This is a genomic window from Deefgea rivuli DSM 18356, assembly GCF_000620145.1.
Taxonomy (GTDB): Bacteria; Pseudomonadota; Gammaproteobacteria; order Burkholderiales; family Chitinibacteraceae; genus Deefgea; species Deefgea rivuli.
On sequence record NZ_JHVM01000013.1, the window covers coordinates 1 to 57,671 of the forward strand.

Here is a 57,671-nt window from a genome sequence, read left to right on the forward strand (position 1 = left end):
TGAATGCGGCTGAAGATATAGTCAACCCAAGTAACAAAAATACTTAAATAGTGTTGATTGGTGTGTAGTATAATTACTTCTTCTATTGAATTCGAGTTAGCGCTGTAGGCTGATTGCGGAGATGAGACATGAAAATGTTTAAATCGAGCGAAAAGCAGAATGCGATAACTCTCGTGTGGTGAGGAGACTCACTGCATCAGACAAGTTTTTGTCTGGCGACCATAGCGAGGTGGTCCCACTCCTTCCCATCCCGAACAGGACAGTGAAACACCTCAGCGCCGATGATAGTGCGGATTGCCCGTGTGAAAGTAGGTCATTGCCAGACTCCCCTTTAAGTAAGAAGCCCGATTCAAAAGAGTCGGGCTTTTTGCTGTCCGCGAGATATGAAGTGAAGTAATGGGTATTGCTCGCTAGCCATTTATAAATAAGGAATATATCGATATACCCAATATATTCGCTCTCACTATTTAACTTTGGTTAAGTTATTAATTTATTGAAAGGGCTGTATTAAGTGCCGTACGTGCCCAATGAATGGTTTCACTGGCTGTTAGACCTACTCCATTTGGATAGTTGTTACGCCACAAGTCTGCGGCACGACCATGTAGATAGACCCCGCCACAGCTTGCATCAATGAGTTCAAGCCCTTGTGCCCATAGCGCTAGAATAATTCCGCCGAGTACGTCACCTTGCCCAGCGCTGCTCAGTGCTGAGTTTCCGGTATGGTTTTTAAACATAATGTCACCACCACAGTAAATCAGCGATTCATGACCTTTCAGAATCGCCGTGCAGTTCAGTTCTTTGCTGAGTTGGGTAATGGCTTGTTGACGATTATTTTGCACTTCTGGTGTTGTGCATTTGAGCAGGCGTGCAGCTTCTGTTGGATGGGGGGTGATTAAAGTTTCATTTTGCCGTTTTTGTAGCATTAACTTCAATGAGTTATTGCTGGCAATCAGGTTCAAACCATCGGCATCAATAATCAGCTGAGTATTTGATTTTAGGCATAAGGCCAGTAAATCCAACGCTTCCTTGCTTTGTCCTAAACCTGGGCCAATGAGTAGATGTGTTGGCTTATGACTGGCTAATAGTATTTCTGCTTCAAGAATCATCAACTCGGGTTGGAGTGGATCAACGGTAATGTTTCGATTCAGTAAGCCTAGCCATACTTTTCCTGCGCCTAAGTAAAGTGCTGCCCGCCCAGCCAGTAGAGTCGCTCCGACCATGCCCGTAGCGCCTCCAAGCACGGCAACGCTGCCGTAAAGCCCTTTATGGCTATCAGCGCAGCGAATGAGTTGTCGCAATGCGGCGGGTGGCAAGCTGATCGGCTGGATTTGCATTATTCAAGCGCTAAGCGTTTGCGATCAACCTGATTAATATAGCGCTGCAATAAGGTTTGACCACTGCCTGATAGGTTAATGAAACGGCAGCCGCTGCGTAATGTTCGAATCCCATTTTTGAGGAGTTGCTCACTACTGGTGCAAACTTCGACATCGGCGGTAATGACGCCTATTAGTGGTAATTCAATCCGGCAATTTTTTAATATGCTGCCTACATCGAGTGAAATGTCGGGAAAGTAGCCGAGCAGACCCATGCCACCTAAACTGATATCCGAAATAGAAATTTCGGCATCACCGTTGTTTAAAGGAATTAAGCAGGATAGGGGCGTAGAGAGTGGGACAGAAAGTCGATAAAAATCACGCCGTTGCAAGCGTAGAATTTGTTGGGGGCGTGGGCATTGGAATGCGGGCTTATTATTAAAAATAATTGTGCTAATTGCGTTGAAATCAAATTGGTAATGCACGCTACTGAGGTGAGCAACACAGCAAATACTGTTGGCGGATAACAAGCGCCGATTGAGGTCTTGATCGGGACCATAATCAAATAAAATTGTCTCTGGATTAACTGCTAATAAAGCGCTTAATACAAATAAATGGCGTTGCTGATCGGCGTATAAGCAGGCAAGCTCGGGTTTTTTTGCGAGCCGATTGAGCGTGTACTCAATTTCATCCGCATTGCTCACAAGGTATGGGCTTGGATCTTTAAGGTAAATTGGCGTTAATGATTGCTTGCCGGACATAGCGTTGCTTCCTGCGCTTATTTTTCTGTTGCGACTACTTGATTAGATTGGTAATTCGCAATCAGTTGTTTGAGTTGTTCGTAATTGGCACGATCATTTTTTTTTGAATTTTGATGCCGTGCAATGCTGGGTAAAACTTGTAAATGAACTTGGGTATTATCAAACCAAAATGCAATTGCGGGGGCATCTGTCTGGCGAAACTGGGTTTTTCTGGCACGACAGCTGTAGTCAATTTGCTGGTTGAGTAAAAAAATCTCGATGGCTTTGGGGTCATCGGAATAGACCAGCAAATTGATGTCTGAGTGTTTATTGGCGCTGCCTTTTAATACTGAGCCCATTAAATAAGGCTGGAAGGCTTGAAAAAAATCCAATAAGGCGAGTGATTTTTGTCGTAAAGCGAGTAAATCAATGTCGTAATCAGGGCTAAATAATTGTCGATAATCCGCCACTGCAGCTTCGATTTCATCCACGCTGGGCTGGATTTCTTTTTTCGATAAACCTAGCTCAATCGTAGCTTGCTGGCTAGCTTGTTTTAAGTCGCTTTGTTGATGGTTGCAGATCAACTGAGCCGCGCGTTGTGCGATGCGCGTTGCGGTTGAGATTGTTGAGGTCGTCATATTGTCCTTCCCGATTGCGCGTGAAAATAACAGGCGGCCGTTTTTGCTGAATCAGCTTAGATTATGGCAGGACAAAATTGCACTTGTGTAAATAAATTAAAACAATAGGTATATGACTCTAGCCATTATTTAATAGCGGACAGAGTCATATACCTAGTTGATTAAAATAGCTGTTCTTTGATCTCATCGATTGGGGCAGTTTCGCTTTCGCCACTGCCGCCACTTAGACCCAATTGTGGATTGGTTGACTGAAATTCTTGGTAAAAATATTCTGTAATCGGACCACGTTCAGTTTCTGTGGTTTTAGCAATGACACCCTCTGGCATCTGCCATGGTGATTCGGGCACATTTTTGAGTGCTTTACTCATGAAATTAACCCAGATTGGCAGTGCTGCGGCCCCCCCAGTTTCTCGTGCGCCAAGGCTTTTGGGTTGGTCAAAGCCGATCCAAGTAATGGTGACCAAGCTGGGCTGAAAGCCCGCAAACCAAGCATCAAATGCATCATTGGTGGTCCCTGTTTTACCGGCCAGATCATTGCGGCCTAGCGCTTTGGCTTTAGTTGCAGTTCCCATCCGAATTACATCGCCCATCATTGAACTCATAATGAATGCATTTCGAGCATCCAGAGTGCGTGGTGCGTTTTTTCCGGCAATTTCGGGTTGAGTCTGCGCCAGTACTTTACCTCGAGCATCTTCGATTCGGTCTACAAAAAACGAGCGAACACGGTAACCGGTATTGGCAAAGACGGCATAGCCTTCGGCCATTTGCAGTGGTGTGACGCTGCCCGCACCAAGTGCCATAGTGAGGTAGGCGGGGTGTTGCTTCGGATCAAAACCAAAACGGGTGAGATGCTGCTGCGCATAATCAGCGCCAATCGCTTGTAAGATCCGCACGGAAACCAAGTTCTTGGAAAAAGTTAAAGCGCGTCGTACAGAGGTCATCCCGGAAAAGCTGCCGTCGTAGTTTTTCGGCTCCCAACGTTGTCCACCCACTTCAATGACCAGCGGCGCATCGTTAATCATTGTGGCGGGCGTCACACCGCGCTCCAAGCTGGCCGAGTAAATAAAGGGTTTAAAGCTTGAGCCGGGTTGTCGCCACGCTTGAGTGACGTGGTTGAAGTTGCTGTTATTAAAATCAAAGCCACCGACCAGTGCGCGAATCGCGCCATTCGCCGGGTTCATCGCAACAATTGCACCTTCGACTTGCGGTAGCTGAGTGATCGCCCAGCCTTTTTCAGTGGCATTCACTCGGATAATTGCGCCAGGACGGATGCGGCTGGCTGGCGGAATTTTGTCGGAAAGTGCATTTCTAGCAAAGCGTAAGCCATCACCTTGAATGGTGATTTTTTCGCCACCGTGCAAATAGGCTGTGACTTGGTTCACATTGCTGGATAGGACGATGGCTGCGCGTAGCTCATCGGCATCTTTGGTATTGCTGAGCGTTTCATCGAGTTGCTCATCTTGCTGTGCGTTAAGTAGCGCTGCATCAATAAAGCCTTCAGGGCCTTTGTAACCGTGTCGATTGTCGTACTCCAAAATGCCACTGCGTAGTGCCGTATAGGCATCTTGCTGAGCTTGGCTATTGATGGTGGTGTAAACCTTGAAGCCTTGGGTATACGTCGCTTCTTGATACTTTTTGAGCATCATTTGCCGTACCATTTCTGCGACATATTCGGCATGAATTGGGAATTGCTGGTTGCTGCGCTTAAAAACCAACTGCTCGGTCTGAGCTGCTTTGTATTGGGCTTCGTCGATGAAATTAAGCTCAGCCATGCGGCGTAAAACGTACATTTGTCTTAATGTGGCACGTTTCGGATTAACGATTGGATTGTAGGCTGATGGGGCTTTTGGTAAGCCTGCTAGCATGGCAAATTCGGCGATACTGAGGTCTTTAAGTTCTTTTCCAAAGTAGGTTTGCGCCGCAGACGAGAAGCCATAAGCTCGCTGACCGAGGTAAATTTGGTTGATATAGAGTTCTAAAATCTGATCTTTGGATAAGTTGTGCTCAATTTTAAACGACAGAAGGGCTTCATTAAATTTGCGCGTGTAGGTTTTTTCATTCGATAAATAGAAGTTTTTTGCAACTTGCATTGTGATCGTACTGGCCCCCGATTGCGAATGGCCAGAGAGTAAATTGCCAACAATGGCACGTAGTACGCCAATGTAATCAATGCCGCCATGCTGATAAAAACGCTCATCTTCAGCGGCGAGTAATGCTTTAATCATTAACGGTGGAACTTGGTTAATCGGGGTAAATGCGCGTCGTTCTTCACCAAACTCGCCGATTAACACCTTATCTTCGCTGAAAATCCGGAGTGGTATTTTAGGTTTGTAGTCGGTAAGGGCGTCTAGGGACGGTAGTTTTGGATAGGTAACAATAACAGCGAGTGTCGCCAAACTAATGCCAATAATCGCCAAGCCAAAAAATGCGATGAATAGGGAAATAACTAATTTTTTTGCCATGTCTGCGAATCGATTATTTGATAGAGAAGTAATTTACGGGTTTTATCTGGATGTTGCAAAAAAAGAGATTAAGGTCTAGCTTACTTTACAGGAGTAAGGTCTCACTGATAGGATTTTTTACCAATTAGAATAGGGAATATTGCGTTGAACCTCGATTTTCTTAAACCGAAAGCCCCACCGCTGATCGGTGTGGACATCAGCTCGTCGGCCGTGAAAATGGTGGAGCTGAGCCAAGCCGGGCGCAATTTCAGCCTTGAACGGTATGTCATTGAGCCTTTACCTAAAGATGCGGTCACCGATAATAATATCGTGAACGCAGAGGCCGTTGCGCTGGCGATTCGCAATGCGTGGCGAAGGATGGGGAGTAAGGTTAAGAACGTCGCCGCAGCGCTACCCGCTTCAGCCGTGATTACGAAAAAAATTCTCGTTCCTGCTGGCCTGACCGAGCGAGAACTAGAAAGCCAAGTGGAAACAGAGGCGAACCAGTACATTCCATTCTCATTGGATGAAGTGAATCTGGACTTTCAGGTATTAGGCCCAGCAATCAATAATCCTGAAGAAGAAGATGTTTTGATTGCCGCCGCCAAGAAAGACAAAGTTGATGAGCGCGTTGCTGCCATTGAAGAGGCGGGCCTAAAAGCGGTCGTATTGGATGTTGAATCTTATGCGACTCAAGCCGCGTTCGAGTTAATGCGACCTCAGCTGCCCAATGGCGGCGAAAATCAAATCGTGGCGGTCGTCGATATCGGCTCAACTGCTATGCACATGAATATTTTTAAAGATGGTCAGTCGATCTATAGCCGTGATCAAGGCTATGCAGGGAATCAATTGACGCAGGAAATTCAAAGAAAATTCAATATGTCGGCAGAAGAAGCCGAGCAAGCCAAACGCCAAGGTGGCTTACCAGACAATTATGAGCCAGATGTTTTACAGCCATTTATGGACACAATGGCGCTTGAAATATCGCGTTCCTTGCAATTTTTCTATACATCTAGTAATTACAATTCAGTAGATCACATTTTACTCGCTGGCGGTTGCAGTGTTATCCATGGTTTGGATGAGGCTGTATCAAGTCGAACACAGGTTGCGAGTACGATGCGTGCGAATCCATTTTTTAGCATGTCGACAGGCAAAATAAAAGGTAAGCAAATTCAATTGGATGCACCTTCATTGTTAATTGCTTGTGGCTTGGCTATGCGGAGGTTTGACCCAGTATGATTCGAATTAATCTGCTTCCGCACCGTGAGCAAAAAAGAATAGCAAGACAAAGACGCTATGTTTCGATGTTGGTGATGTCTTTTCTGGCTGCTGCAGGGATCGTGCTCGCCGGTTATATGTTTCTTTCTGCAAAGATTGATATTCAAGCTGGCAGGAATCAATTTCTCACCGAAGAAAATGCAAAGCTAGATCGCGAAATTGCTGAAATTGATAAATTAAAAGCTGAAAAACAAGCGCTATTGGATCGGAAAAAAATTGTTGAGCGTTTGCAATCGAATCGAACTGAGACGGTTCATTTGCTAGATCAGTTGACTCGCCAAGTCCCTGAAGGTGTGTATTTACGAGATGTAAAACAGACGAATGATCAGTTGGTGTTGATGGGTTACGCACAATCCAACGCTCGGGTTTCGACGTTAATGCGCAACTTAAATGACTCTCCCGTATTTGAGCAACCGCTGCTCGTTGAAGTTAAATCCGCTATGGTTGGTAATCAACGTCTGTCTGATTTTACTTTAAACGTGAAATTGACTCGTGCTGATGAGTTAACAGAATCTACTGCAAGTGCGGTTAAAAGAGGTCAACCATGACACTTGATGATTTAAGAAACCTTGACCCAAAAGATGCGGGGAACTGGCCAATACAGGTTCAGCTCTCCTCTTTATTAGTGGTTTTAATTTTGGTTGTGGCAGGGGGGTATTTCTATCTGTGGAGTGATCAGATGGATGAACTCACTGCTGCTAAGGCAACTGAAGAGCAACTAAAAGTTGATTTTCTAGATAAAAAGAAACGTGCAATTAATCTTGCTGAATATAAGCAGCAACTACTGGAAATTCAGCAATCTTTCGGTGCATTGTTGAAGCAGCTGCCTAATCGCTCGGAAATGGAAACGTTATTAACCGAGATTAATCAGGCTGGGGTTGGTCGTGGTTTGTTGTTTGAGCTCTTTAAACCGGGCGTTGAAATTAAAACTGCAGAATTTGTCGAAGCTCCAATCTCAATTAAAGTGATTGGTAGCTACCATGATTTAGCGGCGTTTGTGAGCGATATTGCACAGCTTTCGCGCATTGTTATTCTAAGCGATGTGAAACTGATTGGCACAAAAGATCAAATGCTAACGATGGAAGCAACGATTAAAACGTATCGTGCATTAGATGAAGCAGAGTTGCAGGCAATTCGCCAGGCTGAAGCTGAAGCGCGTAAAAAGAAAAAATAAAGGTCTATCGGAGAATATATTGTGAAAAGATGGCTCCTTTACGTGCTGTTACTGAGTGGGCTTACTGGCTGCTTTGGTGATGAGCATAGTGATTTAAAAGATTGGATGGCTGAGCAATCCAAAGGATTGCGCGGTAAGGTTGAGCCTTTACCTGAGGCAAAAGTTTATGTTGCATTTCCATACGATGCTTTTGAGCTAGCAGATCCATTTCGGGCTAGTAAAATGGAATTAGCTAAAAAAAGTAATGGTACTGGTTTAGCTCCAAATACAAACCGAGTTAAAGAAGTTTTAGAAAACTACGATTTAGAAAAGCTGCGAATGGTGGGCACTTTGCAACAAGGTAAAACGGTGCAAGCTTTAGTTCGTGCTCCGGACGGCAATCTGTATCGAGTTAAGCAAGGTAGTTATATGGGACAGAACTTCGGTATGGTGGTAAAAGTTTCTGAAACTGAAATTTCGTTAAAAGAAATTGTTGAGGATAGTGGTGGTGATTGGGTTGAGCGGACCACTAGTTTGAGCTTGGATGATGCGGAGCAGAAAAAATGATGATTAATAAATTCGTAACTCGTTTAAGCCAAGTCGCTTTGTGTGTCTTTGCGCCTTTTGTATTTGCTGTAGAAGCTTCAAATATTACGCATATCGAAGTGAGTAGTGTTAGTGCTGATAAGCAGATTGTTAAAGTCACATTTAATGATGCTCCGCCAACACCAACAAGTTTTTCAGTGAATACCCCGCCTCGTATCGCGTTTGATTTTGCCAATACAGCAAATCAGACAGGAAAAAATAGTTTCCAAGTGAACGGTGCCGCACTACGGACTTTGAATGTCGCTGAAGGCACTGGCCGGACACGATTGGTATTTAATTTACAAAAGCAAGCAGGCTACGAAACGAGAGTCGAGGGTAATTCACTGTTTATTACGGTGGATGCCGCCGCCGGATCCTCTGCGACTACGACTGCTAATACGGCACCAGTGCAAAAAAATACGCCATTTGCCGAGGTAAAAGCATCTGGTAAGCGTGAGGGAATTCAGAATATCGATTTTCGTCGTGGTACAAGTGGTGAAGGCAAGGTCGTTATTGATCTTTCAAGCCCAAATGTGGGCATTGATATTCGCCAGCAAGGTAAAAACTTAGTGGTTGAGTTTGCAAAAGCGGGTTTGCCTAAGAATTTAGAGCGCAAATTGGATGTCACTGACTTTGGTACACCAATTCAAAAAATTGAAACTTTTGCTCAAGGCGATTCGGTCAAAATGCTGATCGAACCAAAAGGAAATTGGGAGTATTCAGCTTACCAAACTGAAAATCGTTTTGTAGTTGAAGTTCGCGATGCGACACTTAACAAAGATAAGCTAGCGGCGAAGGCAAACTTTAAAGGCGAGAAGCTATCGCTGAATTTTCAGAATGTAGAGGTTAGAACTGTTCTGCAAGTCATTGCTGAGTTTACTGGTTTGAATATTATTACTAGCGATTCTGTTGGTGGTGCGCTGACATTACGTTTAAAAGACGTACCTTGGGATCAGGCACTAGATATTATTTTACAAGCCAAAGGTTTGGATCAACGTAAAACCGGTAATGTAATGTGGATTGCCCCCCGTGATGAATTGGCGGCAAAAGAAAAATCAGAACTTGAAAGCAGAAAGCAAATTTCAGAATTAGAACCAACTCGGACTGAGTTCTTTCAGCTGAAATATCATAAAGCAGACGCGTTGAAAGTAATTTTGAGTGATGAAAAACAGCGTATTTTGTCTCCGAGAGGTTCCGCTGTTATCGATCAGCGAACCAATCAAGTTGTGGTACAAGATATTCCTTCCAAGCTTGAGCAAGTTCGTGAATTATTGTCCAAGATTGATATTCCTGTGCGGCAGGTGATGATTGAGTCGCGGATTGTTGAGGCTGAAGATGGCTTTCAACGTAATTTGGGTGTGAAGTTACACGGACTTTATGCAAAAAATAGTACTGCCGTCGGCGGTGGTCTAACTACAAAAGATCTTACAGGCTCAGATGGTTCAACATTCCCAGGGCCAGCGATTAATGGCGGCGCTCCTTCGGTAAACTTACCTGCAGCTGGTATTGGTGGTTTTAACCCTGGTTCGATTGCGATGTTGATTGCGGGTTCAGATGGTATTTTAGGACTTGAATTAAATGCACTTGAGCAGGATGGCAAATTAAAAATCATTTCAAGTCCACGATTAGTGACTGCGGATCAAGTTGAAGCAGTTATTGAGGATGGCCAAGAAATTCCATATTCAAGTTCTTCACAGAATGGTGCAACAACGGTTGAGTTTAAGAAAGCAACTCTTTCTTTACGGGTGACACCGCAAATCACGCCAGATGGCAGTGTATTTATGGATGTACAAGTGAATAAAGATAGCCGTGGTGAAAATACACTGAGCGGCCCTGCAATTAATACGAAGCAAATTAGAACTAAGGTTTTAGTTGAAAGTGGTGGCACAGTGGTGATTGGTGGTATTTATATTGAGGACAATAGCAACACAGTGACTCAGGTACCACTATTGGGTGATGTTCCAGTTATCGGTAATTTGTTTAAAAACCGCGCTGTGAATAAAGTTCGCCGTGAACTATTGATTTTCTTAACACCACGAGTTTTGGAGTCTGATCTTACTTTGCGCTAAGTTTTTTGAGCGAGTCTTTGCTGACTCGCTAAGCCGCAGATATTCAAGTAAAATGCCTGGCATGAAGATGCCAGGCAATTTTTATTTAGTCGGCCTAATGGGGGCTGGCAAAACGACCGTAGGGCGTGCCCTAGCGCGTGCAACCCAAAAAACCTTTTACGATTCTGATCACGAAATCGAAGCACGAACTGGCGCTAAGATTCCGATGATTTTTGAAATCGAAGGGGAGGGCGGATTCCGTGAGCGTGAAGCTGAATCAATCGTTGAGTTGACTAAGCTGCAGGGGATTGTTCTTGGAACGGGGGGCGGTGTTGTTCTGAACCCAATCAATCGAAATCTGCTACGCCGCAACGGCTATGTGATTTATCTGCGCGCAAGTCCAGAAGAACTCTACTCGCGAACATGTCACGACAAAAATCGCCCTTTACTGCAGACTGCAGACCCTCTTGGTAAACTTAAAGAGCTGTATCAAATCCGCGATCCGCTGTATCGAGAGGTGGCTGATTTAGTCATTGATACCAGCCAACAAACTGTGAATTCCCTCTTGCAATTATTGCTTAAAGAATTGGAGCGTCAGCCATGATCCGCACTGTGCACGTCGATATCGACCAAGCGCCCTACAGCATTTTAATTGGCGAGGGTTTGCTGCAATCGGTCGCGGCCATTTTGCCGTTGCTTGCGCAAAAGCGTGTGGCGATTGTGACTAATGAAACGATTGCACCTTTATATCTAGCGGGCTTAGTGACTCAATTACAGCAAGCTGGTGTTGAGTGCCAATCCATTATTTTGCCTGATGGCGAAAAATATAAAACATGGGAAAGCCTGAATCAGATTTTTGATGCGCTGCTCACTGAGCGTGCTGAGCGTAAAACGACGTTGATTGCTCTAGGTGGTGGCGTGATTGGTGATATGACGGGTTTTGCGGCGGCGGTGTATCAGCGCGGCGTACCGTTTATTCAAATTCCAACGACGCTGTTAGCTCAGGTCGATTCGTCGGTTGGTGGAAAGACGGCAATTAATCATCCACTCGGCAAGAATATGCTCGGTGCTTTTTATCAGCCGAAATTGGTATTGGCGGATTTAAGCACTTTATCGACCCTACCGCAGCGTGAATTTTCTGCAGGCATGGCAGAGGTCATTAAGTATGGTTTGATTGATGACCTAGAGTTTTTGGTTTGGCTTGAGCAAAATATTGACGGTTTAATGGCGCGTGATACCGAATTGATTGCGTATGCGGTTGAGCGTTGCTGCCAAAATAAAGCGCGTATTGTGGCTGCTGATGAAAAAGAAATGGGGCAACGCGCACTACTCAATTTAGGTCATACATTTGGTCATGCGATTGAAGCCGGCTTGGGTTACGGCGCTTGGCTGCATGGTGAAGCGGTCGCTGCAGGGATGGTATTGGCGACTTATGCTTCACGCGCAATGGGGCATCTAACGGATGCCGATGTGGCGCGAGTGATTAGCTTGCTGGAGCGAGCCGCTTTGCCGGTGGTTTCTCCTGCGTTGGGGCATGACCGCTATAAAGCACTCATGGCGCAAGACAAAAAAGTCGATGCAGGCCGCATCAAATTTATTCTCTTGCGCGCTTTGGGCGATGCTTATATTGGTGAATTGCCTGAAGTTGCAATTGATGCTGCTTTATTATCAGGTTGCGAATTAGCTAAATAATCTGCAAGTGATAAATCAAGCGCAGAGCGGGCTAACTCTAAACGAGATTCTAGCCCGCTTTCTACTTCGCTATTCAGTGGGCTGACCACCAATTCAAAGACGGCCAATAGGCTGATTTTCTCAGGGCTGCAAGCGATGAGCCATTCTCCATTTCGGGTTGACTCCACCCAATGCCGTTGCGTCATTTTCTCTAAAATTTGCTGAGTCGCATCAACGCCTAGCTCAACTTGACGACGCAATTGGTTGATATGCAATACGCGCCCTTCCTTGTGCGCAATCGCTAGCGCTCGCAGTACGCGCACTGCTTGCTCAAAGCGGGTTCCGTGGTGATTATCCCAACGCCAGCCATCGCCATACCAATACGATAGTGTTGCCGACAATACCGCACCACCCAAAATCAACACCCAGCATAAATACAGCCAAATTAAGAAAATGGGGAAACTTGCAAATGCGCCGTAGACCAGATTGTAAGTGGCGAATTGCTTGATGTACTCACCAAAAAGAACTTTCATTAGCTCTAAACAGGTACTGGTAATCAAGGCGGCAGTCAGCGCATGGGCGCGCGGTACAAAGCAATTGGGTAGGGTTAAATACAGCAGGCTCAAGGTACTAAAGATCAAGAGCCAAGACGATAATTTGAGAGCAGGAAAATTAATGCCTCCCAAGCCAGCATTTTGCGAAAACCAGCTAGTTAAGGAGAGACTCAAGCCGATTAGAATCGGCGCTAAGGTGAGTGTCGCCCAATACGTTAAGGTTCGAGAGAGAAGTTTTCTCGGGCGGTCAACGCGCCAAATCGTATTAAATGTTTTCTCAATGGTAAACATTAATAGCAGCGCGGTCGCGACCAAGCCGATCATGCCTGCTGCGGTGAGGCTGCCCGCATTATCGGCAAATTGGCGCATATACACGCCAATCACTTTTCCGGATGCTTCCGGCACTAAATTAGTCAGAATAAAATTGCGAAAACGGCCGCTATTAATACTGAACATCGGAAAAGCAGAAATCAAAGTGAGCGCAATCGTAAATAGCGGCACCACCGCCAATAGCGTGGTATAGGTTAAACTGCCCGCGCTTTCTAAACAGCGATCATTAATCAGGCGACGGCCAACAAAGCGCGAAAAACCGCTAATTCGAGCCAAAAAAGGAAAGGTGCTGGCAAAGTTCATGGTAAGCCACGGTAACAAGCGAATCCCATTATAATAGCGCATCCTGAAAGCTGGCCTTCATAATGACTGAAATTCTTGTTTTGTATTACTCGACTCACGGCGCGACGCGGCAAATGGCACAACTGATTGCGCGCGGCGTAGAGTCCGTTGCTGGCTGTAGCGCTCGGCTGCGCACGGTGCCGCGTATTTCTACTGTATGCGAAACGGTTGAATCAGATATCCCTGTCGCTGGTGCGCCGTATGTGACGCTGGACGATTTATTAGAATGCAATGGCTTGGCGCTGGGGAGCCCAACGCGCTTTGGCAATATGGCGGCGCCGATGAAATATTTTTGGGATTCGACGATTGCTGATTGGCTTAAAGGCACTTTGATCGGTAAACCGGCCTCAGTATTTACCAGCTCGGGCACTTTGCATGGCGGCAATGAATCCACGCTAATTACGATGATGTTGCCCTTGCTGCATCACGGCATGATTATTGTGGGTACGCCGTATTCAGAAACCGCGCTGATGTCGACGACAACGGGTGGCACGCCATACGGTGCTAGCCATTGGGCGGGCACAGAATCAAATCAGCCAATTTCAGAAGCTGAGCGCCAATTATGTTTAGCGCAAGGTCGCCGGATTGCTGAAATTGCGCTCAAACTTCAAGGGGCGACGCTATGAAATTCAGCCCCGCTCATTTACCGCTCTTTCAGGCCATCACGGTCACAGCGGTGATTGCGATGATTTTGCTGACCACCGTTTGGGAGCTTTGGCTCGCCCCGCTCGGTGGCACGCCTTCGTGGATCGTGTTAAAAGCGTTTGCATTGATGTTGCCTTTACGTGGTTTATTGCATGGGCGCCGTTACACTTTCCAGTGGTATACGATGTTTATTTTGTTGTTTTTTATGGAAGGTGTGATGCGCGCATGGGGCGATAAAGGCTTATCGCAAATGCTGGCAGGTGTGCAAGTCGCGTTGACAGTGATTAGCTTTTTGTCGGCGACGCTGTACGCTAAATATTCGCGGCCTAGTTTGCAGAATAAACCTGCGGCGTAGCCTTCGTGCGGGCCTTGGTTTAAATGCTGTTGATGTGGGTATTTGGTGCTAGCCATTGCTAATTAATTCCTAGAGGCATATACCCATTTTAGAAAAAAGCCCCGTTGGATAAACGGGGCTTTTTAGTTTACGGTCGGTTTCTAGCTTATCTCGCTGAGGTTCGCGAGCGGCTTAGCTTGAGCACTGCCACTTGTGGCGGCAGCCTCGCGGATCAACTGGGTAAGTCGATCCGCTCCAGAGTCGCAATAGATTTAAACCGGTTGCGGGTGAACGCGGTTGATATTGTTGTGAATTTTGTTCAGCGCGGAAATATACGCTTTCGCGCTGGCGACAATAATGTCGGTATCTGCACCTTGGCCGTTGACGATTTTCGTGTCTTTCATCAAGCGCACTGTCACTTCACCTTGGCTGTCCGTACCCGAGGTAATTGCATTCACCGAGTACAATTGCATTTCTGCGCCACTATTAAACAAAGATTCAATCGCTTTAAAGGTCGCATCGACTGTACCGTCGCCCAAGGCGGTAGCGCGGCGCTCGACGCCTGCTTCGCTCACCACCAATTCGGCGCTCGGTGTTTCGCCGGTTTCGGAAACCACTTTCAACGAGATCAATTTGATGTGTTCTTGCTCGATGGAAATCAATTCATCTGACACCAAGGCATGTAAATCTTCGTCGAAAATCTCACGTTTTTTATCGGCCAAGGTTTTAAAGCGCGCAAAGGCTGCGTTCAGGGCTTCTTCCGATTGCAATTGGATGCCTAATTCAAGTAATTTAGTCTTGAACGCATTGCGACCCGACAATTTGCCCAAGCTCAAGCGGTTCGTGCTCCAACCCACTGATTCGGCGCTCATAATTTCATAGGTTTCGCGGCATTTCAAAATACCGTCTTGGTGAATCCCTGATTCGTGAGCGAAGGCATTGGCGCCGACAATCGCTTTATTCGGCTGAACTGGGTAGCCGGTAATCGTTGACACCAATTTGCTGGTGGTGACGATTTGTGTGGCGTCGATTCCGCATTCCACATTAAACACATCGCGGCGGGTGCGAGTCGCCATAACGATTTCTTCCAACGCCGCATTACCTGCGCGCTCGCCCAAGCCATTAATAGTGCATTCCACTTGGCGTGCGCCGCCCAAAACTGCAGCCAATGAATTGGCAACGGCCATGCCCAAATCATTATGGCAATGTGCCGACCAGATTACTTTATCGCCGCCGACGGTTTTGGCGATCAATTCACGGAAAAAGCTTTCAGTGCGTTGTGGTACGGCGTAACCGACGGTATCTGGCACATTCAATGTCGTTGCGCCAGCTTCGATTACAGCGCCAAAAATCCTAGCCAAGAAATCAATATCGCTACGCAATGCGTCTTCTGCCGAAAATTCCACGTCGTTAGTGTATTCCAGCGCGATTTTCACTGCTTTGACTGCGGCATCAACGACCTGATCCGGTGTCATGCGCAATTTGTGTTCCATATGAATCGGGCTGGTCGCGATAAAGGTATGAATCCGGCCGCGTTTCGCGTCTTTAATCGCTTCACCAGCGGCGCGCACATCACGCTCGTTGGCGCGCGCCAAAGAACAGACCGTGCTGTTCTCAATAATGCCAGCGATGGTTTTGATTGCATCGGCGTCGCCAGGGCTGGCTGCAGCAAAACCAGCTTCGATCACATCCACGCCCAATTTTTCCAATTGGCGAGCGATGCGGATTTTTTCTTCTTTGGTCATTGACGCGCCCGGCGATTGTTCGCCATCGCGCAAAGTGGTATCAAAAATAACCAAACGGTTGTTATTGCGATCGTTCATGGTGCTCTCCTGAATGGGTTGGGCTGCGGATTGCGCGCCTGTCATATAGTTTTGGATGTTGAAGCTACGGCCTTGGCTTGTGGCCAATTGGGCCAGTTTGTCCACTTGGGTGAGTGGCAAACTGCCGCGTTCACGCCATTTATAAATCGCAGCTCGGGAGACTGGGTCAGCTGGAAATGCAGCATTAAGCTGATCTGCCAAAGTGCTTGGTCCACCAAAATCAGCGATTAGACGATCAATGTCTAATGACACAGTGCTCTCCTTTGCGTTGATAGGCTTAGATTAGATATTTTCAGACGTAGTGTCAAATTGTTTAGGCGAAAAAATAGCGGCCGTGTTGTTTTGACCGCTAATTGATTCTATTTTATGAGTTTATTGGACTAAATGTCTAATTTGTCGTTGGTGTAGGGTGTTTAATGATTTTCCACAGCCAATACACATAACCCGATGCGGCATAGCAAATGAAAAAGCTAAATAGCACCAGCGCTGGGCGAGATGCGCCGATCAGTAAGATCAGCGTTGCAATCAATAAAGTTACAAACGGCACTGTCTTGCGCATGTGAAGCTCTTTGAAACTCCAAAATGGCACGTTAGACACCATCGTCAGGCCAGCAAACAGCGTGAAAAACATCGCCGCATACGGTAGCAATTCGGCCAGCGGTGCGAGATCTTCATGATATTCAATATTGATCCACACCAAGCCAGCCACCAGTGCCGCCGCCGCCGGGCTGGGTAAGCCCTGAAAAAAACGCTTATCAACCACTTCAATATTGGTATTAAAGCGCGCCAAACGCAGCGCCGCGCCAGCGCAATAAATAAACGCCACCGCCCAACCCAGTTTGCCAAAACCCGACAAACCCCATTCATACATAATCAGCGCGGGCGCAACGCCAAACGACACCATATCGGACAAACTATCAAATTGTGCACCAAATTCCGATTGAGTATGCGTCATGCGAGCGACGCGGCCATCGAGTCCATCCAAAATCATCGCAGCAAAAATCGCCAAGGCAGCGTGTTCAAACTTGCCATTCATTGCTTGAACGATGGCGTAAAAGCCAGAAAATAAAGCGGCCAGCGTGAATAAATTCGGCAGTAAATAAATACTCTGGCGGCGCAGTGTTTGCGCGCGGTTCGGCTGTGGATGGGGAGATTGCTGCATTGAAAGCCTCGTAGTACATGGCGAATTGACGCAACATTGTAACCGACGCGCAGTCGCGTCGATAGCACGGCAAGGGATACGTTATAATTCGCGCTCTTTATTGGTTTTGTGGGGACTTTTGTGTCCGAGCGTCTTTTTGTATGTTTGCAGTATGTGATTCCTAAGCTGGCTTTGACGCGATTAATGGGTTTTTTAGCGGGTTTACGTGCCGGTGGCCTAACTACTGCAGTGATTCGTGGCTTTGTGGCCAAATATCAAGTCAATATGAGCGAGGCGGCCAATCCGGATATCGCCGCCTATCCGACATTTAATGAGTTTTTCACCCGCGCTCTCAAAGACGGCGCGCGCCCTTTGGCCAATGCCGAGCTGATTTGCACGGTGGATGGTGCGATTAGCCAGTGTGGGTCTATCGAAAAAGATCAGATTTATCAGGCTAAAGGCAAAAAATTTAGCACTACCGCGCTATTGGCTGGCGATGCAGCCTTGGCGAAGAAATTTGAAAACGGCCTGTTTGCGACGATTTACCTAAGCCCCAAAGATTATCACCGTATTCACATGCCTTGCCGTGGCCGCTTGCTGGAAATGACCTATGTGCCGGGGGAATTGTTTTCGGTAAACCCCGCCACCGCGCGCGGTGTCGATGCGCTGTTTGCGCGCAATGAGCGTGTGATTTGCGTGTTTGAGGGTGATAAAGGCATGTTCGTGCAAGTACTGGTCGGAGCGACGATTGTCGGCAGTATGGCAACCGCTTGGCATGGCGTCGTGAATCCACCGCGCAGCAATGCGGTGTGGAGCAACGATTATCGCGATCAAAACATCGTACTAGAGCAGGGTGCTGAAATGGGCCGCTTCTTGCTCGGCTCAACCGTGGTGCTCTTGTTCCCTGAAGGCGATTTGGAATTTAATGCCGATTGGAAAGCGGGGCGCGGTGTTCGCCTTGGCGAAGTCATGGCTGATTGAGTATGGGTATATGGCTGTAGTCATTTATCAATATAACCTACATGTATATACCCATTGTATTTTTGTTGAATTAAAGAATAGGTTGGTGGGGCTTAAATGAGCGCAATCCGAGTTTTAGGCCACATCACGATTCCTGAATCGCTCAAGCAAAACTTGGCCGAAATTAAGCAAACGCGCAGCTCGGCGTTTGCTGCCAAAGGCGTCATCGAAGTGCATTATTATCCGCAAGGCAATCCAAACTTGCCTGTGGGCGAGGCTTGGCAACTGGATGCAGACAAAGCCGCATTTGGTTTAGCACTGCTGAGCCGCCTCGGTTTATCGACCAATTATATGCACGACGCCGCCTTGATGGGCTACGCACAGCTTGATCCGCATACCGATATTGGCTTTTTAGTGCAAGGCGAGCCGGTCGCTTTTTTGCATGTTGTTTTGACTGGCAGCGGCACTTTATTGATGCCTAGTCTTAGCGATCCAGCACTGCAAATGCTGCGCCTTACTGAAGGCATGGTCTTCATCCTCAATCCCGAAACCGAACACGCTTTCGGCGACTGCCCTGATATTCTATTCTCGCTGTCGATGGTTGTTCCTCGTTCTAAGATGCTGGATTTACCGCTGTTATAAGCATTTGTTGGATGGGTTGGGCGTAACCATTTCCATCATTCCCAAATAAAGAGCATAAAAAAACCAGCTTGTTAGGCTGGTTTTTTTGTATTTCAAACCAATTAGTTCTTGGTTTGGTCAACAATCTTGTTGGCTTGAATCCAAGGCATCATCGAGCGCAATTTGTTACCTACTACTTCAATACCGTGCGCTGCGTTGTTGCGGCGTGCTGCAGTCATTGATGCGTAGTTAGTTTGGCCTTCCAAAATGAATTGTTTCGCGTATTCGCCAGACTGAATGTTTTTCAGTGCTTGACGCATTGCTTTGCGAGATTCTTCGTTGATAACTTGTGGGCCAGTTACGTATTCGCCGTATTCAGCGTTGTTAGAAATTGAGTAGTTCATGTTCGCGATACCGCCTTCGAACATCAAATCAACGATCAATTTCAATTCGTGCAAGCACTCAAAGTAAGCCATTTCTGGTTCGTAACCGGCTTCAACCAAAGTTTCGAAGCCCATTTTAACCAATTCAACTGCGCCACCGCACAATACAGCTTGTTCGCCGAACAAGTCAGTTTCTGTTTCGTCTTTGAATGAAGTTTCGATGATACCCGTGCGGCCGCCGCCCACGCCTGAAGCGTAAGACATGGCGATTTCAAGCGCTTTGCCTGAAGCATTTTGGTAAACAGCGATCAAATCAGGAACGCCGCCGCCGCGTACGAATTCTGAACGTACGGTGTGGCCTGGTGCTTTTGGCGCGATCATGATGACGTCGAGGTCTTTACGTGGCACAACTTGGTTGTAATGAATCGCGAAACCGTGAGCGAAAGCCAATGTTGCGCCTTGCTTGATATTTGGTTCGATTTCATTTTTGTACAATGCAGATTGGAATTCATCTGGCGTCAAAATCATAACAACGTCAGCGCCAGCAACCGCAGTCGCTACATCAGTTACTTTCAAACCGTGAGCTTGTGCTTTAGCAACAGTGGCAGAACCAGTACGCAAACCAACCGTTACATCAACGCCTGAGTCTTGCAAGTTGCAAGCGTGAGCATGGCCTTGTGAACCGTAACCGATGATGGCTACTTTTTTAGATTTGATGATGCTGATGTCACAATCTTTATCGTAAGAAACTTTCATTTTATTTCCTTGGTTAAATGGGTATATGTTTGTAGGCTTTACCTGTAAATGGCTACAGGTAAATACCCCGTTATAGTTTTAAGATCCGTTCACCACGGCCAATGCCAGAGGCACCAGTGCGGACGGTTTCTAAAATCGCCGATTGATCCAGCGCACTGATGAAAGCGCTGAGCTTTTCACCGGTGCCGGTCAGTTCAATCGTGTAAGTTTTTTCAGTCACATCAATGATACGACCACGGAAAATATCCGCCATGCGTTTCATTTCGTCACGATCTTTACCCGTCGCGCGCACCTTTATGAGCATCAGTTCACGCTCAATGTGATCAGCCTCGTTCAGGTCGATCACTTTAACCACTTCGATCAGCTTGTTGAGCTGCTTGGTGATTTGCTCGATCACGTCTTCTGAGCCGTGCGTGACGATTGTCATGCGGCTCATTGTTGGATCTTCGGTGGTTTGCACCGTGAGCGAGTCAATATTGTAGCCACGAGCCGAAAACAGCCCGGTCACGCGCGATAGCGCACCAGCTTCGTTTTCAATCAGGACAGATAAAATATGGCGCATTCTCATCTCTCCTTAGCAAAGATTGCCGTAATCACGGTTGTTTTCAAATGGCACCAGCTGCATCGATTGCATATGCGGCGGCAAGTCCATTTGGTTCAAACCACGACCGTTTTGAATCATCGGGAACACATTGGCTTTTGGATTGGTGAGGAAATCCATAAATACCAAGCGCTCTTTCATCGCAAACGCTTCACGCAGCGCAGGTTCAACATCAGCAGGCTTAGTGATTTGCATACCAACGTGACCATAGGCTTCAGCCAATTTCACGAAATCAGGCAGTGCATCCACGTACGATTCGGAATAACGCGTGCCGTAGAAGAATTCTTGCCATTGGCGAACCATGCCGAGATAACCATTATTCAAATTAATGATTTTCACTGGCGTGTGGTATTGCTTGCACGTCGACAATTCTTGGATATTCATCTGAATTGAGCCATCGCCGGTAATACACGCCACCGTTGCATCTGGATTGGCGAGTTGCGCGCCCATTGCGGCTGGCAAACCAAAACCCATCGTGCCAAGACCGCCGGAATTGATCCATTGGCGTGGACGATTGAAGGCGTAGTATTGCGCCGTGTACATTTGATGCTGGCCCACGTCCGAAGTAATGATGGCGTTGCCACCTGTTACTTCATACAGTTTTTCCATTACAAATTGCGGCTGAATGATTTCGCTATCTTGTGCATACCACAAGCTTTTCGGTGCGCGCCATTCGTTGATTTGATCCCACCACGCGTTCAAAGCTTTTTCGCTTGGACGGGCATTGGTTTCTTTTAAAACTGCGATCAAATCTTTGAGTACGTCTTTCACGTCACCAACGATAGGCACATCGACTTTCACGCGTTTCGCAATCGACGATGGATCGATGTCGATTTGTACAATGCGCTTGGTTTGCGATAAGAATTGCGCTGGATTCGAAATTACGCGGTCATCAAAACGCGCGCCAATCGCGATAATTGTATCGGCGTATTGCATTGCCATATTGGCTTCATACGTGCCGTGCATGCCGAGCATACCGACAAACAGCGGATCTGAACCCGGATACGCGCCCAAACCCATTAGCGTATTGGTACAAGGCAGATTGAGCATCCGCACCAATTCGATGACTTCTTCGGAAGCATTACCCAGTACCGCACCGCCGCCTACATAAATGAAGGGGCGTTTGGCTTCAGCGAGCATTTGCGCCGCTTTTTTGATCTGGCCTGGGTGGCCTTTCACGGGCGGGTTGTAGCTGCGAATCGAGACTGATTTTGGATATTCAAAGGCGAATTTGGCTTGCGTCACGTCTTTTGGCACATCAATCACTACGGGGCCAGGGCGGCCTGTCGTGGCGATATAAAAGGCTTTTTTGATCGTCGTCGCCAGATCTTTAACGTCTTTCACCAAGAAATTGTGTTTCACAATCGGGCGTGAACAGCCGACCATGTCCACTTCTTGGAAGGCATCCGAGCCAATCGATGGCGTACCGACTTGGCCGGAAATCACCACCATCGGAATCGAATCCATAAACGCCGTCGCAATGCCGGTTAAAGCATTGGTCGCGCCGGGGCCGGATGTTACCAACGCTACGCCAATTTTTTGTGAGGAGCGTGAGTAAGCATCAGCCGCATGAACGGCAGCTTGTTCGTGACGAACGAGTACGTGTTTAAATTTATTTTGTTTGAAAATCGCATCATAGATTTCCAAAACAGCGCCGCCGGGATAGCCAAATACAAATTCGACATTTTCTTCAGCAAGGCAGCGCGCGAGAATTTCAGCGCCGGAAATCTGCATGGGTCAGAGTCCTGAGTCAATTAGTTGATCGGTTGGTGCACGCTGCCCAAGTAGAAAGACAAAACCTCTCACGCTGCGTTGCTGCGTCTCGCCGTACAAAACGTACTGTCTTCGACTTTGCGCCTTGCGTGAAAAATTTTGTACCATTACTTAGTACAGCAGGCCACTGCAATGCTTTTGATTGCAGTAAACGCCGTCGCATCGACAAGATAAGACTTGTCGCCTCCTGCGGGCGTTTTTGTTTAACTGGACATTCCGCCGTCTACTGGCTTTTGGCCATCTAAGACGAAAGTGTGATGCGCTCGCGGTTTATCTCAGTGCCCCTGCCGTCTAGTTTAAACGACCGGTCGCTATAGTGACTTTTGTGTAGGGGGCTAAAGGTAAACGATAGACCTTATTTTGGCAAGTTTTTCTGGCTGAATATTTGCTGCTTTGTTAGTATCAATCTCCTGTTTTTGCTGGTTTTTTAACTCTGAATTTGGTTTTGAAGTACTGAGGCAAAAGTTTTATGGCAAGGCGTCAAAGCCGCAGGCAGTACATTTCGTACGGCAAGGCGAGACAACGATGCAAGAAAACTTTTGCTTATTTACTTAAGGAGGTCGTTTGGCAAGCTCACAGCAATTAAATGACTTCTTGGGCAGCGTCGAGCGCCGTGCTTGGCGGCAAGCGCAGTACGCGGTTCGCGATAACGAACACGCTTTGGATATCGTACAAGACGCGATGCTCAAACTGGCGACGCGCTATAGCGACAAGACTGAGGCCGAGTGGCCGCTGCTATTTCAAACTATTTTGCAAAACACGATACGGGATTTTCAGCGCCGCGCTAAATTGCGCAATTTTTGGGTGTCTTTATTTTCTAAGTTTTCTACGTCAGATACTGAAGATGAAGCCAGTGCGGATCCGCTCAATTATTTGCCGCACACCAGCGACTTAAATCCAAGTGCCGAGAGTGAGTTGGTGCAGCAGCAAACGATGGCTTTGATCGAGGCGGGCATGACTTTATTACCTGCCCGTCAACGCGAAGCCTTTCTGCTGCGTTATTGGGAGGAGTTGGATGTGGCCGAAACGGCGCAGGTGATGGGCTGCTCGGAAGGTAGCGTAAAAACGCATTGTTCACGTGCCTGTCATACCTTGGCCGATTGGCTCAAAGAAAGGGGAGTGACCCTATGAATGAAGAACAAATTGGCCGCTTAAGCCGACAAATCGCCGATGCGCCGGTACCAGAAAGCGTGCGCGCGCGATTATTGAAGTCTCGTCAGTTGGCTAGCGCGCAAGTGCAGTCAGTTGAGCCGCGCGGCAATGTACTGGTGTTACTACGCCAGCATCCGGTGTTGAGTTTAGCGAGTCTGGTTTTGTTGGCGATGATAGCGCTGACTTTTGTGCAGCAGAATCAGCATCAAAATGATATTGCGATTGATCTTGCTCTATTGACCAGCGATGTGCCGATGGAAGCTTTGCTTGATCCGGCTTTGCTGGATAGGGCGCAATGATGAAACGATATTTCTATCTGATCGTGGCTGCGATCTTGTTATCGAGTGGTGCTTTTGCTGCAGATTCAGTCGATTGGGCGGCGCTGACACCCGCTCAGCGCGAAGTCCTCGCGCCGATGGCGCAGCAATGGGCGAGTTTGCCCGCTGAGGATCAACAGCGATTTTCAGCAATGGCAACGCGTTTACCAAAAATGCCGCCAGAAAAACAAGCTAGAATGCGCGAGCGTTTAAATCATTGGGCGGCGTTATCGCCCGAGCAGCGCGAACGTGCCCGCGAAAATTATCGCCGCCTGCAAGCGATGTCGCCGGAAGAGCGGCGAAAAGTGCTGCATGAGTTACATCAAAAAACGGCTCGCCACGCAAGTCAAATCCAACCTTTAGATCATTGAGTTTTATGAGCGATATTCTGCCAACCGCCGGTCTTGTACGCCGCGTGGTGTCTTTTTTGTATGAAATTTTATTGTTAACCGCTTTGTTGCTGATTGCCGAAGGGATTTTTCAAGGAATCTTTCAGCTGGTTTCTGGCCTGAAAGTAACGCAACTGACTGATTACCCGTGGATAGGCGTACTCAATTTCGTGTATCTGATGCTGATCACGCTACTGTATTTTGGCTGGTGCTGGACGCAAGGTGGGCAAACGCTGGCGATGAAAACTTGGCGCAGTCGTTTGTTGATGCAAGACGGCAGCAATGTGACGCGTAAAGCCGTTTTGATCCGTTTTAGCGTGGCCAGCCTGTGCTATGTACCGCTGTTGCCAGTGTATTTGTTGGCGCGCAAGCAAGCCGAATATCAGCCGCTGCTCTGGGTTGCTGTCGCTTTATTTGTTTTACCTTTGCTGTGGGCGCTGTTTGATCGCGATCGGCAGTTTCTCTATGATCGCTTAGCTAAAACTCGTTTAGTGTTTTCTGCGAAGGGCGTGCCATCCAAACATGCTAAGCCGGGACAGAATGAGGATTGAGTGGGTATATGCTTCTAGGTTTTGTAATGAAGTGCTTAGCTTGATATACCCATGATGTTATCGTTGGTGAGGTTTTTAATCTTGACGGCGCTGTTGCCATGCTGCCAGCAAGAGCAATCCAATTAAAAAGCCAATCACCGGTTTGTCGCCAGCCCATTGATACGGCGTTGTGCCTTGCATATGCCGTACTTCGCCTTCCAAAATGCCCATTGTTTCTGCCGGTAAACTGCTGACAAATTGTCCTTTTGGATTAATGATCGCGGTTTTGCCGGTGTTGGTGGCGCGGATCAAGTAGCGGCCATTTTCGAGTGCGCGGGCGCGCGCCATTTGCGCGTGTTGCTCCGCCGCCCAAGAGCCATCAAACCACGCCATATTGGTGAAGTTGGCTAGCAAGGTCGCATTGGCGGCATTGATGCGAATTTCATCGCCAAACACATCTTCGTAGCAAACATTCGCCGCGATTTTACCGCCAGCAATATCAAACGGGACTTGGGTTAATGGTGCGCGCTGAAAGCCGCTGAGTGGCATATCGAGTATTTTGTAAATGCCGCCAAACAGCCACGGTAGCGGAATATATTCGCCAAAAGGCACTAAATGCGATTTGGCATAGGCATTGCGCTGCGGTTCGGCGAGGTTAATCACCGAGTTGTAATAATGCTGCGGGTTTTCGCCTTGCGTGGCAACGCCGAGCAAGAGCGTTGCCGATTTGGCTGCGGCGGTCGTGCGTAATTCTTCGATATACCAAGCGGGAATGTCTTTGAAGAAAGACGGGATCGCTGTCTCTGGTAGCAAAATCAGCTGGCCTTTGGCTTGCAGCGTGAGCTTTAAGTAATTTTCCAGACTTTGCATGTAAAACGCGTCATTCCACTTCATGCTTTGCTGGATATTGCCTTGTAAAATACTGACCTTGACTGGCTCGCCAATCGGCTGAGTCCATGCAATCTGGCTGAGCAAACTGCTGGTACTGAGTACGGCGATGACTAGGCCGAGCGCAAAGCGCTTGTCGACTAAAAAAACGCTCACACACAGTGTCAACAGCCAGCCTACGCCATAGCTGCCAATAAGAGGGTATAGGCCACCAAGCCAATCAATCTGAGAGCTGCCGATCGATGCCCAAGGGAATCCGGTAAACAGCCAGCCGCGTAGCCATTCAGTCAAAATAAATAGCGTTGGCGCGAGCAAGGTAAAGCGCCATTTGCTCGGGCAGGGCAGTCGCCAAGTCAGCCAAGCCGCCAGCATCGGAAACAGCGCCAAGTAGGTGGCGAATAATAAAACGGCCGCGCCAGCAAACGGCGCAGGCATATTGCCATGGGTATGTAAGCTGATGTAAATCCAGCCGGCGTTGGCAGCGAAATACCCCAGCCCCCAGGCAAAACTAGGTAGCAAGGCGCGTTGTGCTGAGCCAGCTTGTTGCCAGCCGTAAAATAGAACCCACAGCGAAATCAGCATCAGCCATGCTTGCGACAGTGGCGCAAAAGCGGCAACGGCGGCTGCACCGCTCAGAAATTGGATGGTAAGTTGGACATAGCGATTTTTGAGCATTCAGGATTCTAAAAGAAATGAGTGGCTGGTGAGGGGGATCAAAACCAGTAGTCCACGAAAGACACGAAAGGCACGAACAAAAATGGATAAGGACATAGCTCGAAATAAATCCCGAAATAGAGTTCGTCATTCCCGAATGATTTTATCGGGAATCCAGCCGCGCTGCTGGATTCCCGCCAAAGGCGCGCGGGAATGACGACCGTTTAAAAATCGGGACGTGAGCAGTATCCTCAGTCAGGCTCACCCATTGTGTGGGGCTTTTCGGCCTTGTTCGTGCCTTTCGTGATCCGCCCTTAAGCGTCGTGTGCATCGGTGGTTTTTTCGAGCAAAATCGAATGCACGCGGCGGCTGTCGGCGCGTAGGATCAGGCAACGATAGCCATGGCAATCAACGCTTTCGCCGCGTTTTGGTACATGACCAAAGCAATCCATCATCACGCCAGCAATCGTGTCGAATTCGTCGGTAGGAAAGCGGCTGCCGATGGTTTCGTTCAAATCGGTGATTTCAGTCACGCCTTTGACGCGCCAAGCGCCACGGCGATCTTGCACCATATTGTCTTCGTCTTCATCTTCGTCGTATTCGTCTTCGATATCGCCGACGATTTGTTCCATCACGTCTTCAATCGTCACCAAACCGGCCACGCCGCCGTATTCATCGACAACAATCGCCATATGGTTACGATTATTGCGAAAGTCTTTTAGCAGCACATTCAGGCGTTTGGCTTCGGGGATGTAGATCGCGGGGCGGAGCTTGTCGCGGACATTAAATTCGGCGTCTTCGGCGTAATAGCGCAGCAAATCTTTCGCGAGCAGCACGCCCAGCACATGATCTTTGCTACCGTCGACAACCGGAAAGCGCGAGTGAGCGGTTTCAATGACAAAGGGGATAAATTCGGCGGGGGAGTCGTTGATGTCGATGACATCCATTTGCGAGCGCGGCACCATCACATCGCGCACTTGCATATCGCCTACATTGAGCACGCCTTCGATCATACCGAGCGCGTCGGCGTCGAGCAGTTGGCGCTCAAAAGCAGAGTGAAGAATTTCAACCAGTTCGCCGCGGTTTTCCGGCTCCCGTAACAGGAAATGAGTCAGTCTTTCTAGTAGGCTAGGCTTATGACTCGGGGACGGAACGTCGTCCATAATGCGTGTTGCTCCTTGATATGTACGCCAGAGGCGTTGAAAAGTGGATCACGAAAAGCACGAAGTGAACAGCAAAACCAAAATAAGGAGCTTGGATTTATTTTCGTGTCTTTCGTGATCCGCTGTGCTGAATTGGTTTATTCGCGTTCAGCTTGGTAAGGGTCATCATAACCCAGCTTCGTGACAATTTGTGTTTCGAGCAGTTCCATCGCCTCGGCTTCGGCTTCATCGATGTGATCGAATCCCTGCAAATGCAGCGTGCCGTGCACAATCATGTGGCAATAATGCGCCAGTAGCGGCTTTTTCTGCTCAAACGCTTCGCGCTCAATGACCGAGCCGCACAAGACCAAATCGCCAAATAAAGGCGTATTCGCCACTTGCGGCAACTCATCATCAAAAGTGAAGGTCAGCACATTGGTTGCATAATCTTTTTGCCGATAATCCCGATTGAGGGTTTGGCCTTCCTCAGCGTCGACAAAGCGCAACGTGATTTCGGCGCTTTGGATTTGCTGGGACAACGCAGCACGCACCCATTTTTTAATTAAGCTTTTACGTGGAATCGGGCTGGCGCGGCTTTCGTTTTGGATCGTAATTTGAATTGAATTGGGCATAGTGCTCATAAGTTGGTGCGGCTTATTGCGGATTTATTTGCTAAGTAACAGTACAAAAGTTTTCACGCAAGGCGCAAAGCCGAAGACAGTACAAGTGGTACGGCGAGGCGTAGCAACGAAGCGTGGGAACTTTTGTCTGCCTACTTATTGCGTAGGCGTTTTAGTTCGGCGTTGAGCCACGTCCCGGCGGGCTGTTGTGCCGATTGTGGGCACAAGATTTGATACGCTTTGCCGCTCATATAGCTTTTACTGGCGACTTCATTAATAAAATCTTCAGTGCTGTTAATTTTATCGCGCGCTTTACCGTATTTCATTGTCAGATGTTCTTGTGCTTGGGTTGCTGTGTAGTTATTGCCGCTGCGAATAAAGGTACAACCCGATTTACCAACAAAGCGCAGTAGTTTTTGCACTTCAACATCGGCAGCGGGTGTAATCGCCGACGGCATTGACTGAAATTCCGCTTAGCATCAGCGCGGTCAACAGAAGGGTATATTTCACGCAGAAAGATCCTTGCTGGTGCGACGTTGTGCATCGCGGGCGATTTCTTGTGCGGCGCGCTGCGCGGCAGTTTTTTCGTAGGCGGTGACGATTTTTTGCACTAAAGGATGGCGCACCACGTCCGCAACGGTGAAATGATGAATACCAATGCCGCGCACGCCTTGCAAGACTTCTTGTGCGTCGGTGAGACCAGATTTTTGATGCTTGGGCAAGTCAACTTGCGTTGCATCGCCCGTAATCACCGCTTTGCTACCAAAACCAATTCGCGTTAAAAACATTTTCATTTGTTCGGGCGTCGTATTTTGCGCTTCGTCCAAAATGATAAAAGCATGGCTTAAAGTGCGGCCACGCATAAACGCCAGTGGCGCGATTTCGATGATTTGTTTTTCAAACAGCTTGGTGACTTTTTCCACGCCCATTAAATCGTAGAGCGCGTCGTATAGTGGGCGCAGGTAGGGATCGACTTTTTGCACCAAATCGCCGGGCAAGAAACCGAGCTTTTCACCTGCTTCGACCGCAGGGCGAACTAAGATCAGTCTTTGCACAGTATCGCGCTCTAGCGCATCAATGGCGCTGGCTACAGCCAGATACGTCTTGCCTGTGCCTGCTGGGCCAATGCCAAAAGTCACGTCATGTTCGGCAATCGCTTTGATATAGGTATTCTGCCCTGCAGTGCGGCCGCGCAAATCGCCGCGTTTGGTGCGCAGCTGCGGCACGGTGGGGTCAATAATGACTTCAGTCGGGCTGCGCAAAATCTCAATCAAACCCAATTGCACCGTATCAATATCGAGCGGGTGATCGGCGTCTTCGTAAAAGATTTCCAATGCATCGAGCGCTTTACGTGCCGCTTTGATCGCGCCAGACACTTTAAAAACCTCATTGCGCCGACTAATGCTGACGTCCAGCGCAACTTCGATTTGCTTCAAATTATCATCCAGCGCCCCGCACAGATTGTCGAGGCGAACGTTATCGATGGGCGTGAAGCTGATAGATTCAGTGTGCAAGGGCGGGCTCTCGAATATTTAATTGGGGCAATACTCAGCAAGAATTTCAATGTTACAACTGACTTCAGAAACAAAAATCGCTCGATAGATACATGTTTAATTGACTTTAACACTGCGATCTTTGTTCTGATGTGCAGGTCGATTAGCTTGTCGTTACAATTTCAGCTGTCACGATTTCGCCACGCAAACTACGCGGGAAGGCTTCAGTTATGCGGACTTCGACAAACTGATTCATTAAGCGTGGATTGCCAACGAAATTCACGATGCGATTATTGTCGGTACGGCCTGCTAGTTCGGTTTTGTCTTTTTTCGCAAAGCGTTCGACCATCACGCGCTGTACGCTGCCGACCATCGCCAGATTAATCGCTTCGGCTTGCTGTTCCAAACGTTTTTGCATGCGTTGCAAGCGCGCCAGTTTCACTTCTTCTGGCACATCATCCGGCAGATCCGACGCTGGCGTACCAGGGCGACGGCTGTAAACAAAGCTGTAGCTGGTGTCAAAACCGACGTCTTCGATCAGCTTCATCGTGCGCTCGAAGTCTTCTTCGGTTTCGCCAGGGAAGCCGACAATAAAGTCACTCGAGAAGCACAAATCAGGGCGCGCTTCGCGCAATTTGCGAATCACCGACTTGTATTCCAAGGTCGTGTAGCCGCGTTTCATATTCACCAACACGCGATCTGAGCCCGCTTGCACTGGCAAATGCAGTTGCGAGCACAGCTTTGGCAGCGTGCGGTAGCAGTCGATAATCCGTGCCGTCATTTCTTTTGGGTGGCTGGTGGTGTAGCGGATGCGCTCGATGCCGGGGATTTCGTGCACGTATTCAAGCAGCGTCGCCAAATCGGCAATTTCGCCTTCATCGTCGCCATCTAATATCACACCGCGATAGGCATTCACGTTTTGGCCGAGTAAATGCAGCTCTTTGACGCCTTGCTGCGCCAAATGCGCGACTTCGGTCAGGATGTCTTCAAATGGACGCGATACTTCTTCGCCGCGTGTGTATGGCACGACGCAGAAACTGCAATATTTCGAACAGCCTTCCATAATCGACACATACGCAGCGCCGCCTTCAACGCGAGCAGGCGGTAGGTGGTCGAATTTTTCGATTTCAGGGAAGGAAATATCCACTTGGCTGAGGCCAGAAGCGCGGCGTTTTGCGATCAACTCTGGCAAGCGATGCAAAGTTTGCGGGCCAAATACGACGTCAACATACGGCGCGCGTTTCACAATCGCATCGCCTTCTTGCGACGCGACACAGCCGCCAACGCCGATGACGATATTGGGATTGGCGAGTTTGAGTTCACGCACGCGGCCTAAATCCGAGAACACTTTTTCTTGCGCTTTTTCGCGCACGCTACAGGTGTTAAACAAAATCACGTCGGCTTCTTCGACGTTGTCAGTTTTGACCAGGCCTTCGGAGGCGTGCAACACATCGGCCATTTTGTCCGAATCGTATTCGTTCATTTGGCAGCCGAAGGTTTTAATAAATACTTTTTTGCTCATTGCGTAACTTCTTTTCAAAAAACTGGATGTATATGCTTGGCCGCAATAATTAGTAATGCATTGGTAGGTATACCCATGAAAGACGATGAAGAGCGGCGTTGCGTTGTATCGTGCGGATGGTAGACATTAAATTATTGAGCTGGATTTTAACGCAAATTGCCATAGGAGCGGCGCTGATCGAGTGAGGATTTGTTACTAAAAACAGAGGCTTGCTGCGAAGTGAGCTGTTTTTGGTGCTTAGGTCGAAACGAGGGGCGCGAATTTAGCGCGGTGATATGAGCAATGTTGGCTCAAAAAAATGATACCTTGCCGAAGGATGACTTACTTTTGGAGTGAGCAAATAGAGCCCAACTAGCCATGCTGTGATTAAGAATTAGGTTGCCCCCGGCACTCTCTTGCACGCTGCGTTTATCGACAGCTGAACTAAACAGCGTGCAAGGAGGAGTCTCTGTGCGCAAATTGCAAATCGATTACTGAGTACGCATCGCTACGAGACTATGAAACTAGCTGCGAGCTTGTTCAGCGCTTAGCATTGAACAAATAAACACTCTAAACCAAAGAAACTAGTCCTTGGCTCTTTGATCCGGCCAATCGACTTGAGATAAGCCACTTCCTCAGGCGACAAAATCCACGCCCGCCAGATCAAATCTTGTCTGCTTGGCTCAACCTGAACCCAAATCGGCACATCTTTAGGTACTTGCTGTGGTGGAATCAAACGATTCTGAGTATCCCGAATCTGAAATGCCGCCGAAGTCTGATAGTCCTTCCCGTCCAGGCGTATCGTTGGCTGCGAGTATGAATCCAGCTGCGTATATGCACCTTCGGGCAGGATGCGGGCGGCGAGGGTGGGGCAGGTGTAGAAAATAAGAAAAATAAATACAAGTCGAATCATTGATGTTTTCCTATATAGGTAAACTGTTGATTTTAAATTTAGCGATTTAATTGATACTTGGTGTTGGTTGCTATTTTTAATTGATTTTTGGTGATTAAGGGTTTTTTTGATATTTTCTTTATTGTTATGCTTAACAAGGTGTTATCTTTTAGAAAGACCAGGCTTCTTTCTTACATTGCTTCAAAAGATTGTGCCTTTCTACTTGTGGGGTAGTTTTTATTTTTGATAGAGTGATAAAAAATTCATGTCCTATTGTTGGGGTGTGCTCAATAATGTGAAGGTTGATAAGTTCAAGATTTAATAGGTCTTGTAAAATTAATAAGGTGTGAGTTGGTGTAAAACACCATTCATGAATGTCGTAAAATTGCTGATTATTAATGATGTTATTTAATGCTTGTTTAGCATCATCTAAGTTGTGCACACAACTAAACTGTGGATTAACTGTTGTACTTGAATTCCATGCAATTTTACCATCTTTCGATGTGGCATTTAAAAAATATTCGATAACTGCTCCCGCAGAATGTATCTTTTGATTATTTAAATGATTGTCAATGATTCTAGATAAACCAGAAACGGGGCGAAAGTGGTCGAAGCAATATCTTTTATCAGGGATTGCCAATGATAAAATTCCATTTTCATTTAGTAAGTTAGAGCAATCATTTAGAAAACCAATCAAATCTGTCGTGTGTTCTATGACGTGGGATGCAATAATCCAGTCGTAAAAATTCGTTCGCCCAGTTAAATCACTGTAGCTTTCTCCGTTCCAGATGAAGTCGACATCTTCTATGTTGGCAATGTTTACACCGTGATCTTTGTATTTATCAATAAGACTGCTTTTATCAAGATGATCGATAATTTGTACGTTATATCCTGCTTTCTTTGGTGCGATGGGATTGTGGCTAGAACCAACTTCAATACCGCGTCCATTTTTAATTACGTGCTTTAAAATTATTTCTTTTCGATTCATGAGATTCTCATCCTTAATTTAGCCAAGCTTTTTTCCATTCGGCTATGTTTCTTTGTAAAATCCAGCGATCATCAATCTTTTGTTTTAGTGCCGCAGCCATGTTTATTAGAGTTGTTCGATCATTGTTGAGCCAGTTGATCGCTTCAATCCATTCGTCTTGGTTATTTACTCGAATTACAGGGAAGTCACCAAAGTACGGATCAATATTGCTGCACAGCACCGGAATGCCTAGAAAGCCAAATTCAATGATCTTTAGGTGTGACTTTCCTCGATTGAAAATATTGTTTTCTAGTGGTGCTATGGCCAAATCAATATTTAACGATGCGAGTCGAGCGGGATAGGCATCAAAGCCAACACCGGGAATGATTTCTTTTACAAAAGGACGAATTTCAGATGGGCACATCCCAAAGAAAATCCAATCAACTATATGTGCTGTTTTTTGGATAACAGACTTTATACTTAGGATATCATCCCGATGTGAGCTACCACCTGCCCAGCACACTCTTAATTTAGCACTATTATTTGCAATGTTTCTTAATCCACCCCAACGTGTAGCATCAATGAAATTGTTGACTATGCGAATATCCTTTATGAAGTCAGAGTAATAATTTGCAAGGAAATCGGTAGTTGTTACTAAAAAATCAGCGTTTTTTAAGGTGTAATTGGTGAGGTCGATACTTTGTGCGAATGAAGGATCCTGATGTATTGGATTAGACGCTGGGACTTCATGAATCAGGTCGTCAAGTTCAATTCCTAGTTTGCAATTAAGAGTCAAATTATTGTATTGGACAATTTGTCGCGTTACTTTTTCGAATACGGGGCGCTGTAAAATAATGGTGCTTGGATTAACTGCAGATATATCAATTAAGCCAAAGCCTTTTAATGACATAAGGCTTATACCTTGTATGTCATTATTAGTTTTCAGTGCTTTTAACGGTTCTTCCGTTCGATATGCAGCTACAGCGCCATGATCATTAGTCATGGTCAGAATTGTATCTAAGGGGGCAATATCTATTACATTTGTATTTGAAATGATTCTGAAGTCTGGTTCCCAATAGTGATGAGGCGTTGCTTGTCGACTGTATCGTGCCCAGATCAGGGGATTGGTTAGCCAGCGCTCTTTAAATGTGTCACTTTCGTGATGCCATACTGGTTTTCTAGCATCTAATGTTGTTTTTTCATGTTTAGATTTTAGTGATTTTGACTCTTTGTGAATTAATGCCGTTTCGGCAATGTATTGAATAGTAAGCCCGTGCATTGCAACCTTCATGCACAAGTCGATATCCTGATAAAAGGTCGTTAATTCTTCATCCATTCCATTTACTTGCTGGTATAAATTTTTTCGTATGCCAAGGCAGGCACCTGTAACAGCGGGTACGGCATGAGAAGTGCAACCAAAGAACATATAGGTCGCTTTCGCTTTTTCTTTATAAAAATAATGCCCGGCAACACCACCAAGGCCTACGCCTACACCGGCGTGTTGCAGTGTGCCATTTTCAAAGAGTAGTGGAACACCGACGATGCCCACATTGGGTTGCTCTAATGCTCCTGCAATTGTTGATAGCCAGTTTGGATCAATAATTACTGTGTCATTGTTGAGCTGAATCAGGATTTCGCCGCTAGCTTGTTGAGCTGCAGTGTTAATTAATTTTGAATAGTTGAATGGGCCAGGGTGTTGGAGAACGGTGAACTTAAATTCTTTATTGTCGTTGTAAAGAAAATCAATTGTTTCTTTTTTTGTGCTTCCATTGTCGATGATAATGATTTCATAGTTTTTGTACAGAGTTAATTTGTGAATTGAGTCTAAGCAGTCATGCAAGTCTGGTAAATTATCTTTGGTTGGGATTAGTATTGATATACTTGGCTGGCTGGAGGGTCCATAAAAAATTTTATTACCAAGTGTGTTAATGTTTTTTGATGTTTTGGCTTGGATTTTGCATCTTGATAGATGCTCATTTAGTACTGTTAACTGTTCTTCTTCGCAGAATTCAATAGGGTAAATATTATGACCTCCATCTGTGTGGTGGAAGTATAAAATTTCATCAATGCGGTGTGGTGGATTATTTTGTTCAATCGTAAATTGAAGCTTGAATTTGTAATAAGCTGAAGATGCTAAATTAGCATCTAATTTGATGCCATCTGCTTTTTTAGGGTTAAACCAAAATGCATCGCTGAAATAGTCCATGCGGCGTAATAATTCAGAATCAAACTCAGGCAATAATGTTGGTTTGCTGATGTTGGCATGTGAATCAATAAAAACTGTATTGCAATAATATGCTGGTTTGTTTACGTGTAAGTGTTCTGCAGCAACGATTGTTAAACCGTAGTTGGCTAATTGATCTCCTGCCTCAATAATGGCACTGAGGCCGTCTGTATCAAAGAGGAAGTTATTAATTATATCGGTACTGTCCTCTTCATCTGTTAATTCATGCCATTTAATATTGTTATGAGGCTGAATAGAGGAGGGGGTAAATCCAATAATTAAAAATTTCCAGTTACTGTGCGTTTGACAGCATAAACTGTTAATTGATTCTAATAATAGATGCTCTTTTCCTGGTAGTACAACGCAGGCTATCGAAAATCTAACTTCTTCAGTTAGGTATTTTTCTTTTAGATGTTGTATTTTATCTCGTGTAAATTTACGAGCTTCAGTAGCGAGTAATACGGTTTGGATGTACTGATTTTTATGCGCTAAGCCTATGCCTTTTCTGATTTCCTTAGAAAACTCTTCATAAGGCTCTTCGTAATCTGCTCCCACTGCATCGGGTATGCTGAAGTATTGATTCGGCAGGTTGGGGGCGATAGCTTTGTGGGCCAAAGGAAAAACAAAATCCAGTAACTTGATATTTTCGGTGGCAAAGGATTCGTGCACAACTAATCTAAGCGTATCAATGCCGTGCCATATTTTTTGGAAAATACAAAGCTCTCCGAGGGTTGAGCTAAACATACAACTACTGAGTAAAGTGAGGTCCCGAACGAAAGGGGTTAATTGAACCAAGTAATTTTCGCAGGATGCAGTGGTTCCTTTTATGGCTAAATAATTATTTTCAGTTGCTTGCTCTATGGCGATAGAGGCTGACTCAATTTGGGGTTGGTAGTTTTCGGGTATAAACCAAAGCCAGTCATGGGTACTTGTATCCGTTAAGTCGCTCAGTAGGATTTCATTTTTATTTTTTGCTAGGTCGATTATGTTCTTAATGAAATCATGGTTAATGGTAATGTATTTAATTTTATTCATTTCTGGCAGCTTCAATAAATTGTTCTTCAAGATTTTTTCTAGAGTGGATGTCAATAAGAGTGTTGCCATGCTTTCTTATTGTGTCTAGTTGGTGCCATAAATTTTCATGTGTACATGTGATTTTATTTTCATTTTCAGAGTTGTCTAGTTGCTTGTGATCAATATAGGTAATGGTATAAGTATTACTTGATTCTGAGGTGGATCCAATTTTTTTTATCTGGCCTTGATGAATTAATGCAAACCGATCAGCCAATCGCTCTACGTCGTGTAGTACATGCGAGCTAAAAAAGATACTCCCACCTTGTTTTTTATATTCAGACAGGCAGTCAACCACTAGCTGCCTGCCTATGGGGTCTAAGCCAGACAACGGCTCATCTAAAATTAGTAATCTAGGCTCAATTGCCATTGCATGAGCTAGTGCAGTCCTTTGCATCATGCCTTTAGAGAAACCACGAATTGTTTTGTTTGCTACATGCGCGATTTCAAATCGCTCTAACCATTTAATACAGTGAGTTTTTATTTGTTGAGGTAAAATTGATTTATGTGCTTTAACGCCCATCTGTAAAATTTCAAAGGGCGTTAAATAATCATAAAGGTATGGACTTTCTGGCACGTAGCCCATTTTCTTTCGTGCATCTGAATTACTTGCATCGCATCCGAAAATTTGCACAACTCCGCTATCTGCGCGCAGTGCTCCTGTAATGATTTTGATTGTTGTACTTTTTCCAGCACCATTGGCCCCAATAAAGCCAAAGGCTTCTCCTTCAGTTATCTTCAGGGATACATCTGTTAATGCTTGTATTTTATTATTTAGCCTTTTTCGAAATTTCTTGCTGACGGATTCAAGATTAATTGCGTATCGAGTCATATGGGTACACTGCAAAATGAGCTGGAAAAAATTATTGTGTTTTTGCTTCTTGTGAAATTATTTGTCCATTGGGACTTAGAATAAATAGCCCGCCTAGAGGGTCTGTAGGTATTGTAGTGCCAGAATCAGTAAGCTGTTTTAAATGACTTAGTCTTTGACCATTATTTTTTTCTTCCCATTTTAGCTTGGCTTTATTTAGCATTGACAGTATATCCATACGCGTAGCACGTTTTTTCAAATAGGCCGAGAATGCTTTATTTCTAGTTTCTTGAGCCATTAATCTTAAAATTTTTGCTGCTTCAGCTTTATCACCCATTCCATACCATCGAGCCGCTAGTGCCTCCATCGAGGTTTTATTCTTTTCATCTTGCATTAATTTGGCTGAATCTCTAAGGGTATTTGCTGCTTTTATTGGTGCGGATTCAAAATGTAGTTGATTAAAGGCGTAGAAAAATGCAGGCATTGGGTCGTTTGGACGGCTGTTTTTTGCTGCGTTTAGAATGTATTGTGCTTCAGTTAGGTGATTGTTCCAAGGGAGTGTTGCTGCGGCTACATAGTAATTGTCTTCATGTGCAGGATTGTAGAACGCAGCATCTTTCTGGAGTTGCGCCTGTACTGCTAGTGTTTCAGCTGGTAATTTATCCGTTCCCACCATAAATGTTCGTATGACATTAATATTTGCAGCTAAATATCTATCGCCTAGAGCATTAATTAGCTGTGCAGGAACTGGCAGATAGATACTCATATAGTCACGTGTTGCTTGTCTTGGTTTATTTAAATTGTATTTACTTGTTGTGTAATGGACTATTACTAGGGCAATTAAGATTAAAACAACAACTGAATTTTTAAATACTAGTTGCATTTATGAAAACTCTCTTTTATTAAACGCAAAAACACCAATTGCTAAGATTACTATTGTGTAGCTTGTAATTGAAAGATTGGATGCCAAAAAAATTGAAAAATCCGGTTTGATTCCATATAAAGGCCATGAGCGAATATCGAGGCGATCTAAGTCGGGAATTAACCATGCAATTTTATTGATAATTGGGGTGAAGTTATTGGCTAGTTCTGTATCTCCATCTGCACCTTGAGAAAGGTAGGTCAGAATTGGTCCCATCATTCTTGCTGAAAGCGCAAAGCCAATTCCGCAAAGCAGTGGCATGATTGCAGAAGTGGAAATCAGTGCAATTGACATTGCTACGGCTGTTACAACTGATAGATCTAATAAAATACCCAATAAGGTCCAAATCAGAGGCCACCCTAACTGCAGTTGGTGAGGAACAATGTAGCCCCAATTGGCTGCTTTAACTACAAGTACTAATACTATGGCTAGAAAAATAAGAGCGACACCTAACATGCTCATAATGCCGAAATAACGCCCTAAAACGTATACCTTTCTTGATTGTGGGTATGCTAATACAAAAAAAACGGTGCGTTTTTCAATTTCTCGACCAACTAATTCTTGTATCCAAGATAGGCTTAATAGTGTCAATGAAATTCTTATCGCCGATAATCCTACATCCAGTGCCACTGCTTGAGGTTGTCTTGCTGAAAACGCTGCGGCGAGCCAAGCGCAAGCGATAAGCCCGAGGCCGATAATACTTACGGCGATAAATGCTCTGCTACGCCAACCAGATTTCCATGTTGTGCAAAAATGACTAATAAATCCTGTAAACATGCAATGTTTCCGTTGTGTAATGGATTGATGCTTTTTTGATTATAAAACTTATGAAGTGGTTTTATATTGACAATCAAATAACTATATTTTAACAATATTTTTCTATGGGGGAGTTAAAGTTTTACATAAAAAAAAGCCTCACAAGTGTGAGGCTTTTTTTTATTTTGTGCTTAGCAAGTGCCAGCTGCGCCAGTTAATGAGCCGCCATCGCTTGAACCTGAATATAAAGTTTTACCTTTAGTAGAGCATGCTTTTGTAACAGTAATTACTGTTGAACTTGTGTCTGCGTAATCTAGTTTTACGTTTTTCGAGCAATTCATATTAAATCCTTGCTGGATAAAAGCGCCTGTGGCTACGGCCACTTGTTGCGGTGTGGTCGCGCCAGTGCAAACGGTAATTGCTGATGCGGATGTAGCAACGGTTGCTGCTGCAATCGCTAAGAGTAGGTCGGATTTTTTCATGGTATTCCCCTTAGTTTACAGTGCCGTTAGCCACAGCGTTGCTTAAGAAATTACGGCCATCAGATTGAGCTGCTTTGTCTTCGCCTTTTTTAGTGTATTCACTAAATTGAGGAATTGCGATCGCAGCTAAGATACCAATAATCGCAACGACGATCATTAGTTCGATCAAAGTAAAGCCTTTTTGCATTTTTTTCATGATCTTGTTCCTTGTTGAAAAGGGTGGGTAGTCCACTTAGTGTTGATAAAGCATAAACTGTGCCAATTAATTGCTTTGTGTGTCTGTACTAGCAGCGGTTAAAAAATTACGTGCATCACTTAGAGCCGCTTTGTCTTCCGCTTGCTTTGTGAATTGTGCATATTGTGGTACTGCAATACTCGCCAAAATCCCAATAATGGCAACGACAATCATCAATTCGATCAGGGTGAATCCATTGATTTTCATGATGTGCTCACTGAGTTGGGTTTAGCTAGATATTATAGTTAGCAGATTTAATGCCAACTGTTTATTGCGCTACCTTGAAGTCAAAGTATCGTGTTGATTTGCTTGATTTTGAACGACGGATCAAGAAAAGAGCTGATTAGCGGCTGATTGAGGGTGATGTAGAGGTGCGGCGTAGTTGGAGTATTAGTAATGCCTAATTCATGCGGAAATGTGACGTAAATCGTCAGTTGCTACGTTGATTATTGTTGGCTCGGTGATCTGGGGTTGTCTTGCTGGGTTATTTTATATTTTTAACTCAGTGCATTTACTAAAATTTCAAGGTATAGGTTTCGATACGTACTCTATTTAAAGTGAACTAATCTGTAGGAGGGGCATCAGTCGTTGATTCCTAGAACCGCGCCAAGGCAGGCTAGTTGGCTGGTCTTGCTCGTACTTTCCATCAATAATCACATCAACATATTCTAGTATTTCTAGCTCAGCGATTTCCTCATAGACATACCCCGTCCACAGCCAAATATTCTTGTCTGGATAACGTTGTTTGAAGGCTTTGCAGAGTTCGAGGATGGCGTCGCGGTTGGCGGGGTGGAGGGGGTCGCCGCCGGAGAGACTGAGGCCGTCGTGATTTTCGCAGGCGTCTAACAATTCTTGTTGAGCTTGTGCCGTAAAAGGTAAGCCTGATTTCCTATCCCACGTCGATTCGTTGTAGCAGCCTGCGCAGGCGTGGAGGCACCCCATGACGAAAAGCGTCACTCGGATGCCTTCGCCATTCACTAAATCGTGGGTGTAATAGCGATCAAAATTCATACGCTTACATAGGATTCTTGGGTATTGGCTTGTAGCTCTTTTTTGATAAGTTCTGCAGCCTTATACCCGTAGTTTTTTTGGACTTGCGCATAGTGTTTAACTCGGCGCATCACTTCTTTTTGTTTTCCCGCATTAAATGGGCGCGCATTGGGGCTGCCGAGATAGCCGCAGACGCGGCGGGTGACCGATAGCGTGGCGCTGTCGGTATTGCCGCAGTCGGGGCAGGTGAATCCCTCAAGGGTCGCCAGCGTTTCGCCCATAAAGCCACATTGCCCACACGCGTCAACAGGCGTATTACTGCCGAAATACGGCACTTTTTCGACGGCATAGTCCCAAATGCGCTCAAGCGCTAATAAATTGTGCTTCATATTGGGTAATTCGACGTACGTAATGTGTCCGCCCGTGGCGAGTTCGGCGTAACCGGTTTCGAAATCGATTTTTTCAAATGGATTGACCTTGTGCTGCACATCCAGATGGAAGGAGTTGGTGTAGTAACCCTTTGCGATCACTTCGGCAACTTCGGGGATGGTCCTAAATCGTTGTTGATCCAATTTGCAAAAACGATGGCACAGCGATTCGCTCGGTGTGGAATACAGTGAATAGCCAAATCCCGTTTCGGCTTTCCAGCGTTTCGTCGCTTCACTCATCGTTTGAATCACGCCATGCAAAAATTCGCGTGCGGTCGCGCTTTGCTCTGGGTGTGCACCAAACATCAGCGTGCTGACTTCGTGCAGCCCAATAAAGCCTAAAGAAATTGATGCGCGGCCGTTTTTGAAAATATTGATGATGTCGTCTGTGGCTTGCAGCCGAATGCCGAATGCACCTTCCATATATAAGATAGGCGCGACATTGGCTTTAACGCCTTCTAAGCGTTGAATCCGTAAATGTAGCGCCCGAAAGCAGACTTGCAGCCGTTCTTGCAATATTTCAGCAAAGTGAGCTTGATCGCCCTTGGCTTCAATCGCGATGCGAGGCAGGTTTAGGCTGACTACGCCGAGGTTATTCCGGCCATCAAGTTGTTCGATACCGTTTTCATCACGCCACGCGGGTAGAAAGCTGCGGCAGCCCATTGGCGATACGGGAACGCTAGAGCCGGTAATCTGCCGATTGAGTTTGGCCGAAATAATATCCGGATACATGCGTTTGGATGTGCATTCCAGCGCTAGCTGTTTGATGTCGTAATTGGGGTCGGCAGGCTTAAGATTGATGCCTTCATCGATAAAGAACACCAGTTTGGGGAACACGGGCGTAGTGCCTTCTTTTCCCAGGCCTTTAATCCGCACGCGCAAGATGGATTGTTGAATGATGCGCTCTGCCCAACTGGTGCCCATACCAAACGAAAACGTCACAAAGGGCTGTTGGCCATTCGAGCTAAATAGCGTGTTGATTTCGTATTCGCAGGCTTGAATGCCGTCGTAGGCTTCTTTTTCGGTACGCTCTTTGGCGTAGCGTTCTGGCTCGGCGATGCCGTATTCATGCGCGACGGCGAGATTTTTTTCATACGATTTGAGCACATACGGCGCGAGGGTTTGATCGATATTCGGAATCGTCGTTCCGCCGTATTGATGGCTGGCGACTTGCGCGATGATTTGCGCTGTAACGGCGCAAGCGACGCCGACCGATTTTGGGCTTTCGATTTTGGCATTGCCTAATCGAAAACCGTCACGCAGCATGCCTTTTAGATCGACCAAGCAGCAATTAGTAAAGGGCAGAAAAGGCGAGTAATCCAAGTCATGAAAATGAATATCGCCGCTGTTGTGTGCTTCGAGAATGTCTTTGGGTAAAAAGGTACTGGCAAATTGTTTGGAGACTATCCCCGCCATTAAATCGCGCATGACGGGGAACACGTTGGCATCTTTATTGGCGTTTTCAGTGGTGGCATCAATATCGGTTTTGTTCACTAAACCCATTAACTTAGCGTGCAGCTCAGAGCCTTGCGCGCGGATGCGATCGCGCTCGAATCGATACTGTATATATGTACGCGCGACTTCGGGGTAATCGTGCATCAATGCATTTTCAACCAGCTGTTGAATCGTCGGAATATCAAGCAATGAAGGTGTTTTATTGAAAAGGTCGGCTTCATTGAGCCTGCGACATTCATTTTCAACGTAGGTTGTGATTTGCTCGGCCAGAAGCTCAGGTTCGGCGTATTTGGCAGCCGTGGCGGCGCGGCGGCAGGCATCATAAATTTTGCTGGCCTCAAAAGCGGCTTTAGCGCCGTCGCGTTTAATCACTTTGAGCATCTTGGATTTATCCTTGGGTCAGCGGCGTGCTGACTGCGTTTTGTTGATGAATAGGTTATTCAGATTGTGTTGCTCATGGCTCTGCAATCGATGTGCAGTGAAAAAAATGGGCGAGCTGATTGCGCTCGCCCCAAGTGGCATTGGGTATAGCGCCGAGCCCTAGACTTTACTTGTGCTGGATCAATATACTGCCGAGCAACATTCTGCGTTTTGATTCAATGTTTAGGCTTTATATGTGTTGCTGAGTACGACTAAACACAATATATGGTGTTTATTCTAAGTTTGCAGCACACAATGCTGTGTTTTTGACGAAGGTCAAATCCTGACGGTGTGAATGAAGAGGGCGAGTGGGTGTTGGGTATTTGTTCGTGGAAGAGTGTCGACTGAAGGGGGCGATTCGCTTGATGTTATCCTACGTTTTTTTGTCTTGGGTACGTGCGATGTTGCAAATGAAATGGCTTTCTGGTGTGCTATTGCTCCTGCTGTTAACGCCAGCGCAGGCGCTAGAAAAACCTGATTTTCATTTGAAAGATCGAGGGAGCGTAAAACGTCAGGCTGATGCGGTGTTGGCCTTGATGTCGTATTCGGTGATTTTGGATTTGGCGTCGAGCAATCTGACGATTCAAAACTCGAATAGCGATGAAAAGAATTTAGTGATGTCGCAATTAGGCGGCGGGGATGTGATTAGTGAAACAACGCCTTTGTACCTAGAGGGCGCAATTGCCTATAGCCGTTTTGACCCGACTTTTGTCGCGACTAACGGCACAGAAACTCGCGATATTCCATTGAAATGGACGACGATCACCGGAACTGGCGGCATCGGCTGGGATTTTCCATTGAGCGAAAATTGGGTCGTGCGGCCGATTTTTGATTTTTCACTCGGTAAAGTGGTGAGTGATTTGCGTGCCGCTAATTGGTGGGTGAATCAGAAAGCCCAGACCGATTTTGATTTTTTTAAAAATGGCTCAATGAACGCTTATGGCTTGGGCGGCGCTTTGATGTTTGATTACGAGCTAGTCAAACCAGAGTATGAAGTCGATGTGGAGCTGCGTTTTTCGGCGATGCATTTAGAAACCTTTAAATCGAGCGACATTGTTTCCGGTAGCGCTGATTCGCAAACAGCCAATATCTGGACACGTTATCGTGCGCCAACGGGGATGACGCTATTGCAACGCCCAGTGCGCTATGTGCTGGAAGCATCGCATTCACATTATTTTGGCGATCAAGCGGGTGTACTCGGCTTTGATTATTTATCGACTGTGGGTGTCGGTTTGGAATTGGATTCCAGCGCGTATTCGGTCATCGTGACGCGAACTCGCTTAGTGGGTCGCTATATGTTTGGGCCTGGTGTATCTGGTTTTGGGGTCGGTTTGGCGGTGAGTTTTTAATGTTTAATGGGTATTGCGATGTAGCCATTGTTTATAAATGGCTGCATGGCAATACCCTTGTTGTTTACTTAAAGCATAAACCGCGCTAAATCATGATTTGTTGCCACGCTGGCGAGTTTGCTGCTAACAAATTCAGCATCAATCGTCACCGTGCCGCGTTTGGCTTCAAACGAAATTTCTTCTAGCAAGCGTTCCATCACCGTATACAAACGGCGCGCGCCGATGTTCTCAGTCGATTCGTTTACATGCCACGCCATTTCAGCCAAGCGTTTAATTCCATCTTCGGTGTAAATCAATTCAACATCTTCAGTTGCCAACAAAGCTTGATATTGCTTGGACAGGCAAGCATCGGTGCCCGTCAGAATACTGGCAAAATCCTCGACGGTCAGCGATTTCAGCTCAACCCGAATCGGAAAGCGGCCTTGCAGTTCGGGAATCAAATCCGATGGTTTGGCCAAATGAAACGCGCCGCTGGCGATAAATAGAATATGGTCGGTTTTGACCATGCCGTATTTAGTCGTCACCGTCGTGCCTTCAACCAGCGGCAGCAAATCGCGCTGCACACCTTGGCGCGATACTTCGCCACCTTGGCCTTCTGAGCGCGTGGTTACTTTATCGATTTCATCGATAAACACAATGCCATTTTGCTCGACCATACGCAGCGCTTCGGCTTTGGTATCGTCGTCGTTGACGAGCTTGGCGGCTTCTTCATCGATTAAGGCTTTCAGTGCCTCAGGCACTTTGAGCTTTTGCGATTTTTTCTTGTCGCCCATTGCGCCTTTAAACATATTTTGAATTTGGCTGGAAAAATCTTCCATGCCCGGCGGCGCAAATACTTCCATTGTTGGCGCGGCTGCGGCGACTTCGATCTCGATTTCTTTATCGTCGAACTTGCCTTCGCGCAGCATTTTGCGGAATTTCTGCCGCGTATCGTTCAGGCTGTCATCGTTATTGACCGCGCCATAGCTGGGCGTCGCAGGTGGCAGCAACACATCGAGCACGCGATTTTCGGCGGCGTCTTCAGCTTTGACACGATTTTTGCTGATTGCGCTATCGCGGATTTGTTTGATCGCAATTTCCATCAAGTCGCGAATAATGCTGTCGACGTCTTTGCCGACATAGCCGACTTCGGTGAATTTAGTTGCTTCCACTTTAATAAACGGCGCATCAGACAGCTTGGCTAAACGGCGCGCGATTTCGGTTTTACCGACGCCGGTAGGGCCTATCATCAGGATGTTTTTGGGTGTGATTTCGCTACGCAGTGGTTCAGCCACTTGCTGACGTCGCCAGCGATTACGCAGCGCAATCGCGACGGCTTTTTTGGCCGCAGCTTGGCCGACAATGTGCTTGTCGAGTTCGTGGACGATTTCTTGCGGAGTCATTTGGGTCATTGCTTCTATCCTGTCAATGCGGTTTATTCTCACATCGGGGCAAGGGCGACTTTTTTAAAGATCAAGCCAGGCTGGATGTGAATTTGGCCGTTATAAGAGCCGTCAATTGCTGGGTGCAATTTTAAAATTTTTGACTAGGCTGATACATAGCACACTGCGTCTGGCTAAGTAGTAAAGCAAAATTTTTTTTGCATCGTTGTCTCGCCTTGTCGTACGAACTGTACTGCCTTGGGCTTGCCCGCCTTGCCATAAAACTTTTGCACAAGTACTTATGTGCTTGGTTTGCTATTGATAGGCGCAGAGGCGACATAAGAAAACGCCAAATGATGGGGCGATTGAGGATTGATACGCCGCATGAATGGTTTTAATAAGGGGGCGCAATGATTGATGATGATAACTGGCTTGAAGACGACACGGATGCGCAGGCTAGTGTCCACCTTGAGCCATGGAATGTGTTGGTGGTGGATGATGAGCCCGATATTCATCATGTGACCAAATTGGCGCTATCCAATATTGATTTCTTGAAACGGCCATTGAATATTTTGTCTTGCTATTCGGGTGCTGAAGCGCTGGATTTGCTCGCAACGCGTGATGATATTGCGCTGGTGCTGCTCGATGTGGTCATGGAATCGGAAGACGCTGGGCTGAATGTCGCGCGGGATATTCGCGAAAAACTGCATAATCATCACATCCGGATTATTTTGCGTACCGGCCAGCCCGGCGTGGCGCCAGAACGGCATGTCATTGAAAACTACGATATCAACGATTACAAAGCCAAAACTGAGCTAACGCGCGATAAATTGTATACCGCCGTCTTGGGCACTTTGCGCTCGTATAACGACATTATGTTGATCGAGCATCAACGTCGCCAGTTGGAGGCTAATCGGCGTGGATTGATTAAAGTCGTTGATGCGTCGACGACGATTTTCAAGCAACAATCCGTGCAGAAATTTGCCCAAGGCGTGTTAGAGCAATTGCAGTCTTTACTGTTTTTTGAACAAGACGCATTGTATGTGGTGGTCAGTGGTGGCATCGCGGCGCTCAGTGATAGTGATAATTTAAAAGTCATGTATGCCACGGGCGGCTATCAGGCGTATTGCGGGCAGTCGCTGGCCGAAGCGGATTTAACGCGTTTACGGCCATCGATTGATGAGGCCTTAGAAAAACGGCAAAGCGTCTTTGCGCCCGATCATTTTGTTGGTTTTTTTCAAGCGCCGCACGGTGCGCTTAACTTGTTAATTATTGATGGCCCGGTCGAACTCTCGCATCCTGATGCCGATTTAATTGATTTATTCTGCAAAAATGTCGCGATTGCCTACGAAAATCTGATGCTCAATAAAGAGATCGAAGATACGCAGCGCAGCATTATTTATCAGTTGTCCGAAGTGATCGAAAACCGCTCTAAAGACACCGGCAAGCACATTCATCGCATGGCAGAGTTCTCACATGTTTTAGCATTGGAATTAGGTTTGAGTGAAGAAGACGCTGAAATTATCCGCACCGCCAGCCCGCTGCATGATATTGGCAAGGTTGGCATTCCTGATCTGGTGCTCAATAAGCCGGGTGTTTTAGATGCGCAAGAGCGTGCGGTCATGGATACGCACGCGCAGCTGGGTTATGACATGCTCAAAGAATCCAAGCCACGGATCTTAAAAATGGCGGCGATTATCGCGCATCAGCATCACGAAAAATGGGATGGCAGCGGTTATCCGCGCAAATTAAAAGGCGAAGAAATCCATATCGCAGGGCGGATTATTGCTTTGGCTGATGTGTATGATGCGCTGGCGCATTCACGCTGCTATAAACCGCCGTGGTCACGCGAGCGCGTACTGGAAACCATACAGGCAGGATCTGGCATTCATTTTGATCCCGAGGTGGTGGATGCGTTTTTTCGCTGCCTGCCAAAAATAGAAGAAATTCGTTTGGCTTATCGAGATTGCGAGGCGTAATCCACGCGTTAACAGGCACTTTTACGGTTAGAATGGGCGATTGCTGTTTGAATCGCCCTTTTTGTCGTCTGTTGAAGCATGCTTGAGCTGTGAGGCTGATTCATGTGATTAATCAAAGGTCTCTGCGAATGAATATAGATTATCTTGAACGAACATTATCCGCCCGAGTGTATGACGTGGCGATTGAATCGCCCTTAGAGCATGCGCCTAATTTGTCTCGCCGTATTGGCAATGCCGTTTATTTCAAGCGCGAAGATATGCAACCGGTGTTTTCGTTCAAGATTCGGGGCGCGTATAACAAAATGGTGCAACTCTCCCGCGCTGATTTAGAGCGCGGTGTCATTGCCGCGTCAGCCGGTAATCACGCACAAGGTGTAGCGATGGCGGCGCAGCATTTGAAATGCCGTGCCACGATTGTGATGCCAGCCACTGCGCCGCGAATTAAAGTCGATGCAGTGACGCGGCGTGGCGCTGAAGTCGTGCTGATTGGCGATTCGTATTCAGATTGTTACGAGCACGCGATGAAGCTGGTTGCTGAGTCGGGCGCAACCTTTGTGCATCCTTATGATGATCCCGATGTGATTGCCGGGCAGGGCACGGTGGCGATGGAAATTTTGCGCCAGCACCCAGATCCGATTCATGCGGTATTTATTCCTGTCGGTGGCGGTGGTTTATTGGCTGGAATGGCCGCGTATATCAAACGTTTGCGCCCCGAAGTTAAAGTCATCGGTGTTGAGCCAACCGATGCTAACGCGATGTATTTATCGCTGAAATTGGGCGAGCGCATCACCTTGCCGCAAGTCGGTATTTTTGCTGATGGCGTGGCCGTGAAACAAGTCGGCGAAGAAACTTTCCGCTTGTCGCAAGAGTTTGTCGATGACGTGATTTTGGTCGACACCGATGCGATGTGCGCGGCAATTAAAGACGTGTTTGAAGATAATCGCTCGATTTTAGAACCGGCAGGTGCGCTGGCGATTGCGGGGATGAAAGCGTGGGCAGCGCGTGAAAATGTGCAAGAGAAGACTTTGGTCGCCATTGCATCGGGCGCAAATATGAATTTTGATCGTCTGCGCTATGTCGCCGAGCAAGCCGAAATGGGCGAGCAGCGCGAAGCGATTATGGTCGTTACGGTGCCAGAAAAACCAGGCAGTTTCCGTACCTTCTGTAGCTTGATTGGCGCACGTAATGTCACAGAGTTTAACTATCGCTATGCCAAAGATTCAGAAGCACATGTATTTGTCGGGCTGTCGATTCAGCAACGTTCAGAAGTGGTCGATTTAATCGAAAAATTGGCTGAGCATCAGTTAGCTGCGGTGGATTTAACGGATAATGAATTGGCCAAATTGCATATCCGCCATTTGGTGGGCGGTCATGCGCCGCAAGCGGTGAATGAGCGTTTGATTCGATTTGAATTTCCAGAACGCCCAGGCGCTTTACTGAGTTTTCTCAATGGCATGAGTGATAACTGGAATATTTCGCTATTTCATTACCGGAATCATGGTGCTGACTATGCTCGAGTTTTGGTTGGGATTCAGGTGCCATCGACCGACGACGAGCAATTTAGTGCATTCTTAGCCCGTTTGGCTTATCCCTACTGGATTGAAACGCAAAATCTGGCATACCAACTTTTTCTCGGTGCCGACTAAGGGTTATTGACGTCTGGTTTGCGGTGCGCTCAAGCGGTTTAGGCGCTTCGCATTCCTGAGCGGTCTTGTCTCGTATGAGGTGGTGCAAGCTGGCATAGGCTGAGATACGCTCTATATTGATGAATGAATCCGGCCCTGCATTCCTGTGCAGGGCTTTGTTATCTCAAACTGAGTCTTTATGCAAAACATCCGACAATTTGCCGCTGCTTTACTGGCTTTGCTACTGGGCATTTTTCTGACCGCAGCCTGCGTGGGGCTGGTGTATAGCCAGATGCAGGCATCGGGCAAGCTTCGCTGGCAAGACAGCAGTGCTGCGATTGCGAAGCAACTAGCGGCTCGCTTGGCTTTGCAGGAGGAAAGCCTGCATTCAATTCAGGCTGCTTTTATCGCTCAGCCTCAATTGTCGCGCCAGCAATTTAATCAATTGGTGCTCAATAGTAATCTGTCGATTCGCACGCCTGCTGTGCTGGCGATGGGTTTTATACGTCCAGTTGAATCGCAATATATTGAGCAATACATTGCGAAAAACCGTAGCGATACTAGCTTTGCAGCCGCTTACTATTCAAATTTTGCTGTGGCAGCAGATTCGCAGCGGACGCAACTGCAGGTGCTAGAGCTGGTCAGTCCGCTCAATCGCACCACCGCGCAATGGCTGGGGGATGATCTAAGCAATGTTCAGCGCTTAAAAGCCCATTTGGAACAAGCGCGTGATCGCGGTCAGGCTTGGGGAGCGCCGATGCAAATTCGGGGCTCGGCTGTGGCGGGCTCGTATGCTTTTTATATGCCGATTTATCAGAGCCTACTTGAGCGGCCAACGGTTGAAACACTGCGAAATAATTATTTAGGCAGTGTGGTGATGTGGCTGAAACTCAGCGAATTACTCGCCGATACTGAACGTACCGCCCACGCTTCCGGCCTTGCCGTGCGCCTGCTTGATCACAGTGAACCTAATCAAGCGCCGCTGTATAGCTCGGCGAAATGGGCTGCGGCGACTGCAAGCCCACTCGAGCCGCAGCTTATCAATGCACTCGGTCGTCAATGGCGTTTAGAGTTTGTCCCGCTGGGGCCGCCTATCAATAGTGCCGAATATCAAACCTTACTTTTGCTGGCGCTGATCGGCTTACTACTGAGCGTGCTGCTGGCGATGTTGATTCATTATGTGTATCGCCGCTCTTTTGTATTACAGCAAGCCGACACGGCAGCACAGCAGGAAATGCAGCATCGTTTGGCGCATGAGCGGCAAAATCACGCCATTCTTGAGGCGGTCAGTGATCCGCTGGTGCTGCGCGACACGGCCGGGAAAATCACCTATGCCAATGCAGTCGCCGAGCATCGCTTTGGCCAGACTGAGCAAAGCATTGTGGGACAGAGCGATGCATTGCTGGATGCGCGCGAGCTGGGCATCTTGGCCATGCCGGTGCAATTAGCGATCAACCATACTGATCGCGATGGTGTGGCGCGGCACTACGATGTGATTTTGAAACCGCTGCGAGATGACCATCTCAATTGGATAGGCACAATCTTGCATGCCCGCGATATCAGTATCGGCTCTGCCAGCATTGCTGATTTGCGCTACAAACTAGACCGGCTTACCGAAATGGTAGAAATTTCGAGTGACTGGTTTTGGGAGCAAGATGCCCAAGCGCGCTTTACCCATGTATCGGGCGGATTTTTTGCCGAATTAGACATTAATCCCGCCGTGTTTATGGGCAAATGTCGTTGGGAGCTGGGAGCGGGTGGTTTAAGTGAAGCGCAATGGGCAGCGCATCGCGCCGTATTGGCGGCGAAACAACCCTATCGCGATTTTGAATATCAAGCTTACTTAAATAATCAAACCCTCTATTTCAGTGTTTCTGGGCGGCCCGTGTTTAATGCCGCAGGGGAATTTGTCGGATATCGTGGTGCAGGGCGCAATGTAACGCCGATGCGTAATGCACAAGTCGCGTTGATCGAAGCGCAGCAACGCGCGCAAGCGACGCTCGAATCGATTGCCGATGGTGTGTTAACGACGGATATCAAAGGTCGAATTGATTACATCAATCCGGTCGCATCGGCCTTATTGGGTTGGGAGCTTGAAATGGCGCGCGGCCAGTCTTTGGGTACGGTCTACCAATCGGTCGATGCCAAAACGCGCTTGCCGCTGGCCAATTTAGTCACCGCTGCATTGCATGGTGGCGTCGATAACCAAGGCGCAAGACGCAGCGTATTGCTCAATAAATTGGGTTTGAATTTCCAAATCGAAGAAAGTGCAGCGCGGATTCGCGATGAAGAGAATCGGACTTTAGGCGCAGTTTTGGTGTTTCGAGATATCAGTAATTGGCGTGATGAAGCGGAAAGAGCTTCTGTTGATTAATTGGGTATATGAACGTAGGCATTATTTATTAATGCTTTTGTCCATATACCCATTGATCTAATTAGTCAGCCAAACCTTCAAATAATTTAGTCGACAAGTAACGCTCACCAAATGATGGGATGATGATCGCAATCAGTTTGCCCGCGTTTTCTGGGCGTTTCGCCACTTGAATCGCCGCCCACGTTGCAGCACCCGCTGAAATTCCGCACAAAATCCCTTCTTGCGTCGCCATTAAGCGCGCCATCGCAAATGCGTCGTCGTTGGTCACGCGAATCACTTCATCGTAAATCGCGGTGTTCAGTACCGCAGGAACGAAACCTGCGCCAATGCCTTGAATTGGATGCGGGCCTTTTGCGCCACCACTGAGCACCGGGCTGGCATCGGGTTCAATCGCAATCGCTTGGAACGATGGTTTTTTCGCTTTGATGACTTCAGCCACGCCGGTAATCGTGCCGCCCGTGCCAACACCTGAAATCAAAATATCGATCTGGCCATCAGTGTCTTCCCATAATTCCACTGCTGTTGTATTGCGGTGAATTTCTGGATTGGCTGGATTTTCAAATTGTTGCAGTAGCAAGTAATTGCTGTGCTCTTCAGTCAAAGCTTTGGCCTTGCCAATCGCGCCGCCCATACCATCGGGGCCTGGCGTTAAAATCAATTCAGCGCCATAACCGCGTAAGAGCGCACGACGTTCTTTCGACATTGTTTCTGGCATCGTCAGCACCAATTTATAACCGCGTGCCGCGCAGACCATCGCCAAACCAATGCCGGTATTACCTGACGTCGGCTCAACAATCACCGTGTCAGCATTGATTTGTCCCGCAGCTTCCGCCGCATCAATCATGCTGACTGCAATCCGATCTTTCACCGAATGCGATGGATTCATGTACTCGAGCTTGGCAACCAAAGTCGCGACGCAGCCTTCCGTTACGCGGTTGAGTTTAACCAGCGGCGTGCGGCCGATCAGTTCGGTGACATCATTTGCGATTTTCATACGTTCATCCTGAAAGAGAATTGGGGGATAATCAGCAGATTGTAGTCTGACTTCTATGCTCAGTTGAAGTAACTCTTCATTTTAAGGAAAGAATATGCAGGTCTATCGCGTCGGTGGTGCTGTCCGAGATCGATTGTTGGGACTGCCCGTCAAAGACATCGATTGGGTCGTAGTCGGCGCAACGCCGCAGCAGATGCTCAATTTGGGCTATCAGGCCGTTGGCAAAGATTTTCCCGTGTTTTTGCATCCGAAAACCCATCAGGAGTATGCGCTTGCACGCCTTGAACGCAAAAGCGGCCATGGCTATACCGGCTTTGAAGTGGATGCCAGCGTCAATGTCACGCTCGAAGAAGACTTGCTGCGCCGTGATTTAACGATCAACGCGATTGCCGAAGATGAGCACGGCAACTTGATTGACCCGTATGGCGGGCAAGCGGATTTGGCTGCGAAAGTGTTGCGCCATGTGTCACCCGCATTTGCGGAAGATCCCGTCCGAATTTTGCGCTTGGCGCGTTTTGCTGCGCGCTTTGGTTTTAGCGTTGCGCCAGAAACGATGGCTTTGATGCGAAAAATGGTCGTCGATGGCGAAGTCGATCATTTGGTCGCCGAGCGCGTTTGGCAAGAAATGGCCAAAGGCTTGATGGAAGATCAGCCCAGCTTGATGTTTGAAATCTTGCGTGAATGCGGCGCCTTGGCGCGAATTGCGCCCGAAATCGATGCGCTATGGGGCGTGCCGCAGCGTGCGGATTACCATCCAGAAGTCGATACCGGCGTGCACGTCATGCTGGTGCTGGATTACACCGCCGCGCAAAGTTGGCCTTTGGCGACTCGCTTTGCCGCGCTATGCCACGATTTGGGCAAAGCGAAAACGCCGCAGGATGTATTGCCGCGCCACATCATGCACGAAGCGCGCGGCGTGCCGCTGGTTGAGGCGCTGTGCCAACGTTTACGCGTGCCTAGCGATTGTAAAGACCTCGCGGTACTGACTTGCCGTGAACATACCTTGGTGCATACCGCCCAGCAATTACGGCCAGAAACAGTATTGGCGCTGCTCATGCGCTGCGACGCGCTGCGCCGTCCTGAGCGGTTTAGGCAGTTGCTCGATGCCTGCCTTGCTGATGCGCGTGGCCGCTATCAATTTGAGCTGTGCGACTATCCGCAGCACGCGTATTTATTGCAAATGCGCGCTGCCGCAGCGGCGGTCGATGCGGGTGCCATCGCGGCGCAATGCAGCAATCCCAAGGAGATCGCTGCGGCAGTGGAAGCCGCGCGGGTAGCGGCGATTGCTGAGTTTAAAAAACTGAGTTCAGACAAGCCGTGATGGGGTTTAGAACGTGTTTAGGCGGGAAAATGTTCAACGTGGGTTTGCCCTAGTCGACCGTAGTAACTGACATGTTGACCAGCCAGCCACACGGTGTAAGCCACGCAGCCCGCTGCGCGTGAAAGCGCGAGAAATTCGGGATACTTCACCTTGCCGCTTTGCGCGCCTTTGATGGCTTGTTGTAAAGCACTGATGTCGAATTCTTTGGGGATGGTGGTATTCGGTGCGGCAAGCGCTATTGCATGTGTATCGGAATTTTCTAGATAATAAGTCGTTGTGTTTGCTCGATAATCGACGCAATAGGCTTCGACGCCGACCCCAATCAGAGCTTTGACGATATCAGGAAAATATGCGCTACCGTCCATGGAGGCTGCTGCACATTGCTCGATGATTTGCTGAGTAGAAAGTTGCATTGCGATTCTCCCTAGAAACTGAATAAAGCCAAATCGGCGGATACTTTCGCCTCGTTTGTTGTTTGTATTTTTTATACCATAAAAAATGGCGACACCGCAGTGTCGCCATTTTGCGTTTACTCGCTTAGATTATTTTGCAAAGTAAGCGCTGTGGCTTTTTGCAAATTGGTAAGCTTGTTTGCTGTCCCAGTTGATTGACCACGTCATAATGCCGCGGAAATCAGGTTGTGCTTTTGCTGGTTTGTAAGTGCCGCAGTTTTGCAATTTCATAATGCAATCTAGCGCTTTTTGCGTGTCGGCAATCGACAAGTAGCCGCCCGATGGCGCGGCGCCTGCGGTTGATGGCAAGCCAAAGCCAACTTGATCGGCGCGCAATGGTGGGAATGGTTTGCTCACGTCGCCGCCCAGATTAAAGCCAGACAACAACATATCGCTCATCGCCACTTGGAAATCGATGGTGCTTTGCGCGTAGATTTTGCCGTCCGGTGCATTGATACTGCCGGTGTTGTAATGCTGAACGTGCAGCATATTCAGGTCATCACGCAGGCCGTGGATGATAGGCAAGTAGCCGCCCCATGTGCCGCCATAGTAGCCGTAGCCACCTTGCACGTAGTTCACTTCTGGCGCCATCGTCAGGATGAATTTGTCACCAAAGCGTGCTTTGATGGCTTTCACGCCGGCAATGATATTGACGATTTGCGGTGTCACTGGTTTACGGAAATCATCGCTCGCGGTGATGGTGAGATTGTTTTCCATATCCAAATCAAGGCCATCGAAACCGTATTTCGCGATGATGTCGCCTAGGGTTTTGATAAAGCGCTCACGGGCTTCAAGCGAATCAATGACGATCACGCCATTCGCGCCGCCCAAGGACACCAATACTTTGGTGCCTTGTGATTGCTTGAGTTTAATGTCGGCTATGAATTCAGCTTCATTAAACAATTTATCCAGCACAAACGCAGCCGTGCCTTTTGGCGCGGCTTGATCGCCTTCAACAAACGACACATTGATAATGTTGTATTCAGCCGGCACGTCTTTCAAACGCATCACGCCAGAACCATTATCAAAGTTGTGCCAGTAACCGACCACCACGTGTTTTGGCAGCAAGCCAGTGCTTGGCGTGGTGCTTGGTGTTGGCGTAGTTGAAGGTGTTGCAGTTGGTGTCGCAGTCGCAGTTGGGGTTGGCGTTGCGATTAAAATTTGTTTCCAGCCTATCGTGCAACCAGAGGCGTCTTTAATCGCCTCGTAAGTGTATCCGGCAGGAGGAGGCATCAAGGTTGGCAAGCTTGGGCAAGCAGATGCCGATGGTGTTGGCGTGACTACGATTGGCGTAGCAGTTGCTGTTGGTGTCGGCGTTACGGCTGTGCCAGAAACCAATTTCCACGGTCCCCATTGATCCGCGCCCGGTACATTGCCTTGCGTCCACCATTTTGCTTCATATACAGCGCTACCGACGCTAACACGAGCGCCGCCGTTATACACGGTGGCGGCGTTCCATGCTGGTATACCAGCTACAGGTGTTGCTGTGGCGGTTGGCGTTGGTGTTGGTGTTGGAGGAGGCGTTGCTGTGCCGGTAACGACCCATTCTGTAGCGCAGGTCACTGAATCTATTATTTTCCAGTAGCCGTACTGAGATGGTGTTCTGATTGGGCATACTGGTGGCGCTGTAAATGTCGGCGTTGGTGACGGTGTCGCGCTGCTGGTTCCCGTTTCTTTCCATAATGTTGGCGTAGAAGCTGGGTTCCAGCCTGCGCCCGCATAGGCAGTATGGGTAACCAAAGCGCTATAGGTTTTGCCGTTGTAATCAACAACGGTATTGACTTGATACGTCGTGTCTTCTTGCCAAGCCGCTGCGTGAACGCCTGCAGCGAGCAGCAGGCCGCCGAGTAGGGCGGCTAAGCGAGTTTTATTTGAGCGTGATTTTGCCATTGTCGTCTCTTCCTCTTATTAGTTTGCGGCGACAGGGTCTGCCGCGTTTGGCCTGAATCGAATGTTCAGGTCTCACGCGATCTTATCTGCTTTTCTTACGAAGTAAAAACCTTGCTGGTCAAATGTGGTTTATCCAGACAAGTGGTGGCTGATTGAATTGGATTTATTGTGGGTATGAATTGCGCTCATGCCAAAGCGGGCTGTGGAGTGGTAACATTCACTTCTTTGTGATTGTGAATAAGTTGCCGCGCTATGACCCATCCTTTGCGTCCGATTAGTTTTGAATTTTTCCCGCCAAAAACCGACGAAGGTGCGGCTAAATTGGCGACAACGCGCAGGCAACTCGCGCAATTTAACCCTGAATTTTTCTCGGTAACGTTTGGCGCGGGCGGCACAACGCAAGAAGGCACTTTGCGCGCCGTGGTAGATATTCAAGCCGCTGGTCATTCGGCTGCACCGCATTTATCTTGCGTTGGTTCGACCAAAGAGAATATTCGCGCTGTGGTGCAGCAATATAAAGATCACGGTATCAAGCATATTGTCGCGCTGCGCGGCGATATTCCATCGGGTATGGGCGAGTTTGGTGAGTTTCGTTACGCCAATGAATTGGTCACTTTTTTACGCAATGAATTTGGCGATTGGTTTCATATCGAAGTCGCCGCTTATCCAGAATTTCATCCGCAATCGCCCAACGCCGAAGCTGATATTCGCAACTTTGTGAATAAAGTGAACGCGGGTGCGAATTCGGCGATTACGCAGTATTTCTTTAATGCCGATGCCTACTTCCGTTTTGTCGATGAAGTACAAGGGCGCGGTGTGAATATCCCAATCGTGCCGGGCATTATGCCAATTCAAAACTACAGCCAATTGCAGCGTTTCTCGGATATGTGCGGCGCAGAAATCCCGCGCTGGTTGCGTTTGCGTTTGCAATCGTATTCTGACGACACCGCGTCGATTCGTGCTTTTGGTTTGGATTTTGTTACAGAACTATCAGATCGCCTGTTAGCGGGCGGCGCACCGGGCCTGCATTTCTATACCTTGAATGCCGCAGGCGCGGTATCGACGGTGTGTCAGCGACTGGGGTATTAATGGGTATTGTTCGCTAGCTATTGCTAGAGAAAGCTCATATCAATATACCCGTAGAAGGCTTGCCGTGTGGCAAGCCTTTTTTATTTCTGGATAGGGAGCGCTTGAACGCGGGCTGTTTGGCCGTTGGTGATGACGTCGACTTTTTGCCCAATCTGAAACGCCGGTTGCATGTCTTGCACAATCACCAAGCGCTCGCCGTTGTCTTGCATCCTTATCGTTAGTTCTTGCGCGGTTTTTTGTGTGAGTTCTCGCTCCATCTGATTACCCAAAAAGCCACCTAATAGCGCGCCAAATACGCTGCTAATTGCGCTACCACTGCCGTTTCCAATATGGTTGCCGGCCAAAATACCACCGATCACGCCACCGGCAATACTGCCAATGCCGCTACTGTCTTGCACGGCTATCATGTGAATTCGCTCAATCTGGCCGCTACGCGCTTGTGCGATTGGGCGAGCCGGTGTGCCGTCGATGGTGGGGGCGGTGCTGCAGGCACTGAGCAACAGGCTGGCGCCCAAGAGGATCTGGCAGAATAAGGTTTTAGACATGGCAGGCTCGTCGATTTTCTTTTAATTCTGTTATTTTACGCTTGCTGAGCCGTATTCGCTGTGCACTTTGTCAGTTTGCGCGGCGGCGATACCAGCCTGTGAGCGAGAGGCGTTCGCGCTGTGCAGGCAGCACTTCGTGCTCAAATCGATTGGATAAAAACACCACCAAAGTGCCGCCATGCGGCGTGACATCGATGTGGTTTTCAGCGTCCAGATAAATCCG

At 47.3% G+C, this 57,671-nt stretch carries 53 protein-coding genes, 1 rRNA gene and 1 pseudogene (1 of these 55 running past the window's edge); 22 read left to right on the forward strand and 33 right to left on the reverse strand.

The features are described 5' to 3' along the window. The first annotated feature begins 211 nt into the window (after window positions 1-211). Window positions 212-325, forward strand: a 5S ribosomal RNA gene (rrf, locus tag Q320_RS0106480). 160 nt (window positions 326-485) lie between these two features. On the opposite strand, the gene Q320_RS18775 is transcribed toward rrf, so the two are convergent. From Q320_RS18775 to Q320_RS0106500, 4 genes are all read right to left on the reverse strand, one after another. Then, window positions 486-1,334, reverse strand: a complete 849-nt coding sequence (locus Q320_RS18775; RefSeq protein WP_051534530.1) for an NAD(P)H-hydrate dehydratase — start codon at window positions 1,332-1,334, stop codon at window positions 486-488. Further along, window positions 1,334-2,074 (reverse strand): flagellar brake protein, encoded by a 741-nt coding sequence (locus tag Q320_RS0106490; protein WP_027468332.1) that lies wholly within the window; start codon window positions 2,072-2,074, stop codon window positions 1,334-1,336. Before Q320_RS0106490 ends, Q320_RS18775 begins: the two co-directional genes overlap by 1 nt. Before the next feature lie 17 nt (window positions 2,075-2,091). Beyond that, window positions 2,092-2,691, reverse strand: coding sequence for a nucleotidyltransferase domain-containing protein (locus Q320_RS18780; RefSeq protein WP_051534531.1), 600 nt, complete (start codon window positions 2,689-2,691; stop codon window positions 2,092-2,094). Window positions 2,692-2,852: 161 nt separating this feature from the next. Beyond that, entirely contained in the window at window positions 2,853-5,153 is a 2,301-nt protein-coding gene (locus tag Q320_RS0106500) for a penicillin-binding protein 1A (protein WP_027468333.1), read from the reverse strand. Between the two features lie 144 nt (window positions 5,154-5,297). Between Q320_RS0106500 and Q320_RS0106505 the strand changes: the two genes are divergently transcribed. The 7 genes from Q320_RS0106505 to aroB all read left to right on the forward strand — a co-directional run bounded on the left by Q320_RS0106505 (window position 5,298) and on the right by aroB (window position 11,888). After that, a complete protein-coding gene (locus Q320_RS0106505) occupies window positions 5,298-6,371 on the forward strand; it encodes a pilus assembly protein PilM (RefSeq protein WP_084282427.1) in 1,074 nt (357 codons plus the stop codon). Continuing rightward, window positions 6,368-6,958 carry a PilN domain-containing protein gene (locus Q320_RS0106510; RefSeq protein ID WP_027468335.1) on the forward strand — a complete coding sequence of 197 codons (591 nt, stop codon included), beginning with the start codon at window positions 6,368-6,370 and terminating at the stop codon, window positions 6,956-6,958. Before Q320_RS0106505 ends, Q320_RS0106510 begins: the two co-directional genes overlap by 4 nt. Further along, the gene (locus Q320_RS0106515) at window positions 6,955-7,584 is read left to right on the forward strand and encodes a type IV pilus inner membrane component PilO (protein ID WP_027468336.1); all 630 of its coding nucleotides are present in this window, start codon (window positions 6,955-6,957) and stop codon (window positions 7,582-7,584) included. The genes Q320_RS0106510 and Q320_RS0106515 overlap by 4 nt, the downstream gene beginning before the upstream one ends. Window positions 7,585-7,605: 21 nt before the next feature. After that, window positions 7,606-8,130 (forward strand): pilus assembly protein PilP, encoded by a 525-nt coding sequence (locus tag Q320_RS0106520; RefSeq protein WP_027468337.1) that lies wholly within the window; start codon window positions 7,606-7,608, stop codon window positions 8,128-8,130. After that, window positions 8,127-10,217: a type IV pilus secretin PilQ gene (locus Q320_RS18785; protein ID WP_051534532.1), complete on the forward strand. Its 2,091-nt coding sequence runs from the start codon at window positions 8,127-8,129 to the stop codon at window positions 10,215-10,217. Before Q320_RS0106520 ends, Q320_RS18785 begins: the two co-directional genes overlap by 4 nt. A gap of 67 nt (window positions 10,218-10,284) precedes the next feature. Then, complete coding sequence (locus tag Q320_RS0106530; protein WP_245590976.1) at window positions 10,285-10,800, forward strand: shikimate kinase; 516 nt, start codon at window positions 10,285-10,287, stop codon at window positions 10,798-10,800. Then, window positions 10,800-11,888 (forward strand): 3-dehydroquinate synthase, encoded by a 1,089-nt coding sequence (gene aroB / locus Q320_RS0106535; protein WP_027468339.1) that lies wholly within the window; start codon window positions 10,800-10,802, stop codon window positions 11,886-11,888. The genes Q320_RS0106530 and aroB overlap by 1 nt, the downstream gene beginning before the upstream one ends. Here the strand turns inward: aroB and Q320_RS18790 are convergent. Then, window positions 11,819-13,054, reverse strand: coding sequence for a YihY family inner membrane protein (locus Q320_RS18790; RefSeq protein WP_169734438.1), 1,236 nt, complete (start codon window positions 13,052-13,054; stop codon window positions 11,819-11,821). The genes aroB and Q320_RS18790 overlap by 70 nt on opposite strands. A gap of 62 nt (window positions 13,055-13,116) precedes the next feature. Here Q320_RS18790 and wrbA point away from each other — a divergent pair, with 62 nt between their 5' ends. Continuing rightward, entirely contained in the window at window positions 13,117-13,719 is a 603-nt protein-coding gene (wrbA, locus tag Q320_RS0106545) for an NAD(P)H:quinone oxidoreductase (protein WP_027468340.1), read from the forward strand. Next, window positions 13,716-14,093, forward strand: coding sequence for a DUF2069 domain-containing protein (locus tag Q320_RS0106550; RefSeq protein WP_051534534.1), 378 nt, complete (start codon window positions 13,716-13,718; stop codon window positions 14,091-14,093). Before wrbA ends, Q320_RS0106550 begins: the two co-directional genes overlap by 4 nt. Window positions 14,094-14,344: 251 nt before the next feature. Here Q320_RS0106550 and Q320_RS0106555 read toward each other — a convergent pair whose 3' ends face one another. Together Q320_RS0106555 and pssA are read right to left on the reverse strand one after the other, a co-directional pair. Next, window positions 14,345-16,147, reverse strand: coding sequence for a 2-isopropylmalate synthase (locus Q320_RS0106555; RefSeq protein WP_027468342.1), 1,803 nt, complete (start codon window positions 16,145-16,147; stop codon window positions 14,345-14,347). Window positions 16,148-16,283: 136 nt separating this feature from the next. After that, complete coding sequence (gene pssA, locus Q320_RS0106560) at window positions 16,284-17,057, reverse strand: CDP-diacylglycerol--serine O-phosphatidyltransferase (protein ID WP_035852836.1); 774 nt, start codon at window positions 17,055-17,057, stop codon at window positions 16,284-16,286. 120 nt (window positions 17,058-17,177) lie between these two features. Between pssA and asd the strand changes: the two genes are divergently transcribed. After that, complete coding sequence (gene asd / locus Q320_RS0106565; protein ID WP_027468344.1) at window positions 17,178-18,017, forward strand: archaetidylserine decarboxylase; 840 nt, start codon at window positions 17,178-17,180, stop codon at window positions 18,015-18,017. A 96-nt stretch (window positions 18,018-18,113) separates the two neighbouring features. After that, window positions 18,114-18,638: a cupin domain-containing protein gene (locus Q320_RS0106570; protein ID WP_027468345.1), complete on the forward strand. Its 525-nt coding sequence runs from the start codon at window positions 18,114-18,116 to the stop codon at window positions 18,636-18,638. Window positions 18,639-18,739: 101 nt separating this feature from the next. Here the strand turns inward: Q320_RS0106570 and ilvC are convergent, their stop codons facing one another. From ilvC to ilvB, 3 genes are all read right to left on the reverse strand, one after another. Next, window positions 18,740-19,756 carry a ketol-acid reductoisomerase gene (gene ilvC / locus Q320_RS0106575; protein WP_027468346.1) on the reverse strand — a complete coding sequence of 339 codons (1,017 nt, stop codon included), beginning with the start codon at window positions 19,754-19,756 and terminating at the stop codon, window positions 18,740-18,742. A gap of 70 nt (window positions 19,757-19,826) precedes the next feature. Beyond that, window positions 19,827-20,318 carry an acetolactate synthase small subunit gene (gene ilvN, locus Q320_RS0106580; protein ID WP_027468347.1) on the reverse strand — a complete coding sequence of 164 codons (492 nt, stop codon included), beginning with the start codon at window positions 20,316-20,318 and terminating at the stop codon, window positions 19,827-19,829. A 12-nt stretch (window positions 20,319-20,330) separates the two neighbouring features. After that, window positions 20,331-22,091, reverse strand: coding sequence for a biosynthetic-type acetolactate synthase large subunit (ilvB, locus tag Q320_RS0106585; RefSeq protein ID WP_027468348.1), 1,761 nt, complete (start codon window positions 22,089-22,091; stop codon window positions 20,331-20,333). 603 nt (window positions 22,092-22,694) lie between these two features. Between ilvB and Q320_RS0106590 the strand changes: the two genes are divergently transcribed. The 4 genes from Q320_RS0106590 to Q320_RS18800 are packed head-to-tail and all read left to right on the forward strand — an operon-like array spanning window position 22,695 to window position 24,539. Continuing rightward, window positions 22,695-23,261 carry an RNA polymerase sigma factor gene (locus Q320_RS0106590; protein WP_027468349.1) on the forward strand — a complete coding sequence of 189 codons (567 nt, stop codon included), beginning with the start codon at window positions 22,695-22,697 and terminating at the stop codon, window positions 23,259-23,261. Beyond that, window positions 23,258-23,581 (forward strand): DUF3619 family protein, encoded by a 324-nt coding sequence (locus Q320_RS0106595; protein WP_027468350.1) that lies wholly within the window; start codon window positions 23,258-23,260, stop codon window positions 23,579-23,581. The genes Q320_RS0106590 and Q320_RS0106595 overlap by 4 nt, the downstream gene beginning before the upstream one ends. Continuing rightward, a complete protein-coding gene (locus Q320_RS18795) occupies window positions 23,578-23,970 on the forward strand; it encodes a DUF3106 domain-containing protein (protein WP_051534535.1) in 393 nt (130 codons plus the stop codon). The genes Q320_RS0106595 and Q320_RS18795 overlap by 4 nt, the downstream gene beginning before the upstream one ends. A 5-nt stretch (window positions 23,971-23,975) precedes the next feature. Beyond that, the gene (locus tag Q320_RS18800) at window positions 23,976-24,539 is read left to right on the forward strand and encodes an RDD family protein (protein WP_051534536.1); all 564 of its coding nucleotides are present in this window, start codon (window positions 23,976-23,978) and stop codon (window positions 24,537-24,539) included. A gap of 75 nt (window positions 24,540-24,614) precedes the next feature. Here the strand turns inward: Q320_RS18800 and lnt are convergent, their stop codons facing one another. The 17 genes and pseudogenes from lnt to nrdD form a co-directional block, all read right to left on the reverse strand. Beyond that, a complete protein-coding gene (gene lnt, locus Q320_RS0106610; RefSeq protein ID WP_027468351.1) occupies window positions 24,615-26,081 on the reverse strand; it encodes an apolipoprotein N-acyltransferase in 1,467 nt (488 codons plus the stop codon). Window positions 26,082-26,374: 293 nt separating this feature from the next. Beyond that, a complete protein-coding gene (locus Q320_RS0106615; protein ID WP_035852851.1) occupies window positions 26,375-27,223 on the reverse strand; it encodes a CorC family transporter in 849 nt (282 codons plus the stop codon). Window positions 27,224-27,360: 137 nt separating this feature from the next. Beyond that, complete coding sequence (gene ybeY / locus Q320_RS0106620) at window positions 27,361-27,834, reverse strand: rRNA maturation RNase YbeY (protein WP_051534537.1); 474 nt, start codon at window positions 27,832-27,834, stop codon at window positions 27,361-27,363. A gap of 140 nt (window positions 27,835-27,974) precedes the next feature. Then, complete coding sequence (locus tag Q320_RS18805; protein ID WP_051534538.1) at window positions 27,975-28,280, reverse strand: DUF5329 family protein; 306 nt, start codon at window positions 28,278-28,280, stop codon at window positions 27,975-27,977. A gap of 48 nt (window positions 28,281-28,328) precedes the next feature. Next, complete coding sequence (locus Q320_RS0106630) at window positions 28,329-29,336, reverse strand: PhoH family protein (protein WP_027468354.1); 1,008 nt, start codon at window positions 29,334-29,336, stop codon at window positions 28,329-28,331. 142 nt (window positions 29,337-29,478) lie between these two features. Continuing rightward, window positions 29,479-30,837 (reverse strand): tRNA (N6-isopentenyl adenosine(37)-C2)-methylthiotransferase MiaB, encoded by a 1,359-nt coding sequence (gene miaB / locus Q320_RS0106635; RefSeq protein WP_027468355.1) that lies wholly within the window; start codon window positions 30,835-30,837, stop codon window positions 29,479-29,481. 526 nt (window positions 30,838-31,363) lie between these two features. Next, window positions 31,364-31,729, reverse strand: a complete 366-nt coding sequence (locus Q320_RS0106640) for a hypothetical protein (RefSeq protein WP_027468356.1) — start codon at window positions 31,727-31,729, stop codon at window positions 31,364-31,366. A 148-nt stretch (window positions 31,730-31,877) separates the two neighbouring features. After that, window positions 31,878-32,696, reverse strand: a complete 819-nt coding sequence (locus Q320_RS20675; RefSeq protein ID WP_027468357.1) for a class I SAM-dependent methyltransferase — start codon at window positions 32,694-32,696, stop codon at window positions 31,878-31,880. Window positions 32,697-32,709: 13 nt separating this feature from the next. After that, window positions 32,710-35,934 (reverse strand): glycosyltransferase, encoded by a 3,225-nt coding sequence (locus Q320_RS0106650; RefSeq protein ID WP_027468358.1) that lies wholly within the window; start codon window positions 35,932-35,934, stop codon window positions 32,710-32,712. Next, a complete protein-coding gene (locus Q320_RS18815; RefSeq protein ID WP_051534539.1) occupies window positions 35,927-36,802 on the reverse strand; it encodes an ABC transporter ATP-binding protein in 876 nt (291 codons plus the stop codon). The genes Q320_RS0106650 and Q320_RS18815 overlap by 8 nt, the downstream gene beginning before the upstream one ends. Window positions 36,803-36,833: 31 nt before the next feature. Then, window positions 36,834-37,664, reverse strand: coding sequence for a hypothetical protein (locus Q320_RS0106660; protein ID WP_027468359.1), 831 nt, complete (start codon window positions 37,662-37,664; stop codon window positions 36,834-36,836). After that, the gene (locus Q320_RS0106665) at window positions 37,665-38,480 is read right to left on the reverse strand and encodes an ABC transporter permease (protein ID WP_027468360.1); all 816 of its coding nucleotides are present in this window, start codon (window positions 38,478-38,480) and stop codon (window positions 37,665-37,667) included. Between the two features lie 170 nt (window positions 38,481-38,650). Further along, window positions 38,651-38,941, reverse strand: coding sequence for a hypothetical protein (locus tag Q320_RS0106670; RefSeq protein ID WP_027468361.1), 291 nt, complete (start codon window positions 38,939-38,941; stop codon window positions 38,651-38,653). Window positions 38,942-39,026: 85 nt separating this feature from the next. After that, window positions 39,027-39,137: pseudogene (locus Q320_RS22300) on the reverse strand (prepilin-type N-terminal cleavage/methylation domain-containing protein); the annotation flags it as partial. Window positions 39,138-39,203: 66 nt separating this feature from the next. Beyond that, on the reverse strand, window positions 39,204-39,383 hold the full coding sequence (locus Q320_RS22110) for a type IV pilin protein (protein WP_156939006.1): 180 nt from the start codon (window positions 39,381-39,383) through the stop codon (window positions 39,204-39,206). A gap of 345 nt (window positions 39,384-39,728) precedes the next feature. Next, on the reverse strand, window positions 39,729-40,187 hold the full coding sequence (nrdG, locus tag Q320_RS0106685; RefSeq protein ID WP_027468363.1) for an anaerobic ribonucleoside-triphosphate reductase activating protein: 459 nt from the start codon (window positions 40,185-40,187) through the stop codon (window positions 39,729-39,731). After that, on the reverse strand, window positions 40,184-42,430 hold the full coding sequence (gene nrdD / locus Q320_RS18825) for an anaerobic ribonucleoside-triphosphate reductase (RefSeq protein ID WP_084282431.1): 2,247 nt from the start codon (window positions 42,428-42,430) through the stop codon (window positions 40,184-40,186). The genes nrdG and nrdD overlap by 4 nt, the downstream gene beginning before the upstream one ends. 404 nt (window positions 42,431-42,834) lie before the next feature. Here nrdD and Q320_RS0106695 point away from each other — a divergent pair, with 404 nt between their 5' ends. Then, entirely contained in the window at window positions 42,835-43,818 is a 984-nt protein-coding gene (locus tag Q320_RS0106695; RefSeq protein ID WP_035852868.1) for a hypothetical protein, read from the forward strand. A gap of 68 nt (window positions 43,819-43,886) precedes the next feature. Here the strand turns inward: Q320_RS0106695 and hslU are convergent, their stop codons facing one another. Then, window positions 43,887-45,209 carry an ATP-dependent protease ATPase subunit HslU gene (hslU, locus tag Q320_RS0106700; protein ID WP_027468365.1) on the reverse strand — a complete coding sequence of 441 codons (1,323 nt, stop codon included), beginning with the start codon at window positions 45,207-45,209 and terminating at the stop codon, window positions 43,887-43,889. Between the two features lie 380 nt (window positions 45,210-45,589). On the opposite strand from hslU, the gene Q320_RS0106705 reads away from it, so the two are divergent. The 3 genes from Q320_RS0106705 to Q320_RS0106715 all read left to right on the forward strand — a co-directional run bounded on the left by Q320_RS0106705 (window position 45,590) and on the right by Q320_RS0106715 (window position 51,157). Further along, a complete protein-coding gene (locus Q320_RS0106705) occupies window positions 45,590-47,158 on the forward strand; it encodes a response regulator (RefSeq protein ID WP_027468366.1) in 1,569 nt (522 codons plus the stop codon). A gap of 128 nt (window positions 47,159-47,286) precedes the next feature. Next, the gene (gene ilvA / locus Q320_RS0106710; protein ID WP_027468367.1) at window positions 47,287-48,804 is read left to right on the forward strand and encodes a threonine ammonia-lyase, biosynthetic; all 1,518 of its coding nucleotides are present in this window, start codon (window positions 47,287-47,289) and stop codon (window positions 48,802-48,804) included. A gap of 178 nt (window positions 48,805-48,982) precedes the next feature. Beyond that, entirely contained in the window at window positions 48,983-51,157 is a 2,175-nt protein-coding gene (locus Q320_RS0106715; RefSeq protein WP_027468368.1) for a PAS domain-containing protein, read from the forward strand. 61 nt (window positions 51,158-51,218) lie between these two features. Here the strand turns inward: Q320_RS0106715 and cysK are convergent, their stop codons facing one another. Continuing rightward, entirely contained in the window at window positions 51,219-52,151 is a 933-nt protein-coding gene (cysK, locus tag Q320_RS0106720) for a cysteine synthase A (protein WP_027468369.1), read from the reverse strand. Window positions 52,152-52,245: 94 nt separating this feature from the next. On the opposite strand from cysK, the gene Q320_RS0106725 reads away from it, so the two are divergent. Then, entirely contained in the window at window positions 52,246-53,472 is a 1,227-nt protein-coding gene (locus tag Q320_RS0106725) for a multifunctional CCA addition/repair protein (protein WP_027468370.1), read from the forward strand. Window positions 53,473-53,489: 17 nt separating this feature from the next. Here Q320_RS0106725 and Q320_RS0106730 read toward each other — a convergent pair whose 3' ends face one another. Continuing rightward, the gene (locus Q320_RS0106730) at window positions 53,490-53,885 is read right to left on the reverse strand and encodes a DUF1398 family protein (RefSeq protein ID WP_027468371.1); all 396 of its coding nucleotides are present in this window, start codon (window positions 53,883-53,885) and stop codon (window positions 53,490-53,492) included. A 129-nt stretch (window positions 53,886-54,014) separates the two neighbouring features. After that, window positions 54,015-55,814 (reverse strand): chitinase, encoded by a 1,800-nt coding sequence (locus Q320_RS22115; RefSeq protein WP_051534540.1) that lies wholly within the window; start codon window positions 55,812-55,814, stop codon window positions 54,015-54,017. A 252-nt stretch (window positions 55,815-56,066) separates the two neighbouring features. Here Q320_RS22115 and metF point away from each other — a divergent pair, with 252 nt between their 5' ends. After that, the gene (gene metF, locus Q320_RS0106740) at window positions 56,067-56,903 is read left to right on the forward strand and encodes a methylenetetrahydrofolate reductase [NAD(P)H] (protein ID WP_027468372.1); all 837 of its coding nucleotides are present in this window, start codon (window positions 56,067-56,069) and stop codon (window positions 56,901-56,903) included. 80 nt (window positions 56,904-56,983) lie between these two features. On the opposite strand, the gene Q320_RS0106745 is transcribed toward metF, so the two are convergent. Next, window positions 56,984-57,448 (reverse strand): outer membrane lipoprotein, encoded by a 465-nt coding sequence (locus tag Q320_RS0106745; RefSeq protein ID WP_051534541.1) that lies wholly within the window; start codon window positions 57,446-57,448, stop codon window positions 56,984-56,986. Window positions 57,449-57,518: 70 nt separating this feature from the next. Then, on the reverse strand, window positions 57,519-57,671 hold the final stretch of the coding sequence (locus Q320_RS0106750) for a 2OG-Fe(II) oxygenase (protein WP_027468374.1). It continues 444 nt past the right edge of the window; only the last 153 of its 597 coding nucleotides appear in the window; the start codon falls outside the window, past its right edge; the stop codon is at window positions 57,519-57,521.

Excerpts from the sequence above, each read along its gene's own strand:
- Q320_RS18775 (WP_051534530.1), bottom strand. The coding sequence starts at position 1,334 with ATGCAAATCCAGCCGATCAGCTTGCCACCCGCCGCATTGCGACAACTC.
- Q320_RS0106490 (WP_027468332.1), bottom strand. The coding sequence starts at position 2,074 with ATGTCCGGCAAGCAATCATTAACGCCAATTTACCTTAAAGATCCAAGC.
- Q320_RS18780 (WP_051534531.1), bottom strand. The coding sequence starts at position 2,691 with ATGACGACCTCAACAATCTCAACCGCAACGCGCATCGCACAACGCGCG.
- Q320_RS0106500 (WP_027468333.1), bottom strand. The coding sequence starts at position 5,153 with ATGGCAAAAAAATTAGTTATTTCCCTATTCATCGCATTTTTTGGCTTG.
- Q320_RS0106510 (WP_027468335.1), top strand. The coding sequence starts at position 6,368 with ATGATTCGAATTAATCTGCTTCCGCACCGTGAGCAAAAAAGAATAGCA.
- Q320_RS0106515 (WP_027468336.1), top strand. The coding sequence starts at position 6,955 with ATGACACTTGATGATTTAAGAAACCTTGACCCAAAAGATGCGGGGAAC.
- Q320_RS18785 (WP_051534532.1), top strand. The coding sequence starts at position 8,127 with ATGATGATTAATAAATTCGTAACTCGTTTAAGCCAAGTCGCTTTGTGT.
- Q320_RS0106530 (WP_245590976.1), top strand. The coding sequence starts at position 10,285 with ATGCCAGGCAATTTTTATTTAGTCGGCCTAATGGGGGCTGGCAAAACG.
- Q320_RS18790 (WP_169734438.1), bottom strand. The coding sequence starts at position 13,054 with ATGAACTTTGCCAGCACCTTTCCTTTTTTGGCTCGAATTAGCGGTTTT.
- wrbA (WP_027468340.1), top strand. The coding sequence starts at position 13,117 with ATGACTGAAATTCTTGTTTTGTATTACTCGACTCACGGCGCGACGCGG.
- Q320_RS0106550 (WP_051534534.1), top strand. The coding sequence starts at position 13,716 with ATGAAATTCAGCCCCGCTCATTTACCGCTCTTTCAGGCCATCACGGTC.
- pssA (WP_035852836.1), bottom strand. The coding sequence starts at position 17,057 with ATGCAGCAATCTCCCCATCCACAGCCGAACCGCGCGCAAACACTGCGC.
- Q320_RS0106570 (WP_027468345.1), top strand. The coding sequence starts at position 18,114 with ATGAGCGCAATCCGAGTTTTAGGCCACATCACGATTCCTGAATCGCTC.
- ilvC (WP_027468346.1), bottom strand. The coding sequence starts at position 19,756 with ATGAAAGTTTCTTACGATAAAGATTGTGACATCAGCATCATCAAATCT.
- ilvN (WP_027468347.1), bottom strand. The coding sequence starts at position 20,318 with ATGCGCCATATTTTATCTGTCCTGATTGAAAACGAAGCTGGTGCGCTA.
- ilvB (WP_027468348.1), bottom strand. The coding sequence starts at position 22,091 with ATGCAGATTTCCGGCGCTGAAATTCTCGCGCGCTGCCTTGCTGAAGAA.
- Q320_RS0106595 (WP_027468350.1), top strand. The coding sequence starts at position 23,258 with ATGAATGAAGAACAAATTGGCCGCTTAAGCCGACAAATCGCCGATGCG.
- Q320_RS18795 (WP_051534535.1), top strand. The coding sequence starts at position 23,578 with ATGATGAAACGATATTTCTATCTGATCGTGGCTGCGATCTTGTTATCG.
- Q320_RS18800 (WP_051534536.1), top strand. The coding sequence starts at position 23,976 with ATGAGCGATATTCTGCCAACCGCCGGTCTTGTACGCCGCGTGGTGTCT.
- lnt (WP_027468351.1), bottom strand. The coding sequence starts at position 26,081 with ATGCTCAAAAATCGCTATGTCCAACTTACCATCCAATTTCTGAGCGGT.
- Q320_RS0106615 (WP_035852851.1), bottom strand. The coding sequence starts at position 27,223 with ATGGACGACGTTCCGTCCCCGAGTCATAAGCCTAGCCTACTAGAAAGA.
- ybeY (WP_051534537.1), bottom strand. The coding sequence starts at position 27,834 with ATGCCCAATTCAATTCAAATTACGATCCAAAACGAAAGCCGCGCCAGC.
- Q320_RS18805 (WP_051534538.1), bottom strand. The coding sequence starts at position 28,280 with ATGCCGTCGGCGATTACACCCGCTGCCGATGTTGAAGTGCAAAAACTA.
- miaB (WP_027468355.1), bottom strand. The coding sequence starts at position 30,837 with ATGAGCAAAAAAGTATTTATTAAAACCTTCGGCTGCCAAATGAACGAA.
- Q320_RS0106640 (WP_027468356.1), bottom strand. The coding sequence starts at position 31,729 with ATGATTCGACTTGTATTTATTTTTCTTATTTTCTACACCTGCCCCACC.
- Q320_RS20675 (WP_027468357.1), bottom strand. The coding sequence starts at position 32,696 with ATGAATCGAAAAGAAATAATTTTAAAGCACGTAATTAAAAATGGACGC.
- Q320_RS0106650 (WP_027468358.1), bottom strand. The coding sequence starts at position 35,934 with ATGAATAAAATTAAATACATTACCATTAACCATGATTTCATTAAGAAC.
- Q320_RS18815 (WP_051534539.1), bottom strand. The coding sequence starts at position 36,802 with ATGACTCGATACGCAATTAATCTTGAATCCGTCAGCAAGAAATTTCGA.
- Q320_RS0106660 (WP_027468359.1), bottom strand. The coding sequence starts at position 37,664 with ATGCAACTAGTATTTAAAAATTCAGTTGTTGTTTTAATCTTAATTGCC.
- Q320_RS0106665 (WP_027468360.1), bottom strand. The coding sequence starts at position 38,480 with ATGTTTACAGGATTTATTAGTCATTTTTGCACAACATGGAAATCTGGT.
- Q320_RS0106670 (WP_027468361.1), bottom strand. The coding sequence starts at position 38,941 with ATGAAAAAATCCGACCTACTCTTAGCGATTGCAGCAGCAACCGTTGCT.
- Q320_RS22110 (WP_156939006.1), bottom strand. The coding sequence starts at position 39,383 with ATGAAAATCAATGGATTCACCCTGATCGAATTGATGATTGTCGTTGCC.
- nrdG (WP_027468363.1), bottom strand. The coding sequence starts at position 40,187 with ATGAATTTTGATCGCTATTACACCCACGATTTAGTGAATGGCGAAGGC.
- nrdD (WP_084282431.1), bottom strand. The coding sequence starts at position 42,430 with ATGCTCAAAGTGATTAAACGCGACGGCGCTAAAGCCGCTTTTGAGGCC.
- Q320_RS0106695 (WP_035852868.1), top strand. The coding sequence starts at position 42,835 with ATGTTATCCTACGTTTTTTTGTCTTGGGTACGTGCGATGTTGCAAATG.
- hslU (WP_027468365.1), bottom strand. The coding sequence starts at position 45,209 with ATGACCCAAATGACTCCGCAAGAAATCGTCCACGAACTCGACAAGCAC.
- Q320_RS0106705 (WP_027468366.1), top strand. The coding sequence starts at position 45,590 with ATGATTGATGATGATAACTGGCTTGAAGACGACACGGATGCGCAGGCT.
- ilvA (WP_027468367.1), top strand. The coding sequence starts at position 47,287 with ATGAATATAGATTATCTTGAACGAACATTATCCGCCCGAGTGTATGAC.
- Q320_RS0106715 (WP_027468368.1), top strand. The coding sequence starts at position 48,983 with ATGCAAAACATCCGACAATTTGCCGCTGCTTTACTGGCTTTGCTACTG.
- cysK (WP_027468369.1), bottom strand. The coding sequence starts at position 52,151 with ATGAAAATCGCAAATGATGTCACCGAACTGATCGGCCGCACGCCGCTG.
- Q320_RS0106725 (WP_027468370.1), top strand. The coding sequence starts at position 52,246 with ATGCAGGTCTATCGCGTCGGTGGTGCTGTCCGAGATCGATTGTTGGGA.
- Q320_RS0106730 (WP_027468371.1), bottom strand. The coding sequence starts at position 53,885 with ATGCAACTTTCTACTCAGCAAATCATCGAGCAATGTGCAGCAGCCTCC.
- Q320_RS22115 (WP_051534540.1), bottom strand. The coding sequence starts at position 55,814 with ATGGCAAAATCACGCTCAAATAAAACTCGCTTAGCCGCCCTACTCGGC.
- metF (WP_027468372.1), top strand. The coding sequence starts at position 56,067 with ATGACCCATCCTTTGCGTCCGATTAGTTTTGAATTTTTCCCGCCAAAA.
- Q320_RS0106745 (WP_051534541.1), bottom strand. The coding sequence starts at position 57,448 with ATGTCTAAAACCTTATTCTGCCAGATCCTCTTGGGCGCCAGCCTGTTG.